The sequence below is a fragment of the Pseudomonas sp. PICF141 genome, from assembly GCF_002286815.1.
Taxonomy (GTDB): Bacteria; Pseudomonadota; Gammaproteobacteria; order Pseudomonadales; family Pseudomonadaceae; genus Aquipseudomonas.
This window is the reverse complement of record NZ_MUNM01000072.1, coordinates 1-46,506: the sequence shown is the minus strand read 5'-3', so window position 1 is coordinate 46,506 and position 46,506 is coordinate 1. Positions and strand designations below refer to the sequence as shown.

Annotated in this window: 44 protein-coding genes; 18 read left to right on the top strand and 26 right to left on the bottom strand. The window is 59.5% G+C overall.

What is annotated here, in order from left to right; all coding sequences use genetic code 11:
- Positions 1-298: 298 nt before the first annotated feature.
- From BZL43_RS20650 to BZL43_RS20630, 5 genes are all read left to right on the top strand, one after another.
- Positions 299-1,963, top strand: coding sequence for an AMP-binding protein (locus BZL43_RS20650; protein WP_095634012.1), 1,665 nt, complete (start codon positions 299-301; stop codon positions 1,961-1,963).
- A 16-nt stretch (positions 1,964-1,979) separates the two neighbouring features.
- Positions 1,980-2,741, top strand: a complete 762-nt coding sequence (locus BZL43_RS20645; RefSeq protein ID WP_095634011.1) for an SDR family NAD(P)-dependent oxidoreductase — start codon at positions 1,980-1,982, stop codon at positions 2,739-2,741.
- A 12-nt stretch (positions 2,742-2,753) separates the two neighbouring features.
- Positions 2,754-3,947, top strand: a complete 1,194-nt coding sequence (locus tag BZL43_RS20640) for an acetyl-CoA C-acyltransferase (protein ID WP_095634010.1) — start codon at positions 2,754-2,756, stop codon at positions 3,945-3,947.
- A 198-nt stretch (positions 3,948-4,145) separates the two neighbouring features.
- Positions 4,146-5,273 carry an acyl-CoA dehydrogenase gene (locus BZL43_RS20635; RefSeq protein ID WP_095634009.1) on the top strand — a complete coding sequence of 376 codons (1,128 nt, stop codon included), beginning with the start codon at positions 4,146-4,148 and terminating at the stop codon, positions 5,271-5,273.
- 14 nt (positions 5,274-5,287) lie between these two features.
- Positions 5,288-6,061, top strand: a complete 774-nt coding sequence (locus tag BZL43_RS20630) for an enoyl-CoA hydratase (protein ID WP_095634008.1) — start codon at positions 5,288-5,290, stop codon at positions 6,059-6,061.
- Between the two features lie 220 nt (positions 6,062-6,281).
- Here BZL43_RS20630 and BZL43_RS20625 read toward each other — a convergent pair whose 3' ends face one another.
- Both BZL43_RS20625 and BZL43_RS20620 read right to left on the bottom strand, forming a co-directional pair.
- Positions 6,282-7,433 carry an acyl-CoA dehydrogenase family protein gene (locus tag BZL43_RS20625; protein ID WP_095634007.1) on the bottom strand — a complete coding sequence of 384 codons (1,152 nt, stop codon included), beginning with the start codon at positions 7,431-7,433 and terminating at the stop codon, positions 6,282-6,284.
- A 3-nt stretch (positions 7,434-7,436) separates the two neighbouring features.
- Complete coding sequence (locus BZL43_RS20620) at positions 7,437-8,543, bottom strand: enoyl-CoA hydratase/isomerase family protein (RefSeq protein ID WP_095634006.1); 1,107 nt, start codon at positions 8,541-8,543, stop codon at positions 7,437-7,439.
- A gap of 447 nt (positions 8,544-8,990) precedes the next feature.
- On the opposite strand from BZL43_RS20620, the gene BZL43_RS20615 reads away from it, so the two are divergent.
- The 7 genes from BZL43_RS20615 to astA all read left to right on the top strand — a co-directional run bounded on the left by BZL43_RS20615 (position 8,991) and on the right by astA (position 14,851).
- On the top strand, positions 8,991-9,770 hold the full coding sequence (locus BZL43_RS20615; protein ID WP_095634005.1) for a transporter substrate-binding domain-containing protein: 780 nt from the start codon (positions 8,991-8,993) through the stop codon (positions 9,768-9,770).
- Between the two features lie 76 nt (positions 9,771-9,846).
- Complete coding sequence (locus BZL43_RS20610) at positions 9,847-10,572, top strand: ABC transporter permease (protein ID WP_095634004.1); 726 nt, start codon at positions 9,847-9,849, stop codon at positions 10,570-10,572.
- Positions 10,569-11,279: an ABC transporter permease gene (locus BZL43_RS20605; RefSeq protein WP_095634003.1), complete on the top strand. Its 711-nt coding sequence runs from the start codon at positions 10,569-10,571 to the stop codon at positions 11,277-11,279. Before BZL43_RS20610 ends, BZL43_RS20605 begins: the two co-directional genes overlap by 4 nt.
- Positions 11,280-11,332: 53 nt before the next feature.
- Positions 11,333-12,094 carry an ABC transporter ATP-binding protein gene (locus BZL43_RS20600; protein ID WP_007900193.1) on the top strand — a complete coding sequence of 254 codons (762 nt, stop codon included), beginning with the start codon at positions 11,333-11,335 and terminating at the stop codon, positions 12,092-12,094.
- Between the two features lie 12 nt (positions 12,095-12,106).
- Positions 12,107-12,586: an Lrp/AsnC family transcriptional regulator gene (locus tag BZL43_RS20595; RefSeq protein ID WP_095634002.1), complete on the top strand. Its 480-nt coding sequence runs from the start codon at positions 12,107-12,109 to the stop codon at positions 12,584-12,586.
- A 289-nt stretch (positions 12,587-12,875) separates the two neighbouring features.
- A complete protein-coding gene (gene ctlX / locus BZL43_RS20590) occupies positions 12,876-13,820 on the top strand; it encodes a citrulline utilization hydrolase CtlX (protein WP_095634001.1) in 945 nt (314 codons plus the stop codon).
- On the top strand, positions 13,817-14,851 hold the full coding sequence (gene astA / locus BZL43_RS20585) for an arginine N-succinyltransferase (protein ID WP_095634000.1): 1,035 nt from the start codon (positions 13,817-13,819) through the stop codon (positions 14,849-14,851). The genes ctlX and astA overlap by 4 nt, the downstream gene beginning before the upstream one ends.
- Before the next feature lie 176 nt (positions 14,852-15,027).
- Here the strand turns inward: astA and BZL43_RS20580 are convergent, their stop codons facing one another.
- From BZL43_RS20580 to argH, 9 genes are all read right to left on the bottom strand, one after another.
- On the bottom strand, positions 15,028-15,723 hold the full coding sequence (locus BZL43_RS20580; protein WP_095633999.1) for an HPP family protein: 696 nt from the start codon (positions 15,721-15,723) through the stop codon (positions 15,028-15,030).
- A gap of 161 nt (positions 15,724-15,884) precedes the next feature.
- Positions 15,885-17,060, bottom strand: a complete 1,176-nt coding sequence (locus BZL43_RS20575) for an MFS transporter (RefSeq protein WP_095633998.1) — start codon at positions 17,058-17,060, stop codon at positions 15,885-15,887.
- A gap of 176 nt (positions 17,061-17,236) precedes the next feature.
- Positions 17,237-18,580 carry an MmgE/PrpD family protein gene (locus tag BZL43_RS20570; RefSeq protein WP_095634015.1) on the bottom strand — a complete coding sequence of 448 codons (1,344 nt, stop codon included), beginning with the start codon at positions 18,578-18,580 and terminating at the stop codon, positions 17,237-17,239.
- 50 nt (positions 18,581-18,630) lie between these two features.
- Entirely contained in the window at positions 18,631-19,518 is an 888-nt protein-coding gene (locus BZL43_RS20565; RefSeq protein ID WP_095633997.1) for a polysaccharide deacetylase, read from the bottom strand.
- On the bottom strand, positions 19,511-20,359 hold the full coding sequence (locus BZL43_RS20560; RefSeq protein WP_095633996.1) for a polysaccharide deacetylase: 849 nt from the start codon (positions 20,357-20,359) through the stop codon (positions 19,511-19,513). The genes BZL43_RS20565 and BZL43_RS20560 overlap by 8 nt, the downstream gene beginning before the upstream one ends.
- Positions 20,360-20,547: 188 nt before the next feature.
- A complete protein-coding gene (locus BZL43_RS20555; RefSeq protein WP_095633995.1) occupies positions 20,548-21,372 on the bottom strand; it encodes an ABC transporter substrate-binding protein in 825 nt (274 codons plus the stop codon).
- A 53-nt stretch (positions 21,373-21,425) separates the two neighbouring features.
- Positions 21,426-22,190, bottom strand: a complete 765-nt coding sequence (locus tag BZL43_RS20550) for an amino acid ABC transporter ATP-binding protein (protein WP_095633994.1) — start codon at positions 22,188-22,190, stop codon at positions 21,426-21,428.
- A 10-nt stretch (positions 22,191-22,200) separates the two neighbouring features.
- The gene (locus tag BZL43_RS20545) at positions 22,201-23,079 is read right to left on the bottom strand and encodes an amino acid ABC transporter permease (protein WP_052966338.1); all 879 of its coding nucleotides are present in this window, start codon (positions 23,077-23,079) and stop codon (positions 22,201-22,203) included.
- A 146-nt stretch (positions 23,080-23,225) separates the two neighbouring features.
- Positions 23,226-24,653 (bottom strand): argininosuccinate lyase, encoded by a 1,428-nt coding sequence (gene argH, locus BZL43_RS20540; protein WP_095633993.1) that lies wholly within the window; start codon positions 24,651-24,653, stop codon positions 23,226-23,228.
- A gap of 322 nt (positions 24,654-24,975) precedes the next feature.
- Between argH and BZL43_RS20535 the strand changes: the two genes are divergently transcribed.
- Positions 24,976-25,941, top strand: a complete 966-nt coding sequence (locus BZL43_RS20535; protein WP_095633992.1) for a LysR family transcriptional regulator — start codon at positions 24,976-24,978, stop codon at positions 25,939-25,941.
- A gap of 261 nt (positions 25,942-26,202) precedes the next feature.
- Here the strand turns inward: BZL43_RS20535 and BZL43_RS20530 are convergent, their stop codons facing one another.
- Genes BZL43_RS20530 through arnE form a run of 3 tightly spaced genes read right to left on the bottom strand, consistent with a single transcriptional unit; the run spans position 26,203 to position 28,333 of the window.
- Entirely contained in the window at positions 26,203-27,582 is a 1,380-nt protein-coding gene (locus BZL43_RS20530; protein WP_095633991.1) for a UDP-glucose/GDP-mannose dehydrogenase family protein, read from the bottom strand.
- On the bottom strand, positions 27,579-27,992 hold the full coding sequence (gene arnF, locus BZL43_RS20525; RefSeq protein WP_095633990.1) for a 4-amino-4-deoxy-L-arabinose-phosphoundecaprenol flippase subunit ArnF: 414 nt from the start codon (positions 27,990-27,992) through the stop codon (positions 27,579-27,581). Before arnF ends, BZL43_RS20530 begins: the two co-directional genes overlap by 4 nt.
- Positions 27,989-28,333, bottom strand: a complete 345-nt coding sequence (gene arnE, locus BZL43_RS20520) for a 4-amino-4-deoxy-L-arabinose-phosphoundecaprenol flippase subunit ArnE (protein WP_095633989.1) — start codon at positions 28,331-28,333, stop codon at positions 27,989-27,991. Before arnE ends, arnF begins: the two co-directional genes overlap by 4 nt.
- Positions 28,334-29,138: 805 nt before the next feature.
- Between arnE and xerC the strand changes: the two genes are divergently transcribed.
- Entirely contained in the window at positions 29,139-30,077 is a 939-nt protein-coding gene (gene xerC / locus BZL43_RS20515; protein WP_095634014.1) for a tyrosine recombinase XerC, read from the top strand.
- Between the two features lie 138 nt (positions 30,078-30,215).
- Here xerC and BZL43_RS20510 read toward each other — a convergent pair whose 3' ends face one another.
- The 7 genes from BZL43_RS20510 to BZL43_RS20480 form a co-directional block, all read right to left on the bottom strand.
- Positions 30,216-30,764, bottom strand: a complete 549-nt coding sequence (locus BZL43_RS20510) for a membrane integrity-associated transporter subunit PqiC (RefSeq protein WP_095633988.1) — start codon at positions 30,762-30,764, stop codon at positions 30,216-30,218.
- A gap of 17 nt (positions 30,765-30,781) precedes the next feature.
- On the bottom strand, positions 30,782-32,437 hold the full coding sequence (locus BZL43_RS20505; RefSeq protein ID WP_095633987.1) for an intermembrane transport protein PqiB: 1,656 nt from the start codon (positions 32,435-32,437) through the stop codon (positions 30,782-30,784).
- A complete protein-coding gene (locus tag BZL43_RS20500; protein WP_095633986.1) occupies positions 32,418-33,110 on the bottom strand; it encodes a paraquat-inducible protein A in 693 nt (230 codons plus the stop codon). Before BZL43_RS20500 ends, BZL43_RS20505 begins: the two co-directional genes overlap by 20 nt.
- Positions 33,107-33,703 (bottom strand): paraquat-inducible protein A, encoded by a 597-nt coding sequence (locus tag BZL43_RS20495; RefSeq protein WP_095633985.1) that lies wholly within the window; start codon positions 33,701-33,703, stop codon positions 33,107-33,109. The genes BZL43_RS20500 and BZL43_RS20495 overlap by 4 nt, the downstream gene beginning before the upstream one ends.
- A 283-nt stretch (positions 33,704-33,986) precedes the next feature.
- Positions 33,987-35,288 carry an FAD-binding oxidoreductase gene (locus BZL43_RS20490; RefSeq protein WP_095633984.1) on the bottom strand — a complete coding sequence of 434 codons (1,302 nt, stop codon included), beginning with the start codon at positions 35,286-35,288 and terminating at the stop codon, positions 33,987-33,989.
- Complete coding sequence (locus BZL43_RS20485; protein ID WP_095633983.1) at positions 35,285-36,373, bottom strand: polyamine ABC transporter substrate-binding protein; 1,089 nt, start codon at positions 36,371-36,373, stop codon at positions 35,285-35,287. The genes BZL43_RS20490 and BZL43_RS20485 overlap by 4 nt, the downstream gene beginning before the upstream one ends.
- Positions 36,374-36,451: 78 nt before the next feature.
- Positions 36,452-37,810, bottom strand: coding sequence for a glutamine synthetase family protein (locus tag BZL43_RS20480; RefSeq protein ID WP_095634013.1), 1,359 nt, complete (start codon positions 37,808-37,810; stop codon positions 36,452-36,454).
- A gap of 160 nt (positions 37,811-37,970) precedes the next feature.
- Between BZL43_RS20480 and BZL43_RS20475 the strand changes: the two genes are divergently transcribed.
- Together BZL43_RS20475 and BZL43_RS20470 are read left to right on the top strand one after the other, a co-directional pair.
- Positions 37,971-38,897: a helix-turn-helix domain-containing protein gene (locus BZL43_RS20475; RefSeq protein WP_095633982.1), complete on the top strand. Its 927-nt coding sequence runs from the start codon at positions 37,971-37,973 to the stop codon at positions 38,895-38,897.
- The gene (locus BZL43_RS20470) at positions 38,894-39,199 is read left to right on the top strand and encodes a hypothetical protein (protein ID WP_095633981.1); all 306 of its coding nucleotides are present in this window, start codon (positions 38,894-38,896) and stop codon (positions 39,197-39,199) included. Before BZL43_RS20475 ends, BZL43_RS20470 begins: the two co-directional genes overlap by 4 nt.
- Here BZL43_RS20470 and BZL43_RS20465 read toward each other — a convergent pair.
- The 3 genes from BZL43_RS20465 to BZL43_RS20455 are packed head-to-tail and all read right to left on the bottom strand — an operon-like array spanning position 39,189 to position 42,896.
- Positions 39,189-40,238 (bottom strand): DUF2955 domain-containing protein, encoded by a 1,050-nt coding sequence (locus BZL43_RS20465; protein WP_095633980.1) that lies wholly within the window; start codon positions 40,236-40,238, stop codon positions 39,189-39,191. The two genes, BZL43_RS20470 and BZL43_RS20465, sit on opposite strands and share 11 nt — an antisense overlap.
- Positions 40,228-41,367, bottom strand: a complete 1,140-nt coding sequence (locus BZL43_RS20460) for an HlyD family secretion protein (RefSeq protein WP_095633979.1) — start codon at positions 41,365-41,367, stop codon at positions 40,228-40,230. Before BZL43_RS20460 ends, BZL43_RS20465 begins: the two co-directional genes overlap by 11 nt.
- 5 nt (positions 41,368-41,372) lie before the next feature.
- Positions 41,373-42,896, bottom strand: coding sequence for an efflux transporter outer membrane subunit (locus BZL43_RS20455; protein WP_095633978.1), 1,524 nt, complete (start codon positions 42,894-42,896; stop codon positions 41,373-41,375).
- Positions 42,897-43,083: 187 nt separating this feature from the next.
- Here BZL43_RS20455 and BZL43_RS20450 point away from each other — a divergent pair, with 187 nt between their 5' ends.
- Positions 43,084-43,608: a transporter suffix domain-containing protein gene (locus tag BZL43_RS20450; RefSeq protein WP_095633977.1), complete on the top strand. Its 525-nt coding sequence runs from the start codon at positions 43,084-43,086 to the stop codon at positions 43,606-43,608.
- A gap of 6 nt (positions 43,609-43,614) precedes the next feature.
- Here BZL43_RS20450 and BZL43_RS20445 read toward each other — a convergent pair whose 3' ends face one another.
- Both BZL43_RS20445 and BZL43_RS20440 read right to left on the bottom strand, forming a co-directional pair.
- A complete protein-coding gene (locus tag BZL43_RS20445) occupies positions 43,615-44,247 on the bottom strand; it encodes a response regulator transcription factor (RefSeq protein ID WP_095633976.1) in 633 nt (210 codons plus the stop codon).
- 33 nt (positions 44,248-44,280) lie between these two features.
- Entirely contained in the window at positions 44,281-45,642 is a 1,362-nt protein-coding gene (locus tag BZL43_RS20440) for a cache domain-containing protein (RefSeq protein WP_095633975.1), read from the bottom strand.
- 429 nt (positions 45,643-46,071) lie between these two features.
- On the opposite strand from BZL43_RS20440, the gene BZL43_RS20430 reads away from it, so the two are divergent.
- Positions 46,072-46,506 (top strand): carbon starvation CstA family protein (locus BZL43_RS20430; protein ID WP_305884087.1); only part of this gene is annotated, 435 nt, incomplete at its 3' end.

The window sequence follows — 46,506 nt, the reverse complement described above, 5'->3', positions numbered from 1 at the left end:
GGCCAACCGGCCTGACGACAACCCTGGGCTCCTACACGGCTGAAGGGCCGTTAACCTAATTAGGGTCGTTGGGCATCGATTCTCATCGAGGCGCGGGGCGAACTTGGCGATCCGGGACCTGTAGGAGCGAGGCTTGCCCGCGATGGCGTCCGTCCAGGCGACGCAGCCCTTGAACCTTGGCCAAACCAGTCACCCAACTTGATAGCTTTGACCATTGTCCCGCGCCCCGCGCAGAGCGAGTATTTCCCTGTTGTTTACGGTTCCCCCAACCTAATAAAAACACACAGGGATTCTGGCAATGCGCGATTACTTGTCTGCTACGTCACAGTTCAATTATCAGCACACCGTCGATGCCGCGCTCACCGGATCGTTAAGCGCGCTCAATGCCTGCGTCGAGTGTTGCGACCGGCATGCCTTGCCGGGACGCATCGCGTTGTTCTGGGAAGGTCGCGATGGCAGCAGCGCGACTTACACTTTCAGTGACTTGCAGGACAAAGCTGCGCGGTTTGCCAATTTCCTGCTGGCCCAGGGCGTGAAGAAGGGCGATAAAGTCGCCGGCCTCCTGCCCCGCAACATTGAATTACTGATCACCGTGTTCGCCACCTGGCGCATCGGCGCGGTCTATCAGCCGCTGTTTACCGCCTTCGGCCCGAAAGCCATCGAACATCGCCTCAACAGCTCTGGCGCCGCAGTCGTGGTAACCGATGCCGTCAATCGCCCGAAGCTCGCTGAAGTCGCCGACTGCCCGACCATCGTCACGGTTGGCGGCCCGAAAGGCCAAGGTATTGTTCGGGGTGATTTCAGTTTCTGGGCCGAACTGGCCAACTACTCAAGCGTCTGCGAACCGGTATTGCTGACCGGCGAAGACCCGTTCCTGCTGATGTTCACCTCGGGCACCACCGGGCCGTCGAAAGCGCTGTCGGTGCCGCTCAAGGCGATCGTCGCGTTCCAGAGTTACACCCGTGACGCGGTGGACCTGCGCCCCGAAGACGCGTTCTGGAACGTCGCCGATCCGGGCTGGGCCTACGGCATCTATTTCGGCGTCACCGGGCCGATGGCGATGGGGCACCCGATTACCTTTTACGATGGCCCGTTCACCCTCGAAAGCACCTGCCGGGTGATCAACAAATACGGGATCACCAACCTCACCGGTTCGCCGACGGCCTATCGCTTGCTGATTGCCGGTGGCGATGAATTCTCTCGCTCGATCAAGGGCAAGTTGCGCATCGTCAGCAGCGCCGGCGAACCGCTGAACCCGGAAGTGATTCGCTGGTTCGCCGATAACCTCGGTGTGGTGATCCACGACCATTACGGCCAGACCGAATTGGGCATGGTTCTGTGCAATCACCACGGCCTCGAGCATCCGGTACACGTCGGCGCTGCCGGTTTCGCCTCGCCGGGCCATCGCGTGGTAGTGCTCGACGACGAATACAAAGAATTGGGCGTCGGTCAGCCAGGCATTCTGGCCATCGACCGGACCCAGTCGCCGATGTGCTGGTTTGGCGGTTACGAAGGCGTGCCAACCAAAGCCTTTGTCGGTAACTATTACCTGAGCGGCGACACCGTCGAATGGAATCCTGACGGCAGCATCAGCTTCGTCGGCCGCAGCGACGACGTGATCACCACCTCCGGCTACCGCGTCGGCCCGTTCGACGTGGAAAGCGCGTTGGTCGAACACCCGGCGGTGGTCGAAGCGGCGGTGGTCGGCAAGCCCGATCCGGAGCGCACTGAGCTGGTGAAAGCCTTCGTCGTGCTCAGCCCGCATTACCGTGGCGAACCTGCACTGGCCGAAGAGCTGCGCCAACACGTGCGCAAGCGTCTGGCGGCGCACGCGTACCCCCGTGAAATCGAATTTGTCAGCGAGTTGCCGAAAACCCCAAGCGGCAAATTGCAGCGCTTTATCTTGCGCAACCAGGAAATCGCCAAGGCTCAAGAGGCCGCCGCGAAGAACGTTTCAGCTTGAATCCAAGGAAACAATAATGCAGATCGAAAACAAGGTTTTCCTCGTCACCGGCGGTGCATCCGGCCTCGGGGCCGCCACCGCTGAAATGCTGATCGCCGCCGGCGCCAAGGTAATGCTGGTGGACCTGAACGCCGAAGCCGTCGCGGCGCAGGCTGCACGACTGGGCGCGCAAAGCGTGGTGGCCGACATCAGCAATGAAGCGGCTGCGCAAGCGGCGGTGCAGGCGACGGTCAAAGCGTTTGGTGGCCTCAATGGGCTGGTCAATTGCGCCGGTATCGTGCGTGGCGAGAAAATCCTCGGCAAGAACGGTCCGCATGCACTGGACAGTTTCAGCCAGGTGATCAACGTCAACCTGATCGGCAGTTTCAACATGCTGCGCCTGGCGGCGGCGGCGATTGCCGACACCGAAGCCGATGAAGATGGCGAGCGTGGTGTGATCATCAACACCGCCTCGGCGGCGGCCTTCGACGGCCAGATCGGTCAGGCCGCGTATTCGGCTTCGAAAGGTGCGATCGTCAGCCTGACCTTGCCCGCCGCCCGTGAACTGGCGCGCTTCGGCATCCGCGTGATGACCATCGCTCCCGGCATTTTCGAAACGCCGATGATGGCCGGCATGACCCCGGAAGTTCGCCAGTCTCTGGCCGCAGGTGTGCCATTCCCGCCGCGTCTGGGCAAGCCGGGCGAGTACGCCGCGCTGGTCAGGCATATCATAGAAAACAGCATGCTCAACGGCGAGGTGATCCGTCTCGACGGTGCCTTGCGCATGGCCGCCAAATAAGGAGGATTTGTCATGACACTTTCCAACGACCCGATTGTTATTGTCAGCGCCGTCCGTACCCCGATGGGCGGTTTTCAGGGCGAACTGAAGAGCTTGACCGCACCGCAGTTGGGTGCCGCAGCGATTCGTGCGGCCGTCGAACGCGCCGGTATCGCCCCTGAAGCCGTAGAAGAAGTGCTGTTCGGCTGCGTGCTCTCCGCCGGCCTCGGCCAGGCGCCGGCGCGGCAAGCGGCGCTGGGTGCCGGGCTGGATAAATCGACCCGTTGCACGACACTGAACAAGATGTGCGGCTCGGGCATGGAAGCCACGATTCTGGCTCACGACAAGCTGATCGCCGGAAGTGCCGATGTGGTCGTCGCCGGGGGCATGGAAAGCATGTCCAACGCGCCATACCTGCTGGACCGCGCCCGCAGCGGTTACCGCATGGGCCATGGCCGGGTGCTCGATCATATGTTCCTCGATGGCCTGGAAGATGCCTACGACAAGGGGCGCCTGATGGGCACCTTCGCCGAGGATTGCGCTGAAACCAACGGCTTTACCCGCGAAGCTCAGGACGCGTTTGCCGTCGCTTCGACCACCCGCGCTCAACAGGCGATCAAGGACGGCAGTTTCACCGCCGAGATCGTGCCGCTTACCGTGACCGTCGGCAAAGAGCAGGTGCTGATCAGCCACGACGAACAACCGCCAAAAGCCAAACTGGACAAGATCGCCTCGCTGAAACCGGCGTTCCGCGACGGTGGCACCGTGACCGCGGCGAACTCCAGTTCGATTTCCGACGGCGCGGCGGCATTGGTGTTGATGCGCCGTTCAGAAGCCGAGAAACAAGGCCTGAAACCGCTGGCAGTGATTCACGGTCATGCCGCGTTTGCCGACACGCCGGGGCTGTTTCCGGTGGCACCGGTGGGCGCGATCAATAAGCTGATGAAGAAAACCGGCTGGTCTCTGGACGAAGTCGAATTATTTGAAGTTAATGAAGCGTTCGCGGTGGTGAGTCTGGTGACCATGACCAGGCTGGAAATCCCCCACGAGAAGATCAACGTCCACGGCGGTGCCTGCGCGTTGGGTCACCCGATTGGTGCATCCGGTGCGCGGATCCTCGTGACTTTGCTCTCGGCCTTGCGCCAGAAAGGTTTGAAACGCGGTGTTGCAGCGATCTGCATCGGCGGCGGCGAAGCCACGGCCATGGCTGTGGAATGCCTGTACTGAAACTGACGCTATCCCATTGTGGGAGCGCGGGCCTTGTGGCGAGGGGGCTTGCCCCCGTTTGGGCTGCGCAGCGGCCCCAATAATCTGCGAGCGCTGCGCACTCGAACGGGGGCAAGCCCCCTCGCCACAAGGCGCTCCCACAGGTTCAGCGTATCAACCAGGCATTTTGTGCGTTAGGCTCATTTTTAAGGACTTGGCATGATTCCCAATGACGAACAACTTCAGATCAGCGACGCGGCCCGGCAGTTTGCCCAGGAACGGCTGAAACCGTTCGCCGCCGAATGGGACCGCGAACACCGCTTCCCCAAGGAGGCCATCGGCGAGATGGCCGACCTGGGCTTCTTCGGCATGCTGGTGCCGGAGCAGTGGGGCGGTTGCGACACCGGTTACCTGGCGTACGCCATGGCGCTGGAAGAAATTGCTGCGGGTGATGGCGCCTGCTCGACCATCATGAGCGTGCACAACTCGGTGGGTTGCGTGCCGATCCTCAAGTTCGGCAACGACGAGCAGAAAGAGCGCTTCCTCAAGCCACTGGCCAGCGGCGCGATGCTCGGTGCGTTTGCCCTGACCGAACCGCAAGCCGGTTCTGATGCCAGCAGCTTGAAAACCCGGGCTCGGCTGGATGGCGATCACTACGTGCTCAACGGCTGCAAGCAGTTCATCACTTCCGGGCAAAACGCCGGGGTGGTGATTGTGTTTGCAGTGACTGACCCGAGTGCCGGCAAGCGCGGCATCACGGCGTTGATCGTGCCGACCGATTCACCGGGTTATAAAGTCGCGCGAGTCGAAGACAAGCTCGGTCAGCACGCCTCAGACACCTGCCAGATCCTCTTCGAGGATGTGAAAGTCCCGGTGGCCAATCGACTGGGCGAGGAGGGCGAAGGCTACAAGATCGCCCTGGCCAACCTGGAAGGCGGTCGTGTCGGCATCGCCTCGCAATCGGTGGGCATGGCCCGCGCCGCATTTGAAGCGGCCCGCGACTATGCTCGTGAACGCGAGAGCTTCGGCAAGCCGATCATCGAACACCAGGCGGTGGCCTTCCGGTTAGCGGACATGGCCACCCAGATCGCCGTCGCCCGGCAGATGGTGCATTACGCGGCGGCGTTGCGCGACAGCGGTAAACCGGCGCTGGTCGAAGCGTCCATGGCCAAGCTGTTCGCTTCGGAAATGGCCGAGAAGGTTTGCTCGTCGGCGTTGCAAACCCTTGGCGGTTACGGTTACCTGAACGACTTCCCGCTGGAGCGGATCTACCGCGACGTGCGGGTGTGCCAGATCTATGAAGGCACCAGCGATATTCAGCGCATGGTCATTTCGCGCAATCTTTGAGAAGGAGTCCACCTATGAGCTACGAAACGATTTTGCTGGAAACCCACGGCCGCGTCGGTCTGATTACCCTCAACCGTCCGCAAGCCTTGAATGCATTGAATGCGCAAATTGTCAGCGAACTGAACCATGCCCTTGATGGCCTGGAAGCCGATTCGAACATCGGTTGCATCGTGCTGACCGGCTCGAAAAAAGCCTTCGCCGCCGGTGCCGACATCAAGGAAATGGCGGAGCTTACGTATCCGCAGATCTACCTCGATGACCTGTTCAGCGACAGCGATCGCGTGGCCAACCGACGCAAGCCGATCATCGCTGCGGTCAGCGGTTTCGCTTTGGGCGGTGGTTGTGAACTGGCGTTGATGTGCGACTTCATCCTGGCGGGCGACAACGCCAAGTTCGGTCAGCCGGAAATCAACCTCGGCGTGTTGCCGGGCATGGGCGGCACCCAGCGCCTGACCCGTGCGGTGGGCAAGGCCAAGGCCATGGAAATGTGCCTGAGCGGTCGTTTGATCGATGCGGTGGAAGCGGAACGTTGCGGCATTGTTGCGCGCATCGTGCCGGCGGACGAGTTATTGGAAGAAGCGCTGAAAGTCGCGGCACTGATTGCCAGGAAGTCGCTGCCGATTGCGATGATGGTCAAGGAAAGCGTCAATCGCGCCTTTGAAGTCAGCCTGTCGGAAGGCGTGCGCTTTGAGCGCCGGGTGTTCCATGCGGCGTTTGCCACGCAGGATCAGAAGGAAGGGATGGCGGCGTTTATTGCCAAGCGTGAGGCCGAGTTTCAAGGCAAGTAATACAACGTTCTGATTGACGCCATCGCGAGCAGGCTCGCTCCCACAAGGGATCTCATGAACACTGGAGATCCACTGTGGGAGCGAGCCTGCTCGCGATGCTTTCACCGATCGTTCCCACGCTCTGCGTGGGAATGCCGCCCGGGACGCTCCGCGTCCCTTCGCAAACGTGACGCAGAGCGTCACAGGATGCATTCCCACGCGGAGCGTGGGAACGATCTTGTTAGACCAGGTAGTGCTTGAGCTCCCGGGCAATCACCATCCGCTGTATCTCGCTCGACCCTTCATAAATCTGCGTGATCCGCGCATCCCGGTAGTAACGCTCCACCGGGTAGTCTTCCAGGTAGCCATACCCGCCATGAATCTGTATCGCCGAGGAGCAAACCTTCTCGGCCATTTCCGAGGCAAACAGCTTGGCCTGTGAAGCCTCCGACAGACACGGTTTGCCAGCACTGCGCAACCGTGCGGCATGCAGGATCAGCAAGCGCGCCGCGTTCAAGCGGGTGTGCATGTCGGCCAGCATGTTGGCGATGCTTTGGTGCTCGATGATCGGCTTGTCGAACTGCACCCGATCCCGCGCATAAACCAGCGCCGCTTCGAACGCTGCCCGGGCGATGCCCAAGGCTTGCGCGGCGATGCCGATGCGGCCGCCTTCGAGGTTGGAGAGGGCGATGGCCAGGCCTTTGCCACGTTCGCCCAGCAAATTAGCTTGGGGAACCGTGCAATTGTTCAGGGTCACGGCGCAGGTGTCGGAAGCGCGGATGCCCATCTTGTGTTCACTGCGATCGACAATGAAACCCGCGGTTTCGGTCGGCACAAGAAACGCCGAAATGCCGCGCTTGCCCAGCTCCGGATCGGTCACGGCAAACACAATCGCCAGTTTCGCCCGTTTGCCGTTGCTGACGAATTGCTTGGCGCCGTTGATCACCCACTGGCCGTCGCGCAATTCGGCGCGGGTACGCAGGTTATGCGCCTCGGACCCGGCCTGGGGTTCGGTAAGGCAGAAGCAGCCGATGGCCTGGCCGCTGGCGAGATCCGGCAGCCATTGCTGTTTTTGCTCTTCGGTGCCGTAGTTGAGCACCGGCCCGCAGCCCACGGAATTGTGGATGCTCATCAGCGCACCGGTGGCGCCGTCACCGGCGGAAATCTCTTCCACCGCCAAGGCGTAGGCGACGTAGTCGACATAAGTACCGCCCCATTCCTCGGGCACCACCATGCCCAGCAGACCCAGTTCACCCATCTTCGCCACCAGACCGTCATCGATCCAGCCGGCCTTTTCCCAGGCTTGTGCGTGGGGCGCAATTTCGCCGCGGGCAAAATCCCGGGCCATGTCGCGGATCATGACTTGCTCTTCGCTCAATTCGATATCGTGCATGGCTCAGCTCCAGCTTGGGTCGAACCCGGTGAAAAAACTCGCCACGTGCCCGGCGTCCAGCGCCTGCAGAGTCGGCGGATTCCAGCGCGGGTTCTTGTCTTTATCGATCAACAAGGCGCGCACGCCTTCAATCAGATCGCCGCGTTCGAACCACTGGCGATCCAGATGCAACTCGAGGGCGAAGCACTGTTCCAGGCTCAACTGCCGACCCCGTCGCAGCATTTCCAAAGTCACGCCCATGGCCAGCGGCGAACGGCTTTCGAGCAGGTCGGCGGTGGCCGTGGCCCACTCATGAGTGTCGGCGACGGTCACTGCACGCAGTTGTTCCACCATACTCGGCACATCGGGCAGGGCGAAGAAGTGATCGATGGCCGGCCGCAACGCCGCCAGGGGCGCTACCGGTAATTGCTGCACGGCGAGTTTGGCCAGCACGCCTTGCAGGTCCTTGAGTGGCGTGTCGTGCCATTGGAGGTGATCAAGTTGCTCGTCCAGCGCGCTCAGGCTGGCGCTTTCCAGATACCAGTCGGCCAGGCCGCAATAGAGCGCATCGGCGGCACGAATCTGCACGCCGCTGACCCCCAGATAAATGCCCAGCTCACCGGGGATGCGCGGCAGGAAGTAGCTGCCGCCAACGTCCGGGAAATAACCGATGGCCACTTCCGGCATCGCCAGGCGACTGCGTTCGGTGACCACCCGCAAATCGGCGCCTTGCACCAGGCCCATGCCACCGCCCAGCACAAAGCCGTCCATCAAGGCCAGGACCGGTTTGCGATAGTGATGGAGGGCAAGGTCGAGGGCGTACTCTTCGACGAAGAAGTCCTCGTGCAGGGTATCGCCGTTTTTGAAACTGTCGTACAGCGAACGAATATCGCCGCCGGCACAGAAAGCTTTCTCACCTGCGCCGCGCAACACCACTGCGTTTACCTGCGGATCTTCGGCCCATGCATCCAGGTGCTGTTGCAGGCTGCGAACCATGTCCAGGGTAATGGCGTTGAGGCCGGCGGGGCGATTGAGGGTGAGGTGACCGATGTGATTGCGAACCTCGGCCAACACCTCGTTTTGCGTGGCATCCATGGACTGTGTGGTCGGGGATGAAACTTGAGCAGTCATCACTAACTCCCTGCTTTTATTGTTCTTTATAGAGGCTCGCGCGCGAGCGATGCTGGATCGTATCAGTGCAAATTTGTGATGTACAACCGGGATACGTGCAGGTGCTGTTTGCATTTTTGTGATGTCGGGCGCGAATGTATTCCTCAAAACGCACAGGTACGGGCGCTCACGACCGATTCGGCTGTGAAAACCACCTTATCAGCGTAATAGGGGGGTCTGCATCGGTCCTAACGACACCTGCCGCCGAGCTTCTGTTGGCATTCTGGACGCGGGTTTGAAACCTTGTGTCGAGGGGTTTCGGCCAGGTGCCGGTCTGTAACAAGCACCCTGTGCAAAACAATAAGAACGCTGTTGCGGTGTGAACCGCATCGACTCTCTGTTCCTGCCCATAAAGGTGGCCTGGTTAGCCCGGCCGCGATAATTCCAAATAAATCGGGATTCAAGAAGATGAAGACTAGATGGCTGAGCGTATCGCTACTGGCATTGCTGTGCTGTTCCACGGTTGCCAGCGCCAAGGAGTGGAAAGAGCTGCGATTCGGCGTCAACCCCAGTTACCCGCCTTTTGAATCCACCACCGCCGATGGCGGCGTGCAGGGGTTTGGCGTGGACTTGGGCAATGCAATCTGTGCCGAGCTTAAGTTGAAGTGCGTGTGGATCAGTAATGACTTCGATGGGTTGATCCCAGCCCTGAAGGCAGGAAAGTTCGACGCCATCGAGTCCTCGATGACCGTCACCGATGCGCGCAAAAAACAAATCGACTTTACCAATCGCCTGTATGCCGGGCCGACCGCCATCGTCACCCGCAAGGACTCCGGCCTGTTGCCCACAGCCGAATCGCTGCGAGGCAAGACCATCGGTTACATGCAGGGCACCATCCAGGAAACCTACGCCAAGGCCAAATTGGGACCGGGCGGGGTGAAATTGCGCGCTTATCAGAACCAGGACCAGGTTTACGCCGACCTGGTTTTCGGGCGTCTCGATGCGTCGATCCAGGACAAGCTGCAAGCGCAGATGAGCTTTCTGATGTCTCCCCAAGGGGCGGATTTCCAGAACAGCGAAGGCATCAGCGACCCGTTGGTGCCTTCGGAAATCGCCATCGGCATCCGCAAGGACAACGAAGAGCTCAAAGGCATGCTCAATGCCGCCATCAAGGCCCTGCATGAAAAGGGCATCTACGCACAGATCCAGCAGAAGCATTTCGGCGATCTGGACCTCTACAACAACTGATCCTCGCGCCCCGAGCGCTGCGCCCTGACAACAGGCGCAGCGCTTGCAAACGGGCGCCTCAAGACAGGTGACTGGCGTGAATTCCTTTCTGAATCTGATCGGGGTCGATCTTTCGTCCCTGCAAGGCTATGGCCCTTTGTTGCTGCATGGCACCTGGGTCACTCTCAAATTATCGGCGCTGTCGCTGCTGGTGAGCATGGCCTTGGGGCTGCTCGGCGCGGCGGCCAAGCTGTCGCCGCTGAAACTGTTGAACCTGCCCGCGACCTTCTACACGACCCTGATTCGCGGGGTGCCTGACCTGGTGCTGATGCTGCTGATTTTCTACAGCTTGCAGGGCTGGCTGAGCAGCCTGACCGAAGCGATGAACTGGCCTTACATGGAAATCGATCCGTTTGTGGCCGGGGTCATCACTCTGGGCTTCATCTACGGCGCGTATTTCACCGAGACTTTTCGCGGGGCAATCATGAGCGTGCCGCGCGGCCAGCAGGAAGCCGCCGCGTGCTTTGGTCTGAACCGCTGGCAGCGGTTTCGCTTCGTGGTGTTCCCGCAAATGATGCGGTTCGCCTTGCCGAGCCTGGGCAACAACTGGCTGGTATTGCTCAAGGCCACGGCGCTGGTGTCGATCATCGGTTTGTCGGACCTGGTCAAAGTCGCGCAGGAAGCCGGTAAAAGTACCTTCAACATGCTCGATTTCCTGCTGCTGGCGGGGGCGCTGTACCTGCTGATCACCAGCGCGTCGAACTACGTCTTGCGAGTGCTCGAGCGGCGTTATAACCAGGGCGTTCGGGGGATGGCGCGATGATCGAGTTGATTGCCGAATACTGGAAACCCTTTCTGTTCAGCGACGGCTACAGCCTCACCGGCTTGGCAATGACCTTGTGGCTGCTGGTGGCGAGCATCGTGATGGGGTTCTTCCTGTCGTTGCCAATGGCGATTATGCGCACTTCGCGCTGGGGCCTGCTGCGCTGGCCGGTCCAGCTGTTCACGTATGTGTTTCGCGGCACACCGCTGTATATCCAGTTGCTGATTTGCTACAGCGGGATCTACGGCATCGCCGTGGTCCGCTCGCAACCGTTGCTCGAAGCGTTCTTTCGCGATGCGATGAACTGCACCTTGCTGGCGTTCACGCTCAACACCTGTGCCTACACCGTGGAAATCTTCGCCGGGGCGATCCGCAGCATTCCTTACGGGGAGATCGAAGCGGCCCATGCCTATGGCTTGAGCGGCTGGCGCCTGTACTTGCGGCTGATCCTGCCTTCGGCATTGCGCCGGGCGCTGCCGTATTACAGCAACGAAGTGATCCTGATGTTGCATGCCACGTCGGTGGCGTTCACCGCGACCATTCCCGACATTCTAAAAGTCGCCCGGGACGCCAATGCCGCGACCTTCATGACGTTTCAGGCCTTCGGTATTGCCGGCCTGCTGTACCTCGCACTGTCATTCGGCCTGGTCGGTGCGTTTCGTCTGGCGGAGAAGCGCTGGTTGAGCTTCCTCGGGCCGGCGCACTAATTCCTCTTTTCATCCAGAGCAGCGCCCAAGCACGCGCTGCTGGAGACTTACGCATGTACAAACTCACGGTTGAAAATCTGTATAAACGTTTTGGTGACAATGAAGTGCTCAAGGGCGTCTCGTTGAACGCACGGGCTGGCGATGTAGTGAGCATGATCGGTGCCAGCGGTTCGGGTAAAAGCACCATGCTGCGTTGCATCAATTTTCTGGAGCGGGCGGACGAAGGCGCGATTGTGCTGGACGGTGAGCGAGTCATCACTCGCCCAGGCGCAGGCGGCATGCGAGTCGCCAACCCGGCGCAGTTGCAGCGCTTGCGCACACGCCTGGCGATGGTGTTCCAGCATTTCAATCTGTGGAGCCATCTGACCGTGCTGGAAAACATCATACTGGCGCCGTGTCGGGTGCTGGGTGTCAGCCGCAAGGCCGCCGAAGAGAGCGCGCGGGCGTATCTGGACAAGGTCGGTTTGCCACAACGGGTGGCCGATCAATACCCGGCGTTTCTGTCCGGCGGGCAACAACAGCGCGTGGCGATTGCCCGGGCGTTGGCCGTGGAACCGGAGATTCTGTTGTTCGACGAGCCGACCTCGGCCCTCGATCCGGAACTGGTGGGCGAGGTGTTGAAGGTGATTCAGGCGCTGGCCGAAGAAGGCCGGACCATGTTGATGGTGACCCATGAAATGGGCTTTGCCCGGCAAGTCTCCAGCCAGGTGCTGTTCCTGCATCAGGGGCGGGTCGAAGAGCAAGGTGATGCAACCATCCTCGACCAGCCAAAGAGTGAACGTTTACAGCAATTCCTATCGGGTCGTTTGAAGTGAGGCAAGACGTACATGGCGGATATCCGCGATCTGTCGATCGTGCTTGATCGTATCGATCAGGCAATTATCGAAGTGCTGCGCCACGAAGGGCGCATTACTTATCAAAAGCTTTCCGAGCGCGTACACCTCACGCCCAGGCCGTGCCTGGAGCGGGTGCGCAAACTCGAACAGCTCGGGGTTATCCGTGGTTACGGGGCTATTCTCGACGAAAAGAAACTGACGCCGGGCCTGTCGCTGCTGGTGTTGGTTGCACTGTCGAACCAAAGCGGGCGGGCAGCGCAAAAAGCTTTTGAGGCCAAGGTTCGTGGCTGTCCAGAGGTGCTGGAATGCCGTTTGATCAGCGGTGCGTTCGACTACAGCCTGCGCATGCGTTGCCGGGACATGGAGCATTATCGGGTGCTGACCGAAGTCTGGTTTGACGACCCGGAGTTGCACATCGACAAACTGGTCAGCCATCCGGAATTGGCGATGGTCAAGACCACCATGGGATAACCGCTGCTTCGTAGCAGCTACCGAGCCCGCGAGGCTGCGTTCGAGGATGAAGTCCTCGTCAATCCGCTGTGCGCGATTTGTCTGAACCACCGCGTTGCATGGTTTGACGACGGCTGCGCCGCCGAACGCAGCCTCGCGGGCTCGGCAGCTGCTACAGACCCTCGCCGAATCGGCTGGGCCACCCACGATTTTCAGCCGTTTCCATCACCTCCCATTCCCCTAACAACCGGGTTTTTCCCGGCTCTGAACAGACAATGAGCACCTCTCAACCCTCATTGAATCTGTGCCCATGCAAACCACCAATACCGTTTTGATGATTCGCCCGACACGTTTCTCGTTCAATCAGGACACGGCGGCAAACAACCGTTTCCAGCGCCCGGCCGATGTGTCCGAGGACGTGCAGCTCAAGGCCTTGCAAGAGTTCGATGGCTACGTCGCCGCGCTGCGCAGCCACGGCGTCGAAGTGCTGGTGCATAACGACCTCGAAGCCCCGCACACCCCCGATTCGATCTTTCCCAACAACTGGTGGAGCAGCCATCCTGACGGCACGTTGGTGCTGTACCCGATGCAAGGCCATAACCGGCGCCTGGAGCGCGATAAAGGGGTGCTCGACTGGCTGCGGGACGAGTACCACGTCGAGCAGTTGCTGGACCTTTCCAGCCTCGAACAGCAGGAAGTGTTCCTCGAAGGCACCGGCAGCATGGTGCTGGATCGACAGCAGCGGGTTTGTTACGCCGGCTATTCCACACGCACCCACGCTCGGGCGCTGGACCAACTGGTCGATCATTTGGGTTACGAGCTGTGCGCCTTCAACGCAGTGGACCGTCAGGGCGTGGCGATCTATCACACCAACGTGATGATGAGTGTCGGCACGCGGCTGGCGATTGCGTGCCTGGCCTCCGTCACCCATCCGGGCGAACGTCTGGCCCTGCGTAAACGTCTGGAAGATAGCGGTAAAGAAGTGATCGCGCTGGACTGGGCGCAGCTGGAATCGTTCGCCGGCAACATGCTGGAAGTCCACAACGCCGCGGGCGAATCCTTGTTGGTGATGTCGCGTACCGCCTGGCAATCGCTGAATGCTGGTCAGCGCCGTTTGATCGAATCACACAGCACGCCGCTGCCGGTGAATATCGACACCATTGAACGCATCGGCGGCGGCAGCGCCCGCTGCATGTTGGCCGAAGTGTACCTATCGAAACGTCAGTCCAAACCTGCCCAGGAGCCAATGCAATGATTGTCCGTCCCGCAACACCGGCAGATTTGCCGGCCCTGTTAGCCCTGGCCCATAGCGCCGGAACCGGTTTGACCACCTTGCCAGCCGATGCGGCGCGTTTGAGCCAACGCCTGGAATGGGCGGCGAAAACCTTTGCAGGCGAGGCCGAGCGCGGCGATGCCGACTACCTGTTCGTGCTGGAAAACGATCAGCAGCAAGCGGTCGGTATTTGCGCGTTGGCAGGCGCTGTCGGTTTGCGCGAGCCCTGGTACAACTATCGACTGGGCCTGTTTGTTGCCGCGTCGAAAAACCTCGGGATCAATCAGCAACTGCCGACGTTGTTCCTGGGCAATGACATGACCGGCCACTCGGAACTGTGTTCGCTGTTTTTGCATGCCGATCACCGCAGCGGTCTGAATGGTCGCTTGTTGTCGAAGGCACGTTTCCTGTTTCTGGCAGAGTTTCGCCAGCACTTCGGTGACAAGGTGATCGCGGAGATGCGGGGCTATTCGGACGAAGACGGTATTTCACCGTTCTGGGAAGGTCTGGGGCGGCACTTCTTCAAGATGAATTTCGCTGACGCCGACTACCTCACAGGCCTTGGCAACAAAACCTTCATCGCTGAACTGATGCCCAAGTTTCCGCTGCCGACCTGCCTGTTGCCTGAGGCGGCGCGAGCGGTCATTGGGCGCGTGCACCCCAACACCGAACCGGCACTGGGCATGCTCAAGGCAGAAGGGTTCGAGCATCGTGATTACATCGATATCTTTGACGGCGGGCCGCTGATCGAATGCGCCACGGGCGACATCCGTGCGGTGCGCGACAGTCAGGTGCTGCAACTGAGCATCGGCACACCGGGAGAGCAGGCGGCGACGTACCTGATCCACAACCGCCAGTTTGCCGAATGCCGGATTACCGCTGCTCCCGCACGCGTTGCCGCCGGGACCTTGATCGTCGATGCGCAAACGGCGAAAACGTTGGGCTTGAGTGCCGGGTCGTCGGTGCGCGCGGTGAGCCTGGCAGTGCCGGCGCGCCAGCAGTCTGCTGCATAGTGAAACCCTGTGGCGAAATGCGACTGTAGCAGCTGCCGAGCCTGCGAGGCTGCGTTCGGCGGCGAAGCCGTCGTGAAGTCAGGCTATGCGGTGTTTCGGGAGAACCGCGTATACAGGATTGACGACGGCTTCGCCGCCGAACGCAGCCTCGCAGGCTCGGCAGCTGCTACAAGGTGTCAGGTTCTGCTGCTCAGCACTTCACCAATACTACGGCGCTTGGCATGCAGCTCGCTGGCATGGATCAATTGTTCGAGGTCTTCGGGAGTGACGTCGTAGAAGGCCTCCATCTCGGCGAGGGCCAGTTTCAGATCCGCGGCAGTGATCGCCTGACTGTCGGGGAGGGGCATCATCGGCGCCGGTTCAGTGGGGCGTTTGGGATAACGAATGCGCGTCAGATTGTTGTACGCCAATGCGCTGAGCAGCATCGTCGAGGCACTGAGCATCACCGGACCGAGGGCTTTCCACTCCAGGGCGATGGTCGCCGGGTCTGCCACCACCATAAGCAACGCCAAGGCACCGGCCGGTGGATGCAAACAACGCAACCAACACATCAGAATCAGTGCCATGCCCGCCGCCAGGCAAGCGCTGCCGAGGGTGCGTCCGAGCACATGAGCGACCAGCAGCGAGACCACGCCCGCACACAGGTAGCCGCCAAGAATCGACCACGGCTGGGCAAGCGCGCCTGAGGACACGGCGAACAACAGCACCGCCGAAGCGCCCAGTGGCCCGATCAGATGCAGCGCCACTTGCATGCCGAATACCTGACTGCAGACCCAGACGCTGAACATCGTGCCCAGTGACATGCCGATGGCGGCGCGGCTCCATTCTGAAGGGCGGGTGTTGATGGCGGCAGGTAACCAGCGAGCAAACATGAGGCAAACGGTCCGTATAAAAATCGAGGCAAAAAAAAGGCTTAGCTGGGATACCCAGAAAGCCCTTGAAGTAGTTCCAACTATTGGGGGAGGAACGGCGCACAGTGTGCCGATCATTCCTTATGCTGACAAATTCATATTAATGCTGCTTCAGTGCATTATTATTGCAGTATTGCCACGCGCCGACCGCTCATGAAGCACAGCAAACCGCCCATCGCCGTCAATGCGCTCAGCGCATAAAACATGGTGGGCGCGGGGGTGTGCAGCAGCAGATAACCACAGATCACCGGGCTCAGTGCCCCACCGAGGGCTGCGAGATTCTGCGCGCCGTAGTAACTGCCCCGCAGTGCTTCCGGGGCCAGGGTGTCGACGAAGAGGAATTCAGCCGGGTAAATGATCATTTCGCCGAGCGTAAAGATGAACATCGCCACGCACCAGCTCACCAGGCTGTCAGCCAGGCTGAAACCGATCAACCCGAGGATGAACAGGCTGGTGCCGCCGGCAATCCAGTAACGCAGTTGTTCGCGCTGGAGGAACCGCCCGATCTGGTATTGCAGCAGGATCACGCTGATGGCGTTGCAAGCGAGCAGGGCGGCCATGGTTTCCAGGGCGCGCTGGGTGTCTTGGGTGACTAGCAGGTATTGCGACAAATACAGGGTGAAACGACCGTGCACCACGGTGCTGAGCAGGCAGCCGCAGGTGAACATGATCAGCGTGCGGTCGTTCTTCAGGGTGATCAGGGTTTTGAGGAAACTCTGGGGCTGGTCGATCGCGGGTGTCTGGGCCGGGTCTTTGGGAATTCCACTCATCAGGAAAATACTGAAGAACGCGATGCCGCCGGCGATCAGAAACGGCGCCAGCGGCTGCACCCCGGCGATCACCACGCCGAGCATCGGGCCGGTGGCGTAGCCGATGTTGGTCAGGGTGTAGCGCAGCGAAAACGCCTTGGCGCGCTGGCCCACGGGCAGGTTTTCGCTGAGGATCGCCTTGGACCCGATCAAAAACAGTGCCGAGGCGGTTTCCGTGATCACCAGGGTGGCGGTGGTCAGGTAGAGGTTTTCGGCGAAGGTCAGCAACACGAAACCGATGGCGCTGGAGAGCATGGTCAGAATCAGTAGCCGACGTTTTTCAAGGCGGTCGATGATGTAACCACCGTAAAGTGCGAGCAGCGTGGCGATGAACACCGCGATGCCCAGCAACAGGCCGACGTCCTGTTGGTTGAGGCCGAGTTTGTTGCTCAGGAACAGCGTGAGCAACGGGCTGGTAATGGCGCGGCTGACGACGATGGTCAGGGAAACGATCATCAAGCGGCGAATAACGAGGGAGTAAGTGGCCACGGTGGGGCAAATGTCCTTATTTTAGATTCTGTAGTGTTCGCCGGGATATCGAGTCGCTGCTCATCGCGGGCAAGCCCGCTCCCACAGGTTTTGTGTCGATCATTTAATCGTGGCTCGACGCGAACCTTGTGGGAGCGGGCTTGCCCGCGATGAGGCCCGCACAGACAACGCCATACTCAAGTCAGCCACCTATCAAGCGCCCGAACCGACTCCAGTTCTTCAAGCTTCCATAACTGCTCAATCAATCCTTGCGCGCGCTGTCGCGGCATCACCCGTCCCGCCAGACTGAAGAACTTCTCCTCCAGCGCCTCATCACTCAGCGGATTGCCCGGCGCACCCAGCGGCACCTCGACGCACAGGCTCGCTTGCCGACCATCCACCGTCCGCACACTGACCACAGGCTCGCCATCCTCGGACAGTAGCGGGTCGACTTCAAGATGAATACACGACATCCAGTGAGCAATTCGCGGATGGTGGCGCTGTTCGTCATCGTAGGCTTCCAACCGGCAATGCCCATGGACCAGTCGGGCCGCGAGGGCATAACGCAAACTCATCTGCGCCGCTGGCAGGGTATTGATGTCCTGACCACCACACATGCCCTGAAGGAATGCGCACAACGAAACCTGAACGTCTTCGATCTGATGAACGTCAACCTGCAATTGGTCCAGCAACAGGCCCAATGCATCGATTGCCGAATGCGTCCCCCGGCATGCCGCGTAGGGTTTGATCGAGCAGCGGGCGAGTTTCCATACCTGGCCCAATCCGGCATCCAGTGCCTCGGGCACGGAGGTATCCGCCGCGAGGGTCTTGAGAAAACCGCCCCAGGCATCATCGAACAATTTTGTCGGCCCGGTGATGCCTTGTTGCGCGAACCGCGCCGCCAACAATCCACCTTCGGCAGCCCGACCGCTGTGGAGTTTTTTGCTTTGCGAGCCATCATTAATGAACGCCCAAAGACCGCCGCTGAAGCTGCCGGCAATGCCCAGCGCCGACAGTGTTTGCTGTGCATCCAGACCCAGAATCCGTGCACTGGCCGCCGCTGCGCCAAACACCCCGCACGTCGCCGTGGAATGCCAACCGGCGCCGTTGTGGGCCGAGTAACCGCCGCAGGCTTCGAGTACCCGACGGCTGATGTCGTAGCCGATCACCACGGCGGTAATCAATTCGCGGCCGCTCACGGGTTTTACCGATATTGAGAGTGCAGCCAGCACCGCCGGCAGCACCACTGCGCCGGAGTGATCGCAGCCACCGGTGTCGTCCAGCTCCAGGGCATGCGCGGCGATGCCATTGAGCAGGGCAGCCTGCGCCGCGCCGACGCGCTGATCGGTGCCCCAGACCAACGTGCTGCCGACCTCACCCTCAAAAACCTGACGTGCCTGCTTCGCCACCTCACTGCCAGCCCCGGCCAGGGTTACGCCGAAAGTGTCGAGGATGTGTCGCCTGGCTTGCGCAACCAACGCGGGATGTAAATCTTCAAAACAAGTGTCCACACAAAACTGCGCCAATCGCTCCATCCGCATCACCCCACCGTAGGCGCTGCCGAAGGCTGCGATCTCTTGATCTTGAACTTTCATACGCCGTCATCCCGGTAATGACGTTCATACACCGCCGCCGGATGATCCTCGGTCACGAGCGCTGCCGATTCAGCCCACCATTGAGCGATCTCAGCACCGGTAGCGAGCCACACATCGTCATGCTGCTGGATACTTTGCAGCAATTCGCGCAATACGCCGATTCGCCCCGGCGTGGCAATGATCTCCGGGTGCAACCGCAACACGTAGCACAACCCGAACCGGTGAAACCCGGCGAAGTCCATTTGCAGGTTGCCCAGCGTGTGGCTGTAAGAGGCGATCCGCGATTGCGCCGGCGGCACTGCCGGGCTGAGGTTAAAGGCAAAGTAGGGTTCGTCTTCCAGTTCGTAGTGCAACGGCAGCTCGATCACTTCGGGCGCCGTCGGGTGAGCGAAGGGCAAATCATCGCCGCGCCATGAAGAGCTCCAGCGCATGCCATGTTCCCTTAACGCCTCGATGAAGCCTGGCGCACCGTTACCGGACGGGATACGAAAGCCTGTCGGACGCTGACCGGTCAGCGCACTCAACGCCGCACAACCCTTGGTGACCTCGGCGCTTTGCTCGGCCAGCGTCAGCTTGTCGTAGTTCTGATGGCGATACCCGGCGCAGGCAATCTCATGCCCGCCAGCCTGGATCGCTTGGATGTGCTGCGGGTTTTCCTCGGCGACGATGCCGGGAATGAACCAACTGCTGGAAACGCCCAGTTCTTCGAAAAGCCTGAGCAAACGCTCGACACCCCGTTGGGTGCCGTAGCGCCACACCGATAAGGTCTTGTCACGCCCGACGACTTCCGGGGCCTGGGTAAGGATGCCGTGAATGTCGTTGTAATCGACGGTCAGCACCACGGCGCAGCGGTAGCCGTTGGGCCAGACGATGGAATCAGCCACGGTGATGCTCCTTCAGCCACCAGTGAGCGACGTCGCGGCAGGTGGCGAACCAAACGTCGTCGCGTTGGCGCATGTGTTCGAAGAGTTTTTCCAACAGCAGGATGCGCCCCGGTTTGCCGGTGATCTTGGGGTGGAAGAGGGTGGTCAGGCACAACCCTTCGTCCATGGCACCGCCGAACTCGCGGCACCAATTGTCGAGGGTCAATTCGTAGCTCGCCGTGCGGTCCAGCCCCGACGGGAAGTCTGGCGCGCGGGTGTAGGCGAGGGAGGCGTAATCGTCCAGTTCCCAGCGGCCGGGGATTTCCACCAGCGGCGTATGGAAGCCCGGCACGTTGACCAGATACGGCCGATCATCACCGCGCATGCTGCTGGAATAGATCACGCCGGCTTCCACCAGCATGGCCGGTGTTTCGGCCCGCCAGTCGCCGGATGGCGTGCGGAAACCTTCGGCGCGGATGTTCAGATGCTTCCAGAACACCTCGCGGCATGTGTGCATCACGTCCTTTTGCTGATCCAGCGTCAGGGCGTAAAAGGATTCATGTTTGTAACCGTGGTAAGCCACCTCGTGCCCGCGCTCGACGATTGCCTGGCACTGTTTCGGCCAGTTCTCCACGACCCATGCCGGGACGAAAAACGTGGTCGGAATCCGGAACTCATCCAGCAAATCGAGAATCCGCGGCAGCGCCCGATAGGGGCCGTAACCACCGAAGCCGAAATACTCGGGCTTGCGCCAGATCGAACCGTTGAGCATCGCATCGCCGGTCGGGCCATCGAGGTCGAAGGCCAGGGCGAGACAGGCTCTGTGCTGATCGGGCCAGGTGGGTTGCGGTGAGGAGGACATCGTATGGCGCTCCAGAATTTATAGTTGAAACACCTGTAGCAGCTGCCGAGCCTGCGAGGCTGCGTTCGGCGGCGCAGCCGTCGTAAACACTGCACACGAGGTTTCCCTGAAACACCGCGTAGTCTGAATTCACGACGGCTGCGCCGCCGAACGCAGCCTCGCAGGCTCGGCAGCTGCTACGAGACGTGTTACTTGCCGGCGTTGATGGTCACGGTCTTGATCGCTCCCAGTTCCAGGTCCCATTTCTTCAGGATCGCCTGGTAGCTGCCGTCATCGACCAGGCTCTGCATCGCCACTTTCACCGCTTCACTGAGCTCAGGCTTCTTCTTGCTCACACCCAGCCCGGTGAATTGCTTGGAAATTGGCAGGCCCACGGTTTTGTACATGTCCTTTTCCTGGGTCTTGAGGTACGGCAGGGTTTCGCTGCCTTGCATGGCCGCGTCGATACGGCCTTGACGCAGTTGCGCGCGGGCGTCTGCCGAGCCTTCGGTGCCGATCACGTTGATCGCTGGCTTGCCGGCGGCTTCGCAGTTGGCCTTGCTCCACTCGGCGATTTCCGCCGGGAAAGTCGTACGCCGGCTGGTGCCGACTTTTTTGCCGCACAGGTCGATGATCTCGTTGGTGTCCTTGTTTTTCTGCAAGGTGTAGAACTGCGGGCCGCTGGTGAAGTAGTCAACGAAGGTCACGCTGGCCTGACGCTCGGCGGTGTCGGTCATGCCCGACATCACCATGTCGACGCGGTCGGTGGTCAGCGCGTTGATCATTTGCTCGAAGCCGGTTTCCTGCCATTTGATCTTCACGCCCAGACGTTCGGCCAGGGCGTTGCCCAGGTCATAGTCGAGCCCTGTGAGGGTATTGGTGGCCGGGTCCTTGAAATCCATCGGCGGGTAGTTCGGCATGATTGCCACCACGACCTCGCCCTTGTCCTTGATGCTGGCCGGCAATTGGGCGGCAAAGCTGACAGTGGAAGTCATCAGGCCTGCGAGTACTGCGGGGATAACGAAGTTCTTCATGGTCGTTCTCTTATGAGTGTTGTTACGCAGCGCTTGGTTTCCCAGGCTGGCGCTTAGGTTCGAACGGCAGAAATGAAGCTTTGGGTGCGTGGGTTTTGCGGACTTATTAGTATTTCTTCGGGGCTTCCAGCCTCCACGATCTGTCCTTCGTCCATGAACACCATGCGGTTGGAAACCTCGCGAGCGAAGCCCAGTTCATGAGTGACGACGATCATGGTCATGCCGGTCTGCGCCAGATCGCGCATCACCGACAGCACCTCTCCGACCAGTTCCGGGTCGAGTGCCGAAGTGGGTTCATCGAACAGCATCAGCTTGGGTCGCATGGCCAACGCGCGGGCAATCGCCACCCGTTGTTGCTGACCACCCGACAGTTCGATCGGGTAGCTGTTGCGTTTGTCGGCCAGGCCGACGCGAGCGAGCAACTCCAAGGCTTCTTCGTGCGCTTCTTTGGGCGAACGCTTGAGCACCTGGCACGGCCCTTCGATGATGTTTTGCAGCACAGTCATGTGCGGAAACAGGTTGAAGCGCTGGAACACCATGCCGGTGGCCAGGCGTTGGCGAGCGATCTGTGTTTCGTTGAGCTCGTGCAGTTTGTTGCCGGCGATGCGGTAACCCACCAGCTCGCCGTCGACCCACAGGCCGCCCTTGTCGATTTTTTCCAGCTGATTGACGCAGCGCAGCAGCGTGCTTTTGCCGGAGCCGGACGGGCCGATGATGCACAGCACTTCACCTTGCTCGACCTCGATGTTGATGTCCTTGAGCGCGTGGAAATGGTCGTAGTACTTGTTCAGGCCCACGGCCTTGACGATGCTTCTCATGTTGAACTCCTCAAGAACGCTTGCCGGCGCCGCGAGCGAAACGACGCTCCAGTCGGCTTTGACCAAAGGACAGCACGGTAACGGTGGCCAGGTACCAGATACCGGCGACGATCAGCAGTTCCATCACGCGGGCGTTGGCGTAGTAGATGTTCTGGGCGTTGTAGAGCAGTTCCGAGTACTGGATGACACTCGCCAGGGAGGTCATTTTCACCATGCCGATGAACTCGTTGCCCACCGGCGGAATGATGATCCGCATGGCCTGGGGCAGGATGATCCGGCGCAGGGCTTGCAGGCGCGGCATGCCGATCGACTTGGCGGCTTCGTACTGCCCGGTGTCCACTGAGAGCAGGCCGGCGCGTACCACTTCGGCGGTGTAGGCGCCCTGGTTGATGCTCAAGCCGAGGAGGGCGGCCACGAACGGCGTCATCAGGCTCACCGTGTCCATTTCGAACAGGCCGGGGATGCCGATGGTGGGGAAAATCAGCGCCAGGTTAAACCACAGCAGCAGTTGCAGAATCAGCGGCGTGCCGCGAAACAGCCAGGTGTAGGTCAGCGCCACATAGCGCAGGATCGGGTTGGCCGACATGCGCATGATCGCCGTGATTACCCCGAACACGATGCCCAGCGCCATCGCCAGCACCGCCATGACGATGGTGTTGAGCAGGCCCCACATAATGGCCTGTGAGGTCAGGAACTGGCCGATGTACGACCATTCGATCTTGCCTTCGGCGAAGGCCCGTACCAGGCCGACAATTGCAATCACGATCACCGTGGCGAAGAAAATCCGCCCGTAGTAACGCCGTGGTACATGCTGGTATTGCGTGATATCAAACTGGTTCTCCGCCAGTTTGCGCTCCGCCTGGAGTCGTTCTGCCTGAGTCTGGCTCATGTTGTTTCTCCGTATGCTGGTATTTCAGGTCGCACAGTCCCTGTGGGAGCGGGCTTGCCCGCGATAGCGGACTGTCAGTCAACAAAAATGTGGATGTGGTGGCCTCATCGCGGGCAAGCCCGCTCCCACAGGTTTTGCGCTCTGACTTAAAGACGGAATCCCTGATAGTCATCGGCCCATTGCTGCTGCGCCGCAAGGGCAGTTTTCAGTCGGCCGATCTGCTCGCGCACCTGTTGCGGCGCGGTGCCGCCCCAGCCACTGCGGGCGGCGATGGCGGCTTCCAGTGTCAGGCTGTCGCGCACTTCAGGTTTGAGGCGCGAATCGATCTCGGCCAGCAGCGCCGGGGAGGCTTCCCACAATTCGATCTCATGTTTCTCACAGGCCTGGACCAGTGCGCCGGTGATTTCGTGAGCTTCCTTGAACGGCACGCCGCGCACTGCCAGCCAGTCCGCCACTTCGGTAGCGAGGGTGAAACCCAGTGGTGCCTGACGACGCAACTCTTCGACGTTGACCTTCATGGTCGCGACCATTCCAGCCATCGCCGGCAGCACCAGCAGCAGGGTGTCGACGCTGTCCAGCACGCCATTCTTGTCTTCACTCAAGTCGCGGTTGTACGACAGCGGCAGGGATTTGAGGGTCGACAGCAAACCGGTCAGGTTGCCGATCAGGCGCCCAGCCTTGCCCCGGGCCAGTTCGGCGATGTCCGGGTTTTTCTTCTGCGGCATGATCGAACTGCCGGTGGCGTAGGCATCGTCCAGCGCTACCCAGCGAAATTGCCGCGACGACCACAGGCAGAACTCTTCGGCGAGGCGGGAAATGTTGATCCCCAGCATGCTGGCGATAAACAGGAACTCGGCAACGTGATCGCGGCTGGCAACGGCGTCAATGGAGTTTTCGCACACGCCGCTGTAGCCCATTTCCTTGGCCGACTGCTGCGGCAGACGCGCGATGGCGGAACCGGCCATGGCCGCCGCACCGAGTGGCGACAGCGAGGTGCGCACATCCCAATCCACCAGGCGCTGCACGTCACGCAACATCGATTGGGCGTGGGCCAGCAAGTGGTGAGCAAAGACGATTGGCTGGGCCTGTTGCAAGTGGGTGAACCCAGGGCAGATGCTCTCGATGTGTTGCTCGGCCTGATCCACCAGCGCTTGTTGCAAGGCCAGCACTTCGACGGCCAGGGTGCGCACGTGATCACGCAGGAACAGGCGCAGGTCATTGGCGGTCTGGTCGTTGCGCGAGCGGCCAGCGCGCAGCTTGCCGCCCAGGGCGCCGAGGCGTTCGGTGAGCAGGCGCTCGATGAACGTGTGGACGTCTTCGTCGTCCAGCGTCGGCGCGATGCTGCCGGCACGGAAGTCCTCACCGATACGCTCCAGGGCGTCGAGCATGGTCTGGGTTTCCTGCTCGCTCAGAAGCCCTGCGCGTTGCAATTCCCGGGCATGCGCCTTGGAACCGGCGAGGTCATACGGGGTAAGGCGAAAGTAGCGCTCGGGGCAACGGGACAAGGCCGCCAGGGCTTCGGACGGGCCGCTCTTGAAGCGGGCACCCCAGAGACGGTCGGTGGTTTGAGACATTGTTGTTTTCCTCGTCGGTAACGCGAACTGAAATCGGTGTGCCGTCAGATCGAAGCGATATCTCATGTAGGAGCTGCCGAAGGCTGCGATCTTTTGATCTTGGTTGACCCATAAAAGATCAAGATCAAAAGATCGCAGCCTGCGGCAGCTCCTACGTTGAAGTGTCAGCTTTTAATAGTTCGAAATCAGTGAGTTGGCACTGATCTGCGGGATTTATAAACGGTTGCCAAGCTTTGTTTTCTGTGTTCATTATTATTAGCCAGCACTGTTTTTGTTGTTGGACACAGAGTGTTGAATAGGGCGCCAGAGGTAAATAAGCATTATGGAAACCCCACTTTCCAATTCCGGAAACCCGCCGCCAAAAACGGTACATCGGGCACCGCTGGCCCTCAGTGGTCTGGACTTCAAACTGCTCAAAGTGTTCAAGGCCGTGGTCGAGGCCGGTGGCTTCAGTGCGGCGCAGAATGAGCTGAATGTGGGCCTGGCGGCCATCAGCAAACAGATCTCCGACCTCGAGATTCGGATCGGTATGCGCCTGTGCACCCGAGGGCGGGAAGGTTTTCACCTCACCGAAGAAGGCCGGTTGGTGTACCAGGCGTCAATCGATCTGTTTGCCTCGGTCGACAACTTTCGAGACCGGCTTAGTTCGGCGCAGAACGAACTTATTGGCGACCTTGGGGTGGGGGTTATCGATAATACGATTACCGACGATAATTCACCGTTAGTTGCGGCGCTTAGAAAGCTGAATGAAGAGTCGCCAAAAGTAAGATTTCAACTTCAGGCGTCTCAGTTAGATGAGGTGGAACGAGGCGTAGTCGAGGGGCGCTTAGTGGCCGGGATCGTGCCGGTTTATCAGAAACGAGAGGAGTTCGATTACTTCCCGCTTTATGAAGAACACTCGTATGTGTATTGCGCTGTCGGCCATCCGCTGTTCTCGGTGCCAGAGGCGGAGATGGGCAGCAACGTGCTGCAGGATCACGAGTGCATCAATCACCGCTATGCGATCCATCGAGACAAACTGAATTTTGCCCGCTACGACAGCTTTTCCACGTCGGCGACTCAGGTCGAAGCCGTAGCGCTGCTGGTTAAAACCGGCCGTTTCGTGGGTTTTCTGCCCCAGCATTACGCCGCCAATCTGGTGGCTCAGGGGCAGTTTCGGGCGGTACGACCGGACCTGATCAATATCGTCACGCCGTTCAATCTGATTCTGCGCCACAACACCGTGCGCAGTCCGTTGGTGAAGGCGTTTGCCCAAGCGTTGGGGGTGGATCTGAAGGCGTCGGTTTGACCTCAAGCGCAAGTGTTCAAGCATGGCAAACAATAATAACCAACAGACAATACTTCTATGTAGGAACTGCCACACTTCGGCAACTTCGAAGCCGCCAAAAGATCACGGCCTTCGGCGGCGCCTACAAGCCTGCGTACACCGAGCTTTGTGTAGGAACTGCCGCAGGCTGCGATCTTTTGATCTTGATTTTCGGCAACTTTGAAGCCGCCAAAGATCGCAGCCTGCGGCAGTTCCTACAAAGGGAGGCCGCAAATGGGCGCGTCAGGCAACGACCGAGGCCGCTGGCCATTGCTGATGGGGAATCGGCAGGTTGCGCGATTCACCACGGCCCATCGGGAAGTACAGGAAGCCACTGCGGGCCAGGCGTTCGGCGTCGTACAGGTTACGCCCGTCGAAGATCACCGGCGCGTTGAGCCGTTGCTGGATCAGATCGAAGTCTGGCGCCTTGAATTGCTGCCATTCGGTGCAGATGATCAATGCATCCGCACCCGCGAGCACCGATTCCGGCGTGCCCATGAGCATCAGCTTCGATTGGTCAGGATAGAGGAATTGGGTTTCCTGCATGGCCTGCGGGTCGAACGCCCGCACATGGGCCCCGGCCGCCCACAGCGATTCCAGCAGCGCCCGGCTCGGCGCATCGCGCATGTCGTCGGTGTTGGGCTTGAACGCTAGCCCCCACACGGCGAAGGTTCTGCCGCGCAAGTCGCCCTTGTAGAAGGCGTTGATGCGTTCGAACAATTTGTGTTTCTGCCGCTGGTTGATGGCCTCCACCGCTTGCAACAGGTCGCTGGAGCAGTGGGCCGTTTCGGCACTGTGAATCAGCGCGCGCATGTCCTTGGGGAAACACGAGCCACCGTAACCGCAGCCGGGATAAATGAAGTGATAACCGATGCGTGAATCGGCGCCGATGCCTAGCCGCACCGATTCGATGTCGGCGCCCAAATGTTCGGCCAGTTCGGCGATCTGGTTGATGAAACTGATCTTGGTCGCCAGCATGCAGTTGGCGGCGTATTTGGTCAGCTCGGCGCTGCGCAGGTCCATGAACATGATGCGGTCATGGTTACGGTTGAATGGGGCGTAGAGGTCGCGCATCACATCGCGTACCTCGTCACGTTCACAGCCGATGATGATGCGGTCCGGGCGCCGGCAGTCAGCCACGGCCGAACCTTCCTTGAGAAACTCGGGGTTGGAGACAATATCGAACTGCAGCAGTCGACCGATTTTGAGCAGGCACTTTTCGATATGCGCGCGCAACGTATCGCCCGTGCCCACCGGCACCGTGGATTTCTCCACCAGAATCACCGGTTGTTCACGGTGACGTGCCACCGCTTCACCCACTGACAGCACGTGGCGCAGATCCGCTGAACCATCGTCCCGGGACGGAGTGCCGACGGCGATGAACAGCACCTGGCCATGTTGCACCGCGTATTTTTCGTCGATGGTGAACTGCAACCGTTTGGCTTCCAGGCTTTCGCGCACCAGGCTGGCCAGCCCCGGCTCGAAGATACTGACGTGGCCTTGTTGCAGCAGCGCGACTTTCTTTTCGTCAATGTCCATGCACACCACGTCGTGGCCGACTTCAGCCAGGACGGCAGCTTGCACCAGGCCGACATAACCGCTACCAAATACGCTGATTTTCATGGAGCTCTCCTGATAGTGGACGCATGAGCAGGTCGAGAGTTGATGGTGATGACACCGAGGATGACCAGCGCCACCCCCAGGGTTTTCGAAAGGCTGAAGGTTTCGTTGAACAGCGGCAGGCTGGCGGCCAGCACATACACCAGCGCGTAGCTGATGCTCAGCAGTGAATACGCCCGACCCAGGGGCAAATCGCGCAGGGCGGCGAGCCAGGTGAACATCGACACGGCATAAGCGAGGATGGCCGCCAGCACGACGGCTACAGCGAACGCATCAACGCTGCCGTTGCTCAAGGCGGATACCCACTGTTCGGGATGGGGCAAACGGGTCATGCTCCAGCGCATGCCCAACTGTGCGGCGCTGCCCAACAGCACGCTGCCCAGGGCGAAGGCGAGTCCGCGACGCAGGCTCATGCGTGTTGCCCCAGCAGCACCACGCCAGCGATCACCAGCGCCACGCCCAGCCAGTGACGGCGGTCGATGGTTTCGTGAAAGACGAAGCGGGCGACCAAGGTAATCAACACAAAATTCAGGCTGAGCATGGGATAGGCGATGCCGACCTCGAGGCGCTGCAACACCAGCAGCCAGACCAGCAAGCCCAACCCGAGAGAGGCGAGCGCCAGCCACAGCCACGGCGAACGCAGTTTCTCGCCCCAGCCCGACGTCTTGCCGCGCCAACTTTCCACGGCGTACTTCTGGGCGACCTGGCCCAGGCAGGTCAGCAGGCAAGCGGCCAATACGAGCAGCAGGCTCATAACCCCCCCTGAGGAAAGGCCAGCATCCCCAGGTTGCTCATAACGTTTGCCATCCTTGGCCGGTCGTTCGATTTTTCCGCACGCCATTGCCCTTGACCCGCATCACCATCGACCGAACCTCTGGCGGTTTTTTTCCCATGCACGGGCGCACCTTGTCCGCGAATCGCTGCTTTATTGAATGAGGATAGGCGAGGCCATATTTCAATTCGCCTATCGAGCTGTGTAACGCCACATCGGGGCGTTTCAGGCGCCCCGAGCCAGGGCTTGAGCGGTGCTGGCAAAATCCATGAAAACTAAGTTTTTCAAAGACTTAGCCAATAAGCCAAGAAGCCACTAATTGACTTTTCCGGCCATGACCGGCAGCGTGACGGCCCCTCGGGCTCATAGAATGAAGGGAAGGCCACGCCCGTTTTTGCCTAAGGAACATGAAACCGGTGGGTGAATTGTTTATCTGAAGCTCATGATAGCCACTGCTCAGACTTGCGCCGCTTATCCCGCTCATTAGCAAGCCCGACATCAGTGCCTGATGCAATTGCCATAGGCGATCTGTAGCAGCTGCCGAAGGCTGCGATCGGCTGCGAAGCAGTCGTCAAACCAGAACCTGCCGTGTATCAGGCAAACCGCATCAGCCGGATTCACGAGTGCTTCGCAGCCGAACGCAGCCTCGCAGGCTCGACAGCTGCTACAAAGAGGGCATCGCGGCGGCGAATTGTTTATTTGATCAAGCTGAAGTGCTTTTTTTATCTTAAGTAATTTTCATTGTTCAGTTGTTTTGTTGAACTTTATTCATTTCAAGGCCGTTTCATTGATTGACTTACCTGTTACCGAACCCAGTGTTTCCAAAGCCAACCCGTTAACCCTGTACCTGGCGCGCCTGGCGCCGTCCAGCCAGTTGACCATGCGTTATGTCATGCAGGACGCCGCCGACCGTCTGGACTTCGAAGACATGAACATCGAAGAGATTCCCTGGCACGAGCTACAACCTGAGGATGTCGTTGCCCTGGTCGCGACCTTGCGCGAAGACGGCTACGCGCCCAATACCTCCTCGCTTTATGTCAATGCGGTGCGCGGGGTGATGAACGAAGCGTGGCGCATGAGCCTGATCAGTCAGGAGCACTTGCTGAAGATGCGCTCGGTCAAAGGCATTGCCGGCACACGACTGTCCCAGGGGCGCAACCTCAAGCGCACCTTGATTCGCGACTTGATGGAGGTGTGCGCCGCCGATCCTCGGCCACAAGGGCTGCGGGACGCGGCCATCATCGGGATTCTGTACGGGTCGGGGATGCGCAAATCGGAATCGGTGAATCTGGACCTGGCCCAGGTGGATTTCACCGAGCGCAGCCTGTGCGTCACCGCCAAGGGCAACAAACAGTTGATCAAGTACGCGCCAGCGTGGGCCTTCGCCAAACTGGACGCCTGGCTGGAACTGCGACGTTCGCAGTTAAAGGAGGGGGAAACGGACGACCCGTTCCTGTTCAACCGCATTCGCCGTGGCAGCCACATTACCCGTGAGCGCATCACCAAGCATGCGATCTACTACATTGCCCGGCAACGCGGTGCACAGGTCGGGGTGAAAATCATGCCGCACGATTTTAGGCGGTCGTTCATCACCCGAGTGATCGAAGAGCATGACCTGTCGATCGCGCAGAAACTGGCTCACCACAGCAACATCCAGACCACCGCCCATTATGATGTGCGCGACGACAATGAACGCCGTCGGGCAGTGGACCGTTTCGATTTGTGACCACACAGAACCTGTGGGAGCGTGGCTTGCCCGCGAAGAACGATGACGCGCAGTACCTGAAAAACTGCGGTGCCTTCTTCGCGGGCAAGCCACGCTCCCACAGGATTTTCGTCGCTCAAATTTCTTAACTTACCGGCATTACGCCGAAGGGCAGCCTTTTTGCGAGCCGATCGCCTGACTGATCAGCGCAGCTAACCGTTTCACATTGTTCTGATGGGCGAGCACCAGCTCATCGATGCTCGGGCCTGTGGGGGTCTGCAATGTGCTGCGACAGGTGATCACCGCCGCATCGCCGGGGCCGAGGCTGCGCAGGCGCCATCTGACGTCGATCAAGGCGTATTGACCGGGGATCGAATCAAAGCGCTGCACGTCCAGTCGCAACGACACTCTGCGTTGCAGATTGCTGGTGACCAGTTGATCGACCAAGGCGCTGCGCAATTCATCCACCAGCGTCGCCGCCCACCATTCGGTTTCGAGGATTGCCACGCCACTGTTGCCCTGGCGAATGACAATCTGCGGGCGGTCGACCTGGGGCGGCACGGTGATGCTTTCGATCTGAATCTCCGCGCCGCCGCTTGCGCCGCTCAGTTGGGTCGGGGTCAGGGTATGGAACTGAATCGGATCGCTGCGGCAAGCGGTGAGCAGTAACAGCGCAGTGACCAGCGAGATCTTCAGCGGGAAAGCCATGGGTATTGCTCCTGTGGTCAGTTGCGCGGTGGCGCCTTCATGTCCATTGGTGCGGCATTGTCGGGACGACCGCGAATCAGCGATTCCGGATGCCGGCCCAGGTAATCCGAAAGTTCACGCAAGGAACGTGACATGCGCCCGAGTTCGTCCAGGGTTTGGGTCAACTGCTCCCGTTGCGGCGAATCCTCGGCCAAGGTCGAGCTGGCCGATTGCAAGGCCTTGCTGACGTCCCCCAAGGTGGTCTGCACGCCGGGCAGGGTCCTGGCGTTGAACTGTACGAGGCCCTTGCGCAGTTCGACGAGGTTGCTGTCCAGATTGCCGGCAATTCGATCGATCGGCAGCTGGTTGATCTTGTTGACCATGTTTTCCAGTTTTTCCTGCAACTGCTCGAGGCTGCCAGGGATGGTGGGGATGGTCACGGGGCGGGCGGTTGGATCGAACACGACTTTCTCTGCGTCGGGGTAGAAGTCGAGCGCGATGTAGAGCTGACCGGTCAACAGATTGCCGCTACGGGCCTGGGCCCGCAGGCCGTTTTCGATGAAGCTGCCCATCAGCCGTACGCCAGCGGCTTCGTCATTCGGGTCATGCTTCAAAGCCTCGAGCATCTTTAAATGAGCCTGACCGAGGCGTTGCGGATAGATCACAATGCCGACATTGACCGGGAAGCTGCGCTTTTTCGCGTCGAAATCCAGATTGACCGAGACGACTCTGCCAAATTCGATGCCGAGGAACTCCACCGGCGCGTCGACCTTCAGCCCGCGCATTGCCTGATCGAAACGTAAACTCAAATACTGTCCCTTGCCAAAAGGGGGCGCGAGAGCGGTTTGCTGGTCTTCGAACAGCTCAAAGGCTTTATTCTCGCTGGCTGGCTGATCATCGGGGCTGTATTCCGGCGCGCGAAACGCGATACCGCCCACCAACAACGAAGACAACGACTCGGTACTCACCGCAAAACCGTTGGCACCCACGTTCACATCAATACCACTGGCGTTCCAGAACCGGGTGTTCTGCGTGACGAAGACGTCATGGGGCGAATGCACGAAAATTTCGATGTTCACCCCTTTGCCGTCGGCATCCAGCGCATACGCCACCACTTGCCCGACTGGAATCTTGCGGTAATAGACGGGGGAGCCGATGTCCAGCGAGCCCAGGTCCGGGGTGCGCAACATGAAACGCTTGCCTGGCTCGCCATAGGTAATGGGCGGCGGGTTTTCCAGACCAATGAAGTGTTTGGAACGGGCATTGGCCACGCCGATGTCGGCACCAATGTAATCGCCTGACAGCAGGGTATCGATGCCCGATACGCCGCCGGCACCAATGCGCGGGCGCACGACCCAGAATTGCGAGTCTTCGCGGGTGAAGTTTTCAGCCTGTTTGTCGAGTTTGATCGTGGCGCTAACGCTTTTCTGATCGTTGCTCAGCTTCACTTCCGAAACATGGCCGATGACCACGTTGCGGTATTTGACCTCGGTCTTGTTGGCCGTAAGACCGCTACCGGTCTTGAACGTGACGGTGATGGTCGGGCCTTCCTGCATCACGCTGTGTATCACCAGGGAGATCCCCACCAGCACCGCAACGAGCGGCACAATCCATACCAGCGAAACGCTGAAGCGACGGGTCTTGATACTGGCCTGGCCAGGGTCTTGCGGCCCATCAGTGGCTTGCGACTTCATCCATGACCTCCTCGTTTGGTGGGTTATTGCGCTCGTTATCCGGCACTTCATCCCGCTCGTTATCCCGCTTTTCATCCCAAATCAGCCGCGGGTCGAAACTCATGGCTGACAGCATGGTGAATACCACCACCAGACCAAAGAACAAAATCCCCAAGCGTGGTTGAATATCGCCCAGCGCCTGGAATTTCACCAGCGCGGCGACGAGCGCGACAACGATGACATCGAGCATCGACCAGTAGCCGATCAGCTCGACGAAACGGTAAAGCTTCGAACGCTCCTTGCGCGCCCAGTGGCTGCCGCGCTGCACGGTGATCAGCAGCAGGGAAAGGGCAACGAACTTGATGCCCGGTACCGCGATGCTGGCGATGAAAATAATCAGGGCAATGTCCCACGCACCGTGTGCCCAGAACTCCAGCACACCGCTCATGATGGTGCTATCGGAGCCACTGCCGAACAGACTGGTGTTCATGACCGGAAGCAGATTGGCGGGAATATAAAACACCAGCGAGGTCAGCAAGTAAGCCCATGTGCGGGTCAACGAGTTGGTTTTGCGAGCATGCAGCGGCGCGCCGCAGCGTGGGCATTCGTGAGGGTTATCCTTTATGTCGCAGGCCAGGCCGCAGCTATGGCACAGGCACAGGTCGAGTTCGCTGGCGAGCGGTGGCCTGTTCATAAGGTATCCCACAATTCACGGACATCGCGCCCGGCGATGCGGATCAGCAGCAGGCTGAGAACCGCCAGGGCAAACAGGCCAAGGCCGGGTATGACATCGAGCATGCCTGCCAGTTTGAACACCGCCACCATTGCCCCCAGCAGACAAACCTCGAGCATGCTCCAGGGCCTGAGGGTTTCCAGCCAGCGCATGCACAGCTTGAAGCCTGGCGAGCGCCGATGCGCGAGGGCGAAGCTCAGGACCCAGATCAGCAACGCCAGTTGAAAAAGCGGCGCGATGATGATCGATATCGCCGCCACCAGCGCAATAAAGGTGATCGGTCCCTGGCTCAATGCCAATACCGAATCCCACAGCGTCGCACTGTTTTTCAGGCCCTTGAGGCTGATGCTCATGACGGGATAGAAGTTGGCGAAAATCCACAGCACCATTGCCGTGAAGGCCAAGGCCAGACGCTGCTCCACCGACAGTCCGTTATAACGCTGCAGCACGCCGCCGCAGCAGGTACACAGGGCTTTCTGATGTTTGGCAAGCGTGACTTTTTCATACACGCAGTCGCAGTGCTCGCAGATGATCAGTTGGTCAGTCGTAGCCATAGGCCGCACTCGCCATAAGACAGGGAAGTCAGAGCACACCCTCAATATAGAAGTGACTTGCGATTGAGCAAATAAAAGACTGATCAAGGATGCACTGGCCCCATCAAGATCAGATAGCCATTTGTGGCGAGGGGACTTGCCCCTGTTGGGTCGCGAAGCGGCCCCACAATTTGCCATCGAATTCCGTCAGGCATACCGCATAAAGAATATTGACGACTGCTGCGCAGCCGAACGGGGGCAAGCCCCCTCGCCACAGGTTTGTGTAAGGTTCTTGTCCCGAACTTCAGCCAAGCAATTCGCGCAGGCGATACCAGAACATACCAAGGGCCAACAGCGGTGAACGCAGGGCTTTGCCACCGGGGAAGGTCATGTGCGGGACGGCGCTGAACACATCGAGGCCCTTGCTGTGTCCGGCATGAATCGCTTCAGCCAGCAAGCGTGCGCACCAGTGGGTCACGTTCAGGCCATGACCGGAATAACCCTGGGCATAAAACACGTTCGGGTACTGGCTCAACCGTCCAGCCTGAGGGAAGCGGTTGGCGGTGATGCCGATCATGCCGCCCCATTGATAGTCGATGCGCACATCCGCCAAATGCGGAAAAACCTCGAGCATTTTTGGCCGCATGTATGCGCCGATGTCTTTCGGATCGCGCCCGGAGTAATGGCAGGCACCGCCAAACAGCAAGCGTCGATCTGCCGAGAGCCGATAGTAATCGAGGCCGACTTTCTGGTCGCACAGCGCCAGGTTCTGCGGGATCAATTGCGCGGCAAGCTCAGGTGCCAAAGGCTCGGTGGCGATGATGTAACTGCCTGCCGGTAGCACCTTGCCGCTCAGGCGTGGTTCGAGTTCTTCCAGGTGCGCATTACAACCGAGCACCAGACTGCCGGCGCGAACCGTGCCGCCAGCGCAACGAACCTGCACGGTGCTGCCATGAATCAATTCCAGCACCGGGCTTTGTTCGAATATTCGCACCCCAAGAGACTCGGCAACGTGCGCTTCGCCGAGCACCAGATTCAGCGGATGCAAATGACCCGAACCCATGTCGATCAGGCCGCCGGCATAAACATCGGAGCCCACCACTTGCTGGCGGATCTGCTCGGGGCCGACAAGTCGAGTTTCATGGCGGTAACCCAGTTCGGCAAGTTTTTGCAGTTCCGCATTGAACGCCTCGAACTGCGCCGGGGTGTTAGCCAGTTCACAGAAGCCCCAGCGCAGGTCGCAATCGATCCCATGCTCACGGATGCGATTGCCCACCAGTTCCACCGATTCGATGCCTGCGCGCTCTAGATAGCGCACACCTTCCTGACCCACATAACGGGCGAAACCTTCGACGTCGTGACCGATACCGCGGATCAACTGGCCGCCGTTACGCCCGCTGGCGCCCCAGCCGATTCGCCGGCCTTCCAGCAGAATCACCGAGAGTCCGCGCTGCGCCAGTTCGATCGCGGTATTGACCCCGGTGAAGCCACCGCCCACCACGCAGACATCGGCTTCAAGATCCGAGCCCAGCGCTGGGTAAGGTGTCATGCCCTTGGCCGAGGCAGCGTAATAGGAATGAGCGTGTTGATGATCGTACTGATTCATTGGCTGGACTTCACTTTGCTCCAGGAGCGGGTCATCAGGCGCATGATCGGCTGGGGCGGGGTGGTGGAGATGTAGAGTTTGTCGAGCACTTCCTGAGGAGGATAGACCTCTGGATTACTGACCAGCTCCGGGTCCATGTATTGCTTGGCCGCCGGGTTTGGATTGGCGTAACCGACCGAAGCGCTCACTTTGGCGATTACCTGCGGATCCAGCAGGTTGTTGACGAATGCGTGAGCCTCTTTCGGGTTGCTGGCGTCAGCAGGAATCGCCAGCAGGTCGAACCAAAGGTTACTGCCTTCCTTGGGAATCGAGTAGGCGATATTCACGCCATTCTTCGCTTCCTTGGCACGGTTCGCCGCCTGGAACACATCGCCCGAGTAGCCGAACGCGACGCAAATATCGCCATTGGCCAAGTCCGACACGTATTTGGACGAATGGAAATAGGTGATGTAAGGCCGGATGGTCAGCAGTTTGGCTTCGGCCTTTTTAAAGTCCTCGGGATTTTCGCTGCGTGGGTCCATGCCCATGTAATTCAAGACCGCCGGGAACACTTCGTCGGCCGAATCCATCATCGACACGCCGCACTGGCTGAGCTTCTTCAGGTTCTGCGGCTCGAAAAACACTGCCCAGGAATCGATGCGATCGATGCCCAGCACTTGCTTGACCTTGTCGACGTTGTAGCCAATGCCGTTGGTGCCCCACAGGTACGGCACCGAATGTTCATTGCCTGGATCGTTTTTTTCCAGCAAGGCCAGCAGTTTCGGGTCGAGGTTTTTCCAGTTGGGCAACTGCGAGCGATCCAGTTTGAGGAACGCGCCGGCCTTCACCTGGCGCGCCAGGAAGTGGTTGGAGGGCACCACCACGTCATAACCCGTGCGGCCGGCGAGCAGTTTGCCCTCCAGGGTTTCGTTGGAATCGAATACGTCGTAGATCACTTTGGTCCCGGTTTTGGCCTGGAAGTCGGCGAGGGTGGTTTCGCCAATGTAGTCGGTCCAGTTGTAGACGCTCACACTTGATTGAGCGTGTGCAGTTACGCTGAAGAGCAAGGCCAGCGAGGCCGGAACCACCGTTTTCAATAGACGCATATCGACACCTCTTTTAATTATTGGATTTGTTCAGGCGTTTCCTGATCGTTCCCACGCTCTGCGTGGGAACGATCAGGATCAGACGCTGAGCAGCAGGAACTCGCGCTCCCAGGAGCTGATCACGCGTTTGAAGTTTTCGTGTTCGGCCCGTTTGACCGCGACGTAACCGCGCACGAATTTGCTGCCCAGATAGCGCTCGACGGTTTCGCACTCTTCCATGCGCGTCAGTGCGTCCTCGATGGTGATCGGCAGGCGCAGATTGCGTCGCTCATAGGCGCGGCCCTGCACCGCGGCGCTCGGTTCGACTTTTTCGACCATGCCCAGATAACCGCACAAAAGGCTCGCGGCAATCGCCAGATAAGGGTTGGCGTCGGCACCCGGCAAGCGGTTTTCCACGCGCATGGCGTCGGGGCTGGAGGTCGGTACGCGCAAGCCGACGGTGCGATTTTCTTCGCCCCATTCAACGTTGACCGGCGCCGAGGTGTCGGGCAGGAAGCGGCGGAACGAATTGACGTTGGGCGCAAACATCGGCAGCACTTGGGGAATGTATTTTTGCAAGCCGCCGATGTGGTGCAGGAACAGCTCGCTCATCTGCCCGTCGGCATCGGCGAAAATCGGCCGGCCAGTGGCAATGTCCACCACGCTCTGGTGCAGGTGCATGGCACTGCCGGGTTCGTCGCCGATCGGTTTGGCCATGAAGGTCGCGGTAACGTTGTGCTTGAGTGCCGCCTCGCGCAGGGTGCGTTTGAACACGGTGATCTGGTCCGCCAGATCCAGCGCGTCGCCGTGACGGAAATTGATTTCCATCTGTGCCGGGCCGTCTTCATGGATCAGCGTGTCGAGGTCCAGGCCCTGGAGTTCACACCAGTCGTAAACGTCTTCAAACAGTGGATCGAACTCGTTGGCGGCGTCGATGGAGAATGACTGACGACCGCTTTCCGCACGGCCGGAGCGTCCCAGTGGCGCCTTGAGCGGCAAGTCCGGGTCTTCGCAGCGTTGGGTCAGGTAAAACTCCATTTCTGGCGCGACAATCGGCTTCCAGCCTTTGTCGGTGTAGAGCTGCAGCACTTTCTTCAGCACGTTGCGCGGCGACAGTTCGATGGGGTTGCCGAACTTGTCGAACGTGTCATGGATCACGATGGCGGTGGGTTCGATGGCCCATGGAATGACGTAAACCGCGTCGGCGACGGGCTTGCAAACCATGTCGATGTCGGCCGGGTCGAGCAGGTCGTAGTAGATGTCGTCGTCGACAAAATCCCCGGTTACCGTTTGCAGCAGCACACTTTCCGGCAGGCGCATGCCTCGCTCATGCAGGAACTTGTTGGTAGGTGCAATCTTGCCGCGAGCAATGCCGGTCAAGTCGCTGACCACACACTCGACCTCGGTAATCTTGTGATCTTTCAGCCACGTGAACAGCTGATCGAAAGGGGCATTCATAAAAACCTCATTGTTGGTCTGATTGACGCCGGGGAGGGCGGCTTCATCCACCGGACACTTCCCCTGTGGCGCGTTGACGACTATCTTGGGTGAGCCTTGCCGTTCCATCTATCCACTTTAAATCGCACAGAACGCACCAAAAGAGTGCGCGAGACTGCCCATGACAGCGTGCAATCCGTTGCAGGTTCAAGCGTTCAACACCGCCGATGTGGCCGAGCAAATCCGCGCCACACCGGGTTGGGTGCAGCACTATCAGCAAATGTCCCCGGGGCATTTCGCCGGCAGGGTGCGCTATCTGGATTTGCAAGGCGTCGAGATTTACGAGGAACAGATGAACACCCGGGTCGAGCAGAATTTCAGCGCCCCGCAAGGCTCGCTGGCGTTCTGTTTCGATCGCAGTGACAACTCGCTGTATGTGTTGAATGGTGAAAGCCGCAATATCTGGATCACCCCGGAGAACTACCAGGAAATCGCCGTGGTGTTCGGTCCCGAATTTGTTCAGCGGCATGGCCTGGACGTGGCGCAACTTGAAGGTTTGTTCATGTCGCCGCTCAATTCAGGTCAGAACGCGCTGTTCAGCCGCTGGTTGAGCGGGACGTTGACGCGGCTGACGCAGACGCTGGATCCGCCGAGCAAAGAGGCGTTGACCCAGCAACTGCTGGAGGACTGTTTGTACATCCTCGATAACGCCTGTGTGTGCCTGGATCATGCAGGTTTGCAGCGCCGGGCGCAGGGACGAACGATCATGAAACGCGTCGCCGAATGGGCTGCCGATACACCGGAAGAAACCCTCAATTTGCTGGAGCTGTCCCAGGTGGCCGGGGTTTCGCTGCGCCAGTTGCAGCATGCGTTCAAGGCGTATACCGCAATGACCCCCACGCAGTGGTTGCGCTTGCGTCGGCTCAACAGCGCCCGCCGCGAATTGCTCAGGCAAACGGCCGGGGAAACGACGGTGGCGCAAGTGGCGATGAATTGGTCGTTCTGGCATTTGGGACGGTTTTCCAACAGCTATCGAGCGTTGTTCCAGGAACTTCCCAGCCAGACGCTGGCCCGCAAACACAGCGGAGCGTGTCGGAGGTCATCATGAGTCGGTTAGCGTTTTTCAGCCTGTGTGCCGTCATGTCGATGGCCTATACCCAGGTTCTGGCCGAAACGGTCGTGCCCTTGAATGGACAGAGCTCGCAACAAATCCAGCTGGACATCAACGATTGCAACAACGTTACGACCAGCCAGGGCACCTCGAGCCCGCCACCCTCGGAGGGTGCTGCGATGGATGCTACGCAGGTACGAGGACGTCAACACGACGAGTTTTATGAGCAGGTCGAGGTCGATGTAAAACAGCACTATCACGACTGCCTGCAAGGGCGGGGTTATCAGGTCACTCCGTGAGCTGAGTGACACGTGGATTGCGCTGCCGCCGATCAAGTAGGTGGACCATCAGCAAGGCATAGAGCGTGAGGGCGATAAACAATCCCATGCGCACGGCGAAGGCGGTATAGACGTCTTTCCCGGCGAGGCTGTCCTGAACCGACTGGCCCAGCAGGATGATTAGCGTGACCAGACTGTTGAGCCAGAACCCCGGGGTTTGTCGGGTCGGGCTGAGGGCATAGAGTTTGCGCGCCAACAGCAAGCCGAACAGGAGCATCCACAGAAAGAACATCCACAAGTGCACGAACAGGCTGAGCGCGCACCAGAACCCAACAGCCAACAGGCCGCCCATGAAGGTCGAACCGAGCAGTTCATGGGCAGCGTTGCGTGTCGTTGTCGTCGAACTCTGTTGGCCGAGACTGACCGCTTTCAAAATGATCGGCAGATAGCTCGCCGGGTCGATCAGGGCCAACAGGAATGCCGGTATGACAATCAGGGTCGCACGCAGTGCAACCCTGCCCACTTCTTGCTCCGGCAAAGCGCTGGCGGCGGGTGGGGACGGCGCATTGGCGGGGTCGGGAAACAGCCAGTGACTAATCCCCACAACGAGAACGGCGAGGATCAACCCCTTGACCAGGGCACCGATGACCATCATCGCCAGATCGAACTCGGCGACGCCGGCCGAAGAAATCATCGTCAGGCCAATGATCATGAAGGTCATGATCAAGGCATTGCCGCCGCGCAGGCCAAAACGAAATGCCAGGAACATACTGATGCCAATCAGCAGCACGCCGGTAATCGGGTAGTAACGCAGGACCGGAATCAACAACAGGCCGACGCCGGTGGTTAGCATCGCAGCCAGAGCGAGAATCAAACCGGCCTTCAATGGCAACGGCCGGTTGAGAGAAGCCAGCAGTAACACGGCCAGCACCGGCGCGAGAAAAGGGATCGGCAAGCTCAGGCCGAAGCTGACCGCCAGGCACAATGCAGTGCCTGTGCCCATACGCAACGCCCGCTGAACCCGGGGCGTGCGCTGGGTCGGCGAGCGCTTAATAGGCATAGCTCAGCCAGCTCATGAACCCCACGAACAAACGACCGAGCAGGTTCAACGGGTTGTCTTGAGTCGGGAATGCCATCACTTCGGCCTGCCCACCGGCACGGATGGCGCGGCTGTCGAACAGCGTTTTCCGTGAGGCCTCGGAGAACTCGATAATCACCGGAAAACGCTGGGCCGGACGCAGCCAGTCGCGGCTGTTCTGCACACTGGGAAGGGTGCCGGGCGCAGTGCTCTGACCGACGCTGACACCGTAACCGACACTGCGTACACGGCCTTCGAAAATCTTCCCCGGCAGGGCATCCAGCACGATCGAAACCGGGGTGCCGACCTCGACCAGGCCCAGGTTGTTTTCGGTCATGTCTGCACTGATCCATACATCATGGATGGCAATCAGGGTCATGACCGGGCTGCCGGCAGTGGCGAACTGTCCGACATCGGTGCGCAGGTCGGTGATCAATCCCGCTGACCGTGCGCGTATCTGCGTGTTGGACAAGTCCAGTTCAGCTTTTGACAACGCCGTGGCGGCGCTGCGCAACAGCGCGTTGTCTTCCTCGCTGCCGCCTTCCTGTTCCCGTGCCCGCTGGACTTCGGCACGGGCTGCGGCGACCTGACTGATAGCCTGTTCACGGGTGGCTCGAGAGACTTCGAGCAAGCGCAAGGAAATGGTTCCCCGGTCTTCCCGGTACAAGCCTTCGAGGCGTTCGTTATCCTGCCGGGCCTTGAGCTCATTGGCCTGGGCTGCGCGCAAATTGGCTTGAGCCGAAGCAATGCCGGCGGTGCTGGCGCCGATCTGGCGGCGTGTGGATTCAAGGTCTGCACGTGCACGGTCGACGGCTATTTGATAGGGCTGCTGGTCCACTTCAAACAGCACATCGCCCGCCTTGACATCCTGATTGTTGCTCACATTCACTCGGGTCACCCGGCCGGCCACCTCGGAAGCCACCGGAATGACAAACGCACCCACCCGAGCCTGTTGGGTATACGGTGTGAAACGGTCCGCCAACAGGTACCAGGCCAGGCTCAGGACGATCAACAGCAATACCCATCTGATGCCCTTTTTCGCAGGATCGGCGGCAGGTTCGGATGCCTTGGGGGAGGGCGCCTCAGTAACGGGCGGCGAGGGTTCAGTCATCGGCTTTAACCTTTCGGCTCGGGATAGGAGGCTTGCGACGGGGCTGGCTCATTCAGCAGGTTGCCCCAGTCGGTACGTTGTTCCATTTGTTGGCGAGTGTTTTGATCGACTGTCGGCTGTGTGCTGTACCACCCACCACCCAGGGCTTTGTACAAGGCGATCAAGTTGCTCACGGCGTTACTGCGGCTGAGCAGGTAATTGTCCTGCTGTTCGAGCAATGCGCGTTGCGCATCCAGCACGCGCTGGAAGTCCGAGTAACCTTCCCGGTATTGGGTGCTGGCCAGGCTCAACGAACGCGCCGCGGCGACCTGCGCTTCACCCAGGATGCGCTCGCGCTCCAGCGATTTGATCAGGCTGCTGGCGGCATCATCGGCTTCCCGTGCGGCTTGGCGGACTTTGTCGCGATAAACCTCAATCAGCTGCTGCAAGCGCGCATCCTGTATACGCACGTTGTTGCTGATCTGACCATGGTCAAACAGGTTCCAGCGCAAACTGGGGCCGCCGATCAGGTCCAGGCTGTTGGAAGTGCCGCTCAGCGTATCGGTGGTCCAGACAATGCTGCCCAGCAAGGTCAGCGACGGATAGAAGTCGGTTTGCGCGACGCCGATCAGTGCCGACTGGGCTGCGACATTGAGCTCGGCGGCGCGCACGTCCGGTCGGCGCAACAACAGGCTGGCCGGTACGTCTTGTAGCACGGCTCGGTCCACCAGCGGAATCAGTCCCTCGTGTTCAAGCAATTGGGGCAGGGCGCTGGGTGGCTGTCCGATCAGCACAGCCAGCGCGTTACGGGTGCGCACGACTTGCGCTTCAAAATCCGGGATGCTGCTCAAGGTGCCCAGGTATTGGGTCTTGGCTTGTTGCACGTCGAGTTCGGCGCTCTGGCCACTGTTGAACAGTTTTTCGGTGATCTCAAAGTTGCGCTTTTGCTGTTGGGCGTTTTCTCGGGCGACGCGCAAACGCGCCTCGGTGGTGCGCAACGAAAAGTAGGTATCGGCCACCTGAGCACGCAGCAGTACCAGGACGTCTTCATAGTTGGCCTGAGCCGCGAAGTAACTGGCATCGGAGGACTCGATCGCTCGACTGAAACGCCCCCAGAAGTCCAGTTCCCAACCGACATCAAAACCGGCGCTGTGCTGCCAGAAGTGGCTGTCTTGCGGGTTGTTCCCGCCGGACTGCTGGCGGTTGAAGTACAAGCTGTCAGCGCTGGCCTGCTGCAGTTGGGGATAACGCCCGCTTTGCGCAATACCCAACCGGGCACGGGCTTCCATGACGCGAAGGCCGGCAATTTTCAAGTTGGAATTGTGCGCATCCGATTCGGCGATCAGCGCGTCGAGGACCGGGTCGGCGAACACCTGCCACCACTGGCGAATGTCGGGATTCAGGCTTCGTTGGCTGGCTTGCTCAAGCGCGGGGCTGCTCCAGAGTTTTGTCCAGGCTTCGCCGGGAGGCTGAAAATCGGGCCCCAGACGGACACAACCGCCAAGGCCAAGGACGAGCAGCAGAAGCAATGGACTAGAGCGCGTCAGCATCGGTGCACTGATAGTAGATCTTGGGAAAACGTCATCCGAACATACCTGATATTGAAATGGCGTTGGTTCGCTTAGGTTAGTACAGCTGCGAGAAATACAAGCTCATGGTGAATGATCTGGGATCGACTAACTGCTACGCTTCTCAAGATCCATTAATCCTGGCAAAAAAATGAAGGTTAAGAAGACCATGAGTAGCCCTCAGGACAACATTGCTCCAAGCTCCACCGGTTGGCGTTTCAAACTGGGCATTGCGATTATTTGTTTGATGCTGGGCTCCTGGCTGATGGTGCCTCTTGCTGCCGCAGTGGATGTACCCGGCTCAAAGATCGCGGCACTGACAGGCATTTTGTTTATCAGCAACAAGGTTCTGTTAATTCTCGTCATTGCAATCATGGGTAAATCCGGCTTTCAGCAACTCAAGCGCAGCATGTTTGGTTACGTCTCCACGCTTGCACCGTCGGCAGACGTGGAAGTAGGCCCGGCTCGCCATCGAATCGGTCTTGTGATGTTTTGCCTGCCGCTGATTTCGGCATTTCTCGAACCCTACGTTGACACTCTTTGGCCGGGGCTGCGACCAAACCTCTGGCAGCTCCAGGCACTGGGCGATGCCATGTTGATCGGCAGCTTTTTCGTGCTGGGTGGAAATTTCTGGGACAAGGTCCGTGCATTGTTTATACGCAAGGCACGTGTCGTTAATACAACCGCGGTGTGAACGCCTCTAACGTGAAATGATCCCGTGATCGATCGCGTACTTTACCAGTGCAGCGGGTTTGTCGATGTTGAGCTTGCGACGGATGCTCAGGCGATGAGTTTCTACAGTCCGGACACTGATGTCCAGTTCGCGAGCCATTTCCTTGTTGTTCAGCCCCTGCGCCATTTTGTACAGCACTTGGCTTTCGCGCGGAGTCAGCTCATTGTCGGTACTTTTATCGGCAATGAGCCGCTGTGCGATCTCGGCGCTGTAGAACGTCCCGCCACTGACAATCGCTTCGATCGCCGCAATGATTTCCCGTGAAGGCGCGTTCTTCAGCACATAGCCGCTGGCACCCGAGCGAACGGATTCACTCACGTATTCATAATTGTCGTACATGCTCAACACCAGCACTTTGAGCGTTGGGTACTGGCTGCGTAACAACCGGGTCAGCTCGAGGCCGTTGATGTCCTTCAGGCTGATGTCGACCAGCAACAGGTCCGGCTGGCAGCGCCCGACCATTTCAATGGCATCGGCGCCATTCTCGGCTTCTCCTACCACTTCCAGTTGCGCCATGACCCCCAGCAGCGATTTGATTCCATCGCGAACCAGGGAGTGATCGTCGACCAGGGCGACGCGGATCGGGTAGGGCAGGTTCATCGCAGGCATTCACTCTAATTGTTATAGGTTGGGTCAGCGTTCTGTACCCGGCCGTTTCATCGGCAGTAGCACGTCCAGCTCACTTCTTCCCGGCATCGATGTCAGCTCGAATCGACCGCCAAAATGCTCGACACGCTCACGGATGTTGCGCAGGCCAATGCCCGCGTGACGACGTTCGACCTGGGCGACGTTGAAACCGATACCGTCATCGATCACTGTCAACCGTACGGACTTTTCAGACCCGTGCAGGGTAATGATGACGTTTTTTGCTTGGGCGTGGCGTTCGATGTTGGTCAAGCCTTCTTGTACGATGCGAAACAACGAGACGGCGGCGCCATCGACCAGATGACAGTCGAATTCGTTATCGTTGAAGGTCACGACCAGACCGCTGCGTTGCTCGAATTCTGCGGCGAGTTGACCGATAGCCGCCGGCAGGCCGAGGGTGTCGAGCAGCGACGAGCGCAGGTCGTGAGAGAGGCTGCGCACTTCGCCAATCGCATCCCCGAGGCGCTCCGTGGCGTCTCTTAAAATGCTCAATCCTTTATCTTGTCCATTTTCCAGCACATGGCTGGCCAGTTCGAACTGAAACTTGATGGACACCAGCAGCTGGCTGATGCCGTCGTGCAGTTCTCGGGAAACCCGCGACCGTTCTTCCTCCTGCAGGCTGACGATGCGTTGGGTCAGGCGCTGGAGTTTTTTATCGGCCAGGCGATGCTCGCTGACGTTCAGTGTCATGCCGCTGGCGAAAACGAACAGCACCGCAACGAGGGCCACCGCGGCTATGGCCAGCATGGTTTTGCGGATGCCCTGAGCCACCTCGTCACGGGCCTGCCGGGTGGCGCGTTCAACGTCTTCAAGGTAGATGCCGGTGCCGAGCATCCAGCCCCAACGGTCCAGCATCACTACGTAAGCGAGCTTGTCGGTCACTTGGCCCGAAGAGGGTTTGTTCCAGGCGTAACGTTGAAAACCTTCACCCGATTGCGCACTTTTGAGCAACGCCTGGATCACCGGCAGCCCGTAAGGGTCAGTCATGTCCCACAGGTATTTGCCCACCAGCTCTGACTGGCGCGCATGCATCAGGCTGCGGCCCTGGTGGTCGTAGACGAAAAAGTAGCCGTTGATGCCAAAGCTGAGCTTGCGCAGTTCTTCGAGCACTTGTTGCTGCGCGCGGGCGTCACCCCGGCCGTTGTCATACAGCGGCGCGATCAGGCTCTGGGCCATTTCGACGTAGTTTTTCAGCTCCGCACGCTTGCTCGCCAGAATGCTGTCTTCAATCAGTTGCGCCTGTTGATCGCCCAGTTGCCGGTTCAGCGAAATCACCAGCGCGCAGATGACGGCGATCGCCAACACCAGCGGCAGAATCCCGAGCGCAACGATTTTGTGTTTGAGCTGCATCTCTACTCCTGGCCAGGCCAAGGGAAGGCGAAGGCCCGGCATCATATGCCAAAGATACCCGCCTCCAGTAGCAGTGCTGGACAGAATGACCTGCGGCCATGATGAAACACAAAAAACCTGTGATCTGTGGCGAGGGGGCTTGCCCCCGTTTGAGTGCGTAGCACTCACAAGATCCTGGGTACATCAGAGATTTCTCGGGGCTGCTTCGCAGCCCAACGGGGGCAAGCCCCCTCGCCACAGCCCGCTCCCACAGGTGTTGCATTTCATCCGAGAGATCAGTGGCGTCTACGTAGAACTACGTAGACACCCCGTACGTAGTAACGCGGATTTATTTGTCGACAGCATGCGCAGATATTGGGCTGGCTCCGCACAGCGGACACAATTATAAAAATTACCGCCGCAGCCATGGCTGTCGGCAGGAGACACGCTATGCCCCGTCTGGCTAAACACCTTGCCTGGTTTGCCGTGGCTGTCCTGGGAGCGTTTGCGCTGAGTGTCGTGGCCCTGCGCCGCGGCGAAGCCATCAACGCCCTCTGGATCGTCGTCGCAGCAGTCGCTATCTATCTCGTCGCATACCGCTATTACAGCCTGTTCATCGCCACCAAGGTGATGCAGCTCGATCCCAATCGAGCCACTCCCGCTGTACTCAACAACGATGGTCTGGACTACGTACCGACCAACAAACACGTGCTCTTCGGACACCACTTCGCCGCCATCGCTGGCGCGGGGCCGCTGGTCGGTCCGGTCCTGGCTGCGCAGATGGGCTACCTGCCCGGTACGCTGTGGCTGATTGCCGGGGTGGTGCTGGCCGGTGCGGTTCAGGACTTCATGGTCCTGTTCATGTCCACCCGCCGCAACGGTCGT

What these genes read in the sequence shown, in the direction of transcription:
- BZL43_RS20600 (WP_007900193.1), top strand. Translation starts at nt 11,333, where the DNA reads ATGTACAAACTCACGGTTGAAAATCTGTATAAACGTTTTGGTGACAAT.
- astA (WP_095634000.1), top strand. Translation starts at nt 13,817, where the DNA reads ATGATTGTCCGTCCCGCAACACCGGCAGATTTGCCGGCCCTGTTAGCC.
- arnF (WP_095633990.1), bottom strand. Translation starts at nt 27,992, where the DNA reads ATGAGCCTGCGTCGCGGACTCGCCTTCGCCCTGGGCAGCGTGCTGTTG.
- BZL43_RS20615 (WP_095634005.1), top strand. Translation starts at nt 8,991, where the DNA reads ATGAAGACTAGATGGCTGAGCGTATCGCTACTGGCATTGCTGTGCTGT.
- ctlX (WP_095634001.1), top strand. Translation starts at nt 12,876, where the DNA reads ATGCAAACCACCAATACCGTTTTGATGATTCGCCCGACACGTTTCTCG.
- BZL43_RS20450 (WP_095633977.1), top strand. Translation starts at nt 43,084, where the DNA reads ATGAGTAGCCCTCAGGACAACATTGCTCCAAGCTCCACCGGTTGGCGT.
- BZL43_RS20550 (WP_095633994.1), bottom strand. Translation starts at nt 22,190, where the DNA reads ATGAGAAGCATCGTCAAGGCCGTGGGCCTGAACAAGTACTACGACCAT.
- BZL43_RS20640 (WP_095634010.1), top strand. Translation starts at nt 2,754, where the DNA reads ATGACACTTTCCAACGACCCGATTGTTATTGTCAGCGCCGTCCGTACC.
- BZL43_RS20460 (WP_095633979.1), bottom strand. Translation starts at nt 41,367, where the DNA reads ATGACTGAACCCTCGCCGCCCGTTACTGAGGCGCCCTCCCCCAAGGCA.
- BZL43_RS20555 (WP_095633995.1), bottom strand. Translation starts at nt 21,372, where the DNA reads ATGAAGAACTTCGTTATCCCCGCAGTACTCGCAGGCCTGATGACTTCC.
- BZL43_RS20500 (WP_095633986.1), bottom strand. Translation starts at nt 33,110, where the DNA reads ATGAACAGGCCACCGCTCGCCAGCGAACTCGACCTGTGCCTGTGCCAT.
- argH (WP_095633993.1), bottom strand. Translation starts at nt 24,653, where the DNA reads ATGTCTCAAACCACCGACCGTCTCTGGGGTGCCCGCTTCAAGAGCGGC.
- BZL43_RS20445 (WP_095633976.1), bottom strand. Translation starts at nt 44,247, where the DNA reads ATGAACCTGCCCTACCCGATCCGCGTCGCCCTGGTCGACGATCACTCC.
- BZL43_RS20605 (WP_095634003.1), top strand. Translation starts at nt 10,569, where the DNA reads ATGATCGAGTTGATTGCCGAATACTGGAAACCCTTTCTGTTCAGCGAC.
- BZL43_RS20440 (WP_095633975.1), bottom strand. Translation starts at nt 45,642, where the DNA reads ATGCAGCTCAAACACAAAATCGTTGCGCTCGGGATTCTGCCGCTGGTG.
- BZL43_RS20650 (WP_095634012.1), top strand. Translation starts at nt 299, where the DNA reads ATGCGCGATTACTTGTCTGCTACGTCACAGTTCAATTATCAGCACACC.
- BZL43_RS20470 (WP_095633981.1), top strand. Translation starts at nt 38,894, where the DNA reads ATGAGTCGGTTAGCGTTTTTCAGCCTGTGTGCCGTCATGTCGATGGCC.
- BZL43_RS20595 (WP_095634002.1), top strand. Translation starts at nt 12,107, where the DNA reads ATGGCGGATATCCGCGATCTGTCGATCGTGCTTGATCGTATCGATCAG.
- BZL43_RS20505 (WP_095633987.1), bottom strand. Translation starts at nt 32,437, where the DNA reads ATGAAGTCGCAAGCCACTGATGGGCCGCAAGACCCTGGCCAGGCCAGT.
- BZL43_RS20465 (WP_095633980.1), bottom strand. Translation starts at nt 40,238, where the DNA reads ATGCCTATTAAGCGCTCGCCGACCCAGCGCACGCCCCGGGTTCAGCGG.
- BZL43_RS20570 (WP_095634015.1), bottom strand. Translation starts at nt 18,580, where the DNA reads ATGCGGATGGAGCGATTGGCGCAGTTTTGTGTGGACACTTGTTTTGAA.
- BZL43_RS20645 (WP_095634011.1), top strand. Translation starts at nt 1,980, where the DNA reads ATGCAGATCGAAAACAAGGTTTTCCTCGTCACCGGCGGTGCATCCGGC.
- arnE (WP_095633989.1), bottom strand. Translation starts at nt 28,333, where the DNA reads ATGAGCCTGCTGCTCGTATTGGCCGCTTGCCTGCTGACCTGCCTGGGC.
- BZL43_RS20545 (WP_052966338.1), bottom strand. Translation starts at nt 23,079, where the DNA reads ATGAGCCAGACTCAGGCAGAACGACTCCAGGCGGAGCGCAAACTGGCG.
- BZL43_RS20620 (WP_095634006.1), bottom strand. Translation starts at nt 8,543, where the DNA reads ATGACTGCTCAAGTTTCATCCCCGACCACACAGTCCATGGATGCCACG.
- BZL43_RS20495 (WP_095633985.1), bottom strand. Translation starts at nt 33,703, where the DNA reads ATGGCTACGACTGACCAACTGATCATCTGCGAGCACTGCGACTGCGTG.
- BZL43_RS20580 (WP_095633999.1), bottom strand. Translation starts at nt 15,723, where the DNA reads ATGTTTGCTCGCTGGTTACCTGCCGCCATCAACACCCGCCCTTCAGAA.
- BZL43_RS20530 (WP_095633991.1), bottom strand. Translation starts at nt 27,582, where the DNA reads ATGAAAATCAGCGTATTTGGTAGCGGTTATGTCGGCCTGGTGCAAGCT.
- BZL43_RS20625 (WP_095634007.1), bottom strand. Translation starts at nt 7,433, where the DNA reads ATGCACGATATCGAATTGAGCGAAGAGCAAGTCATGATCCGCGACATG.
- BZL43_RS20485 (WP_095633983.1), bottom strand. Translation starts at nt 36,373, where the DNA reads ATGCGTCTATTGAAAACGGTGGTTCCGGCCTCGCTGGCCTTGCTCTTC.
- BZL43_RS20490 (WP_095633984.1), bottom strand. Translation starts at nt 35,288, where the DNA reads ATGAATCAGTACGATCATCAACACGCTCATTCCTATTACGCTGCCTCG.
- BZL43_RS20475 (WP_095633982.1), top strand. Translation starts at nt 37,971, where the DNA reads ATGACAGCGTGCAATCCGTTGCAGGTTCAAGCGTTCAACACCGCCGAT.
- BZL43_RS20480 (WP_095634013.1), bottom strand. Translation starts at nt 37,810, where the DNA reads ATGAATGCCCCTTTCGATCAGCTGTTCACGTGGCTGAAAGATCACAAG.
- BZL43_RS20510 (WP_095633988.1), bottom strand. Translation starts at nt 30,764, where the DNA reads ATGGCTTTCCCGCTGAAGATCTCGCTGGTCACTGCGCTGTTACTGCTC.
- BZL43_RS20535 (WP_095633992.1), top strand. Translation starts at nt 24,976, where the DNA reads ATGGAAACCCCACTTTCCAATTCCGGAAACCCGCCGCCAAAAACGGTA.
- BZL43_RS20560 (WP_095633996.1), bottom strand. Translation starts at nt 20,359, where the DNA reads ATGTCCTCCTCACCGCAACCCACCTGGCCCGATCAGCACAGAGCCTGT.
- BZL43_RS20455 (WP_095633978.1), bottom strand. Translation starts at nt 42,896, where the DNA reads ATGCTGACGCGCTCTAGTCCATTGCTTCTGCTGCTCGTCCTTGGCCTT.
- BZL43_RS20630 (WP_095634008.1), top strand. Translation starts at nt 5,288, where the DNA reads ATGAGCTACGAAACGATTTTGCTGGAAACCCACGGCCGCGTCGGTCTG.
- BZL43_RS20635 (WP_095634009.1), top strand. Translation starts at nt 4,146, where the DNA reads ATGATTCCCAATGACGAACAACTTCAGATCAGCGACGCGGCCCGGCAG.